The organism is Luteimonas qiangzhengi (assembly GCF_039548515.1).
Classification (GTDB): domain Bacteria; phylum Pseudomonadota; class Gammaproteobacteria; order Xanthomonadales; family Xanthomonadaceae; genus Luteimonas.
Genome location: NZ_JBCLVE010000009.1, coordinates 170130 through 225042, shown reverse-complemented (window position 1 = coordinate 225042; position 54913 = coordinate 170130). Strand labels below are relative to the sequence as shown.

The window sequence follows — 54913 nt, the reverse complement described above, 5'->3', positions numbered from 1 at the left end:
CGTCCCCGTGTACTGCGGCACCGCGTTCAAGAACAAGGGCGTGCAGGCCATGCTTGACGGCGTGGTCCAGCTGCTGCCTTCGCCGGTGGACGTGCCGCCAGTGGTGGGCATCGGCGAGAACGACACCGAAGTCACCCGCAAGGCGGATGACAGCGAGCCGTTCTCCGCGCTGGCATTCAAGGTCATGACCGACCCGTTCGTTGGCTCGCTGACCTTCTTCCGCGTCTATTCGGGCACGCTGAACTCCGGTGATCAGGTGTACAACCCGATCAAGTCGAAGAAAGAGCGCATCGGTCGTCTGCTGCAGATGCATTCCAACGATCGTGCCGAGATCAAGGAAGTGCGCGCTGGTGACATCGCCGCCGGCGTGGGCCTGAAGGACGTCACCACCGGTGACACCCTGTGCGCCCAGAACGCAATCATCACTCTGGAACAGATGATCTTCCCGGAGCCGGTCATCTCGATGGCCGTCGAGCCGAAGACCAAGTCCGACCAGGAAAAGATGGGCGTGGCACTGGGTCGCCTTGCGCAGGAGGATCCGTCCTTCCGCGTGCGCACCGACGAAGAGTCCGGCCAGACCATCATCTCCGGCATGGGCGAGCTGCACCTGGACATCCTGGTGGATCGCATGCGGCGCGAGTTCAACGTGGAAGCCAACGTCGGCAAGCCGCAGGTTGCTTACCGCGAGACCATCCGCAAGACGGTCAAGGCGGAAGGCAAGTTCGTGCGCCAGTCCGGTGGTAAGGGTCAGTTCGGCCACGTGTGGCTGGAAATCTCGCCGCAGGAGCCGGGTGCCGGCTACGAGTTCGACAACTCGATCGTTGGTGGTGTCGTGCCGAAGGAATACATCCCGGCGGTCGACAAGGGCATCCAGGAAGCGATGGTCAGCGGCCTGCTTGCCGGCTACCCGATCGTGGACGTCAAGGTGAAGCTGTACGACGGCTCCTACCACGAAGTCGACTCGTCGGAAATGGCGTTCAAGATCGCCGGCTCCATGGGCTTCAAGGAAGGCTTCCACAAGGCCAGCCCGGTCCTGCTGGAGCCGATCATGAAGGTCGAGATCGTTACCCCGGAGGATTACCTGGGTGACGTGATGGGCGACGTCAGCCGCCGTCGCGGCATCCTGCAGGGTCAGGAAGACAGCCCCTCGGGCAAGATCATCAACGCGATGGTGCCGCTGGGCGAGATGTTCGGCTACGCCACTTCGCTGCGTTCGATGTCGCAGGGTCGCGCCACCTACACGATGGAATTCGACCATTACGCCGAGGCTCCGGCCAACATCGCCGAAACCGTCACCAAGAAATAATCTTCACGAAATCAATCAGGTAGAAAGACATGGCAAAGGACAAGTTCGAGCGCACCAAGCCCCACGTGAACGTGGGCACGATCGGTCACGTTGACCACGGCAAGACGACGCTGACGGCGGCGCTGACCAAGGTGGGTGCGGAACGTTTCGGCGGTGACTTCAGCGCGTACGACGCGATTGACCGCGCGCCGGAAGAAAAGGCCCGTGGCATCACGATCTCGACCTCGCACGTCGAGTACGAGTCGGAAAGCCGCCACTACGCCCACGTGGACTGCCCGGGACACGCGGACTACGTGAAGAACATGATCACCGGTGCCGCGCAGATGGACGGCGCGATCCTGGTGTGCTCGGCCGCTGACGGCCCGATGCCGCAGACCCGCGAGCACATCCTGCTGGCGCGTCAGGTTGGTGTTCCGTACATCGTCGTGTTCCTGAACAAGGCCGACATGGTGGACGACGCCGAGCTGATGGAGCTGGTGGAGATGGAAGTCCGCGAGCTGCTGAGCAAGTACGATTTCCCGGGCGACGACACGCCGGTGATCATGGGTTCGGCGCTGAAGGCGCTGGAAGGCGATCAGTCCGAGATCGGCGTTCCCGCGATCCTGAAGCTGGTGGACGCGCTGGACTCCTGGATTCCGGAGCCGGAGCGTGACATCGACAAGACCTTCCTGATGCCGGTGGAAGACGTGTTCTCGATCTCCGGCCGCGGCACCGTGGTGACCGGTCGTATCGAGCGCGGCATCATCAAGGTGGGCGAGGAAGTCGAAATCGTCGGCATCCGTGCGACCACCAAGACCACCGTGACCGGCGTCGAGATGTTCCGCAAGCTGCTGGACGAGGGTCGTGCCGGTGACAATGCGGGTATCCTGCTGCGCGGCACCAAGCGTGACGACGTCGAGCGTGGCCAGGTGCTGGCCAAGCCGGGTTCGATCCAGCCGCACACCAACTTCGAAGCCGAGGTTTACGTGCTGTCGAAGGACGAAGGTGGTCGTCACACGCCGTTCTTCAAGGGCTACCGCCCGCAGTTCTACTTCCGTACCACCGATATCACCGGTGCCGTGACCCTGCCGGAAGGCGTGGAAATGGTGATGCCGGGCGACAACATCAAGATGGATGTTGAGCTGATCAACCCGGTGGCGATGGACGAAGGCCTGCGCTTTGCAATCCGCGAAGGTGGTCGCACCGTCGGCGCCGGCGTGGTGGCGAAGATCAACAAGTAATGGTCCGGCCCGTGCGCTTTGGCGCACGGGTTTCCGGGTATGGCGGGTAGGTCTTCGGGCCAAACCGCCGACCTGGGGGCAAAAAAGGAAAAGGGGCTTGCGCTCCAATTCCCGTTGCCCCATAATGGTCAGCTTGCTCACGGACTCAGCTTCATCGGGTGCGTGATACAGCGAAAGGAGGGGCAGGAAGCACCTCGTTTTCGCCAGACATGGAAATGTCGCGCGGCAGGGCCCCGGTCGTTCCGAAGGATTTTCGGAACATTACGGCAGGGGCGCGTTGTCACGCTTGTTTTTCCGTGTTGTGGCGGGGCGGGTAACTGGCCCGCATTTGTTTCTCCGAAGTGTGCTTCCGGGCTGGCTGTATCGGCTTGGCAAGTTCTGATTTTAACGGGGCTCTGCGCACCCAGCCGCAGAGCCCGACGCTCTTTCAACCAAGGAATTTCGTCTCATGGCGGACCAAAAGATCCGGATCCGGCTCAAGGCTTTCGATCATCGTCTGATCGATCGCTCGGCCAGCGAGATCGTGGAAACGGCGCGGCGTACCGGCGCCCAGGTGCGCGGGCCCATCCCGCTGCCGACCAGGATCGAGCGCTACACCATTCTGACCTCGCCGCACGTCAACAAGGACGCGCGCGACCAGTATGAAACCCGCACGCACAAGCGCGTGCTCGACATCGTCGACCCCAATGACAAGACCGTGGACGCGCTGATGAAGCTCGAACTCGCGGCTGGCGTCGACGTCCAGATCAAGCTGACCTGAGGCTAACGAAATGACTGCGAAGAAATATTCGCTGGGAATCGTCGGTCGCAAGGCGGGCATGAGCCGGGTGTTCACCGAAGATGGCCAGTCCATCCCGGTCACCCTGATCGAAGCCACCCCGAACCGCATTACCCAGGTCAAGACCGTCGAAGCTGACGGCTACACCGCGGTGCAGGTCACCGCCGGGCACAAGCGTGCTTCCCTGATCAACAAGCCGGAATCCGGCCACCTGGCCAAGGCCAAGGTCGAGGCAGGTCGCGGCCTGTGGGAGCTGCGCGTTGACGACCTGGGCGAACTGTCCGTCGGCGGCGAGATCAAGGCAGACATCTTCGAGGTCGGCCAGAAGGTCGACGTCCAGGGTGTCACCAAGGGCAAGGGCTTCCAGGGCACGATCAAGCGCTGGAACTTCAGCATGGGTGACGCCACCCACGGTAACTCGCTGTCGCACCGGACCCCGGGTTCGCTGGGTCAGCGCCAGTCGCCGGGTCGCGTGTTCCCGGGCAAGAAGATGTCCGGTCACATGGGCGACGTGCGCCAGAGCACGCAGGGCCTGGAAGTGGTCAGGGTCGACGCCGAGCGCGGCCTGATCGCTGTCAAGGGCGCGGTACCAGGTGCGCCGGGCGGTGACGTGGTCGTACGTCCCACCACGAAGGGTCAAGGAGCAGCATGATGGAACTTGCCATCGACAACAGCAGCCAGACGCTGTCGGTCTCCGACGCCGTTTTCGGTCGTGAATTCAGCGAAGACCTGGTTCATCAGGTCGTTGTTGCCTACCGCAACGCCGGTCGTGCCGGCACCAAGGCGCAGAAGACGCGCTCGGAAGTGGCAGGCACCACCAAGAAGTCCAAGAAGCAGAAGGGTGGCGGCGCCCGTCACGGCGCACTGACCGCTCCGATCTTCCGCGGTGGTGGCGCGACGTTTGCAGCCAAGCCGCGCAGCTTCGAGCAGAAGGTCAACCGCAAGATGTACCGCGCGGCCATGGCCGCCATCCTGAGCGAGCTCAACCGCCAGGGTCGTCTGCGGGTGGTCGAGTCGTTCGAGATCGAAGCGCCCAAGAGCAGCGGCCTGGTTGCCAAGCTGAAGGACGCCGAGGTGGGCAAGCGCCCGCTGATCGTGACCGAAGAGGCTTCGGAAAATCTGTACCTGTCGGCCCGCAACCTTCCCTACGTGGAAGTGCGCGACGTGCAGGGCCTGGACCCGGTTGCACTGGTGTCCGCCGATACCGTGCTGATCACCACCGACGCGGTGAAGAAGATCGAGGAGTGGCTGGCATGAACGAAGCGAAACTCTACGAAGTCATCCGCGCGCCGCGCGTGTCTGAAAAGACCGCACGCCTGCAGGAAGTCTCCAACCAGTACGCGTTCGAAGTCGCGAAGGACGCGACCAAGGCCGACATCAAGACCGCCGTCGAGAAGCTTTTCGACGTCAAGGTCGAAGCGGTGAACGTGGTCAACGTGAAGGGCAAGAACAAGTCCTTCCGCTTTCGTACCGGCCGCCGCGGCGACTGGCGCAAAGCGTACGTGAAGCTGGCCGATGGCCAGTCGATCGACGTGATGACGGCCAAGGTCTGACGGAGCCCTGATCCAGTCAGGACTCCATACAAACAGGATTCAGTCCCATGCCATTGATGAAATTCAAGCCCACTTCCCCCGGTCGCCGCTCTGCGGTCCGCGTGGTCTCGCCCGAGCTGCACAAGGGTGACCCCTATGCGCCGCTGGTGGAAAAGCAGAGCCGTACCGGTGGTCGCAACCACCACGGCCGCACCACCACGCGCCACATGGGCGGCGGGCACAAGCAGCACTACCGCATCATCGACTTCAAGCGCAACAAGGAAGGCATTCCGGCACGCGTGGAGCGGATCGAATACGATCCGAACCGCACCGCCCACATTGCCCTGCTGTGCTACGTCGACGGTGAGCGCCGTTACATCATCGCCCCCAAGGGCCTGAAGGCAGGCGACCAGGTCATCGCGGGCTCCGATGCCCCGATCAAGACCGGCAACTGCCTGCCGCTGCGCAACATCCCGGTTGGCTCCACGGTGCATTGCATCGAGATGAAGCCGGGCAAGGGTGCGCAGATGGCCCGCGCCGCTGGTGCCGGGGTCCAGCTGGTTGCCCGCGAAGGCACCTACGCCACCCTGCGCCTGCGTTCGGGTGAGACCCGCCGCGTGCCGTCCGAATGCCGGGCGACCATCGGTGAAGTCGGCAACGTCGAACACAACCTGCAGAAGCTGGGCAAGGCCGGTGCGAAGCGCTGGCTCGGCATCAAGCCGACCGTCCGCGGCGCGGCCATGAACCCGGTCGACCACCCGCACGGTGGTGGTGAGGGCAAGGCCGGGCAGGGTAACCCGCATCCGGTCACGCCATGGGGCGTGCCCACGAAGGGTTACAAGACGCGTCACAACAAGCGCACCCAGAAGTTCATCGTGCGCGACCGCAGGAGCTGATCGATCATGGCACGTTCACTTAAGAAAGGTCCTTTCGTCGACCACCACCTCGTCAAGAAGGTGGAGACCGCAGGTACCACCAAGCGCCCGATCAAGACCTGGTCGCGCCGTTCGATGATCCTTCCGGAAATGGTCGGATACACGATTGCCGTGCACAACGGACGCAATCACATCCCGGTGCTGATCAACGAAAACATGGTTGGCCACAAGCTCGGTGAGTTCGCTTTGACCCGTACGTTCAAGGGTCACGGCGGCGACCGGAAGTCCAGGTAAGGAGATGACGATGGAAGCCAAAGCTGTACTGCGCACCGTGCGCATCTCCGCGCAGAAAGCCCGTCTGGTCGCTGACCAGGTGCGCGGTCTGCCCGCCGAGCGGGCCGTTGGCCTGCTGCGTTTCTCCGACAAGAAGGCCGCCCACCTGATCCGCAAGGTGGTGGAGTCCGCGATCGCCAACGCAGAGAACAACCTGGGTGCAGACGTCGACGAACTCTCGGTCACCTCGATCATGGTGGATGAGGGCCCCACGCTGAAGCGCTTCATGGCGCGCGCCAAGGGCCGCGGCACCCGCATCCTCAAGCGCACCAGCCACATCACCGTGGTGGTGGGCGACGCGAACGGAAAGGGCAAGTAAACATGGGTAATAAGGTACATCCGACCGGCTTTCGCCTCGGGGTTTCCAAGGACTGGAACTCCAAGTGGTACGCCGACAAGAAGGATTTCGCAGGCTATCTGACCGCCGACCTCAAGGTTCGCGAGATGCTGCGCAAGAAACTCTCCCAGGCCGGTATCAGCAAGATCCTGATCGAGCGCCCGGCCAAGACCGCCCGCGTCACCATCCACACCGCCCGTCCGGGCGTGGTGATTGGCAAGCGCGGTGAGGACATCGACCGTCTGCGCAAGGAAGTGAGCGACATGATGGGCGTTCCGGCGCACATCAACGTCACCGAAGTGCGCAAGCCCGAGTTGGACGCACAGCTGGTGGCCGAGTCGATCGCACAGCAGCTCGAGCGTCGCATCATGTTCCGTCGCGCCATGCGCCGGGCCGTGGGCAACGCGATGCGCCTGGGCGCCCTGGGTATCCGGATCAACGTTGCCGGCCGCCTCAACGGCGCCGAAATCGCGCGTTCGGAGTGGTACCGCGAAGGTCGCGTGCCGCTGCACACCCTGCGTGCGGACATCGACTACGGGGTTGCCGAAGCCAGCACCACTTACGGAATCATCGGCATCAAGGTGTGGGTCTACAAGGGCGAGATCTTCGATTTCAGCCAGGTGGGCCAGGAAAAGCAGGACGATTCGCCGCGCAGCGATCGTGGCGATCGCAACGAGCGCCCGCGCGGTCCGCGTCGTGATCGGCAGGCGAGGGACTAATCATGCTGCAACCCAAGCGAACCAAATACCGCAAGATGCACAAGGGCCGCAACGACGGTCTGTCGTGGAACGGCAACCTCGTGAGCTTTGGCGAATTCGGCCTCAAGGCCACCCAGACCGGTCAGATCACCGCGCGCCAGATTGAAGCCGGCCGCCGTTCGATCAGCCGCCATGTGAAGCGCGGCGGAAAGATGTGGATCCGGGTGTTCCCCGACAAGCCGATCACCAAGAAGCCGATCGAAGTGCGCATGGGATCGGGCAAGGGCAACGTGGAGTACTGGGTAGCCCAGATCCAGCCCGGCCGCATGATCTACGAGATCGAAGGCGTTGATGAGGCAACCGCGCGCGAGGCGTTCCGCCTGGCCGCTGCCAAGCTTTCGGTCACCACTCAATTCGTGACCCGGACGGTACGCTGATATGGCAACCATCAACGAACTTCGCGAAAAGTCGGCTGAGGACCTGCAGACCCACCTGGTGGACCTGCACAAGGAACAGTTCTCGCTGCGTATGCAGAAGGCCACCGGCCAGCTCGACAAGACCCACGAGGCCCGCCGGGTGCGCCGCGACATCGCGCGCGTCAACACCCTTCTTGGCCAGATCAAATCTGGCTCACAGAAGTAAGGAAGGCCGACGATGAACGAGAACGTTACCGATATGAAGCAGGCCGAAAAAAAGCTGCGCACGGTTGAAGGCCGGGTGGTCAGCAACAAGATGGACAAGACCGTGACGGTCCTGGTCGAACGCCAGGTCAAGCACGCGCTGTACGGCAAGTACATCCGCCGCTCGACCAAGCTGCACGCCCACGACGCCGAGAACTCCTGCAACGAGGGCGATACCGTCCGCGTGGTGGAGATCGCGCCGATGTCCAAGACCAAGAACTGGCGCGTGGTCGAGATCGTCTCGCGCGCGGCCGAGTAAGGAAGGAGCGCTGACATGATCCAGACAGAAAGCCGCCTCGACGTGGCCGACAACTCCGGCGCCAAGGAAGTGATGTGCATCAAGGTGCTCGGTGGCTCCAAGCGCCGCTACGCCGCGATCGGCGACATCATCAAGGTGTCGATCAAGGACGCCATCCCGCGTGGTCGCGTCAAGAAGGGCGAGGTGTACAACGCCGTCGTGGTGCGGACCCGCAAGGGCGTGCGCCGTGCAGACGGTTCGCTGATCCGCTTCGATGGCAATGCCGCGGTGCTGCTGAACGCCAAGCACGAGCCGATTGGCACCCGCATCTTCGGACCGGTGACGCGCGAGCTGCGCTCCGAGAAGTTCATGAAGATCGTCTCGCTCGCGCCTGAAGTGCTGTGAGCGGAGGACAGGAATAATGGCTATCAACCGTATCAAGAAGGGCGACCACGTCATCGTGACCGCCGGCAAGGACAAGGGTAAGCGCGGCGACGTTGTGCGCGTGGACGGCGATCGGGTAACCGTGTCGAACATCAACATCGTCAAGCGCCACACCAAGCCCAACCCCCAGGCTGGACAGCCCGGCGGAATCATCGAGCGCGAAGCGCCGATCAACGTGTCCAATGTGATGCCGTTCAACCCTGCTACCGGCAAGGGCGAGCGCATTGGTATCAAAGTGCTGGAGGATGGACGCCGGATTCGGGTGTTCCGCTCCAGTGGTGAAGCGCTCGACGCTTGAGGAATGAAGAAATGAGCCGTCTGGAAAAGTTCTACAAGGAAGAGGTGATGCCGAAGCTCATGGAGCAGTTCGGTTACACCAATCCCATGCAGGTGCCGAAGGTATCCAAGATCACGCTGAACATGGGCGTGGGTGAGGCTGCCACCAACAAGAAGGTGCTGGAAAACGCAACCGCCGACATGGCCAAGGTGTCCGGCCAGAAGCCGATCGTGACCAAGTCGCGCGTGTCCGTGGCCTCGTTCAAGATCCGTGATGGCTGGCCGATCGGCTGCAAGGTGACCCTGCGTCGCCAGCGGATGTACGAGTTCCTGGATCGCCTGATCAACGTCTCGCTGCCGCGCGTGCGCGACTTCCGCGGTGTGTCGGCGCGTTCGTTCGACGGACGCGGCAACTTCAACATGGGTGTGAAGGAGCAGATCATCTTCCCGGAGATCGACTTCGACCAGGTTGATGCGGTCCGCGGCATGGATATCGCCATCACCACCACCGCGAAGACCAACGAGGAGGCCAAGGCCCTGCTCGAGGCCTTCCGCTTCCCGTTCCGCTGAGGAAGAGATTCAACTATGGCAAAGAAATCAATGGTCAACCGCGAAGTCAAGCGGGCGAAGCTGGCGGAGAAGTATGCCGCCAAGCGCGAAGAGCTGAAGAAGATCATCTCCAGCCCGACCGCCGACTACGACGAGAAGATGGACGCCGTGGCCAAGCTGCAGAAGCTGCCGCGTGACTCCTCTCCGTCCCGCCAGACCAGCCGCTGCGCCCTGACCGGCCGGCCGCGTTCGGTGTACAGCAAGTTCGGCCTCGGCCGTAACAAGCTGCGCGAGGCCACCATGCGTGGCGACGTACCAGGTCTGCGTAAAGCGTCCTGGTAAACAATCAAAATCCTTACGGATATCGATGCAGGTAAACTGATATGAGCATGACTGATCCCATCGCCGACATGCTGACGCGCATGCGCAATGCGGCAGCGGTTGGCAAGCCGGCGGTGAAGATGCCCTCATCCAAGATGAAGGTTTCGATCGCCAAGGTCCTCAAAGACGAGGGCTACATCACCGATTGGCGCGTGATCGAGAACGGTGCGAAGGCCGACCTCGAAGTCGAACTGAAGTATTACGAAGGCCTCCCGGTCATCGAGAAGATGCAGCGTTTCTCGCGGTCCGGCCTGCGCCAGTACCGCGGCAAGGACGACCTGCCGAAGGTGCTCAACGGGCTGGGTATCGCCATCATTTCAACCTCCAGGGGCATCATGACCGATGCGCAGGCGCGCCAGCAGGGCGTCGGCGGTGAAGTCCTGTGCTTCGTGGCCTGACGGAGAAAAAAGAATGTCCCGTATTGCCAAGAAGCCGATTCCCCTGCCCAAGGGCGTAGACCTGACCATCCAGGACGCGTCGCTGAGCGTGAAGGGCCCGAAGGGCTCGCTGTCCATGGCCCGTCCGGAAGGCATCGATATCAAGGTCGAGGACGGCAACGTCGTACTCGCTCCGGTCGAGCCGCACCATATGGCCATTACCGGCACCGTTCGCTCGATCCTGGGCAACATGGTGCACGGCGTGTCGGAAGGTTTTGAGCGCAAGCTCGAGCTGGTCGGCGTTGGTTACCGTGCCGCTGTGCAGGGCAAGGACCTGAACCTGACCCTGGGCTTTTCCCACCCGGTGCTGTTCCCGATCCCGGAAGGGATCACGATCACCACGCCAACCCAGACCGAGATCCTGGTTGTCGGTGCTGACAAGCAGCAGGTAGGGCAGGTTGCCGCCAAGATCCGTGGATACCGTCCGCCAGAGCCCTACAAGGGCAAGGGCGTGAAGTACGCCGGTGAACAAATCATCCGCAAGGAAGCCAAGAAGGCTTAAGCGGTCACCATCCGCGCCGATCCGCTTCCAACTGAGAAGACACAGCTATGGACAAGAATAAAGCTCGCCTGCGTCGCGCCCGTTCCACGCGCTCGCGCATCCGCGAACGCGAGGTGCCGCGCCTGTCGGTGCTGCGCACCGGCCAGCACCTGTATGCACAGGTGTTCACTTCCGACGGCTCGAAGGTTCTGGCTGCTGCCAGCACCACCCAGGCCGACGTGCGTGAGGGCCTGAAGGGCCTGAACAACATCGAAGCCGCTATCAAAGTGGGCAAGGCCATCGCCGAAAAGGCGAAGGCTGCCGGTATCGAGAAGGTCGCTTTTGACCGCTCTGGCTACCGCTACCACGGCCGCGTCAAGGCCCTGGCAGATGCCGCACGCGAAGGTGGTTTGCAGTTCTGATCCGTGAAGTGCGCGGGCGGAAGTACGCTTCCGCCACTTGAGGGCTGTTACACCGGCTCTCGTTGGCGTAATATTGCGGGTTCGCTATTCCCCGGCCCGGGGCAACCGGGCCGGGTTTTTACCGGAAAAGCGCGGGCTTCCGCGCATCCCGGGCCTTGGTTCATCCGCCGGTGCGGTCAAGCACCGGACGTCCGTCGCCTTCTGTGTGGCGAGGCGGAACACGGCAACAGCACCCAACAACAAGCGGCACAAGCCGTACATTCCCGATACTGACAAAGGCAAACAGAAAGATGGCAGAAGAACGCTCACCGCGCGGCCGCGACCGTAATCGGCGCGATCGCGAGGAAATGGACGACGGGATGATCGAGAAGCTCATCACGGTCAATCGCGTCGCCAAGACCGTCAAGGGCGGTCGCCAGTTCACCTTCACCGCGCTGACGGTTGTCGGCGACGGCGAAGGCCGGATCGGCTTTGGCTACGGCAAGGCCCGTGAAGTCCCGCTCGCAATCCAGAAGTCGATGGAAGCCGCCCGCAAGGGCATGAGCACCATCGAGCTCAATGGCGGCACCTTGTGGCACACGGTCAACGCCAATCACGGCGCGGCCCGCGTGTTCATGAAGCCCGCCTCCGAAGGTACCGGTGTGATCGCCGGTGGTGCCATGCGCGCCGTACTCGAGGCGGTTGGTGTGAAGGACGTGCTGGCCAAGGCCGTCGGCTCGCGTAACCCGATCAACCTGGTGCGCGCCACGATCAAGGGCCTGCAGTCGATGCATTCGCCCACCAAGATCGCGGCCAAGCGCGGCAAGAAGGTGGAGGAACTTCACCATGGCTAAGAACGAAACCGCCGGCGGCACCGTCAAGGTGCGCCTGGTCAAGGGCCTGCAGGGCACCCAGGGACGTCACCGCCTGTCGGTGCGCGCACTGGGCCTGCGGAAGATCAACGACGTCCGCGAACTGAAGGACAGCCCGCAGGTGCGGGGCCTGATCAACAAGGTCCAGTATCTGGTCCGGGTCGAGGAGTAATCGACAATGCGACTTAACACCATGAAGCCCGCAGAGGGCGCCCGTGCCGAGCGCAAGCGCGTCGGTCGCGGTATCGGCTCCGGCCTGGGCAAGACTGCCGGTCGTGGTCACAAGGGCACGTTCGCGCGCTCGGGCAAGGGCAAGATCAAGGCGGGCTTCGAAGGCGGCCAGATGCCGCTGCGCAAGCGTCTGCCGAAGGTCGGCTTCCGCTCGCGTACCGCCGGCGACACCGCCGAGGTCTTCCTGTACCAGCTGGACAAGCTGGAGGGTGACATCGACTTCAAGGCACTGCGTGCTGCGAAGCTGGTGTCGTCGACCGCCAAGCGCGCCAAGATTGTGGCGAAGGGCGAAGTGACGAAGAAGCTCGTGCTCAAGGGCGTGCTGGCCACGGCCGGTGCCCGCGCGGCGATCGAAGCCGCCGGCGGCAGCATTGAGGAAGCCTGATGTCGCGTAGCGCTGGCGCCATGGGTGGCCTGGGTTCAGGCCTGGGCAAGTTCACCGAGCTGCGGCAGCGTTTGCTGTTCGTGGCCGGTGCGCTGCTGGTGTACCGCATCGGGTGCTATATCCCGGTGCCGGGCGTCAACCCGGACGCGATGCTGCGCCTGATGGAGCAGCAGCAGGGCACCATCGTGGACATGTTCAACATGTTCTCCGGTGGTGCGCTGGAGCGCTTCAGCCTGTTCGCGCTGAACGTGATCCCCTACATCTCGGCCTCGATCGTCATGCAGCTGATGGTGCAGATCGTGCCCAGCCTGAAGGCGATCCAGCGTGAGGGCGAGTCCGGCCGTCGCAAGATCACCCAGTGGTCGCGCCTCGGTGCGATTCCGCTGGCGATCTTCCAGTCAGCCGGTATCGCTGTGGCGCTGCAGAGTTCGGGTGCCGGCGCGGGCCTGAACGTGGTCTACGCCCCGGGTATGGGCTTCGTGCTGACCGCCATCGTGGCGCTCACTGCCGGCACCATGTTCCTGGTGTGGCTGGGTGAGCAGGTGACCGAGCGGGGCATCGGCAACGGTGTGTCGCTGATCATCTTCGCCGGTATCGTGGCGGGGCTGCCTGGCGCGATCTTCACTACGCTGGAGCAGGCGCGCAACGGCGACATGAGCCCGATCGCGGTGATCATGATCGCGGTGATCGTGATGGCCTTCACCTTCTTCGTGGTGTTTATCGAGCGTGGCCAGCGCAGGATCACGGTCAACTACGCGCGTCGTCAGGGTGGGCGGAACGCCTACCAGAACCAGACATCGTTCCTTCCGCTGAAGCTCAACATGGCGGGTGTGATCCCGGCGATTTTCGCTTCGTCGATGATCATGTTCCCGGCCACCGTTTCCACCTGGTTCGGCCAGGCGGGTTCGGCACTGTGGCTGCAGCGGGCGGCGCAGGCGCTGTCTCCGGGGCAGCCGCTGTACATCCTGCTTTACGGCGGGCTGATTGCCGGCTTCACCTTCTTCTACACGGCGCTGGTGTTCAACAGCCAGGAAACCGCCGACAACCTGAAGAAGTCCGGTGCCCTGATTCCCGGTATTCGTCCGGGCAAGGCAACGGCGGAGTATGTGGACGGCGTGCTGACGCGGCTGACCGCGGCGGGCGCGACCTATCTGGTCATCGTCTGTCTGCTGCCCGAGTTCATGCGTACCGAACTCAATGCGTCGTTCTACTTCGGCGGCACTTCGCTGCTGATCGTGGTGATCGTGGTGATGGACTTCATTTCCCAGATCCAGGCGCACCTGATGTCGCACCAGTACGAAAGCCTGCTCAAGAAGGCCAACCTCAAGGGCGGCAAGCGCTGAGGCGAAACTGAAACAAAAGCGGCCTCGCAGGGCCGCGTGGATCCCGGGACGTAGCGCCCGGATCCTGATGGGCGACCCGGGCGGCGATCTCGCGCACGGGTGGGCCGGTGCCAGTCCTCACTGGGTGGGTGGGGCGGCCAGGGCGGAATCCGATTCCGTTCCGGCACAGCGCAGGTCCTTCGCCGGAGCATGGGCACACTCCCCATGCCGGAGTCCACGGGATTTTTATCCCGGGGGCTTCCTGAAGAGCCGAGATCCTGATACAATTTCTTGTTCACTCTGCCCGATGCGTGCCGTTTTGGTGTCGTCCCGGTCAGACTAACCAGTTTGGAGACCGCGTAATGGCGCGTATTGCTGGCGTCAACCTGCCCGCCCAGAAGCATGTCTGGGTTGGGCTCCAGAGCATCTACGGCATTGGCCGTACCCGTTCCCGGCAGGTCTGTAATGCGGCTGGCGTCGATGAGACGACCCGCATTGTTGACCTGTCCGAGCCTGAAGTCGAACGTCTGCGCGCCGAAATCGGCAAGTTCGTGGTGGAGGGTGACCTTCGCCGTGAAGTAGGCATGTCAATCAAGCGTCTGATGGACCTGGGCAGCTATCGCGGCCTGCGTCATCGTCGCGGTCTTCCCCTCCGCGGCCAGCGCACCCGCACCAACGCTCGTACCCGCAAGGGCCCGCGCAAGCCGATCAGGAAGTAAGGAATAGCCATGGCAAAGCCGGCAGCCAAGACCCGGAAGAAGATCAAGCGCGTCGTCACCGACGGCGTCGCCCACGTCCACGCATCGTTCAACAACACGATCGTGACCATCACCGACCGCCAGGGCAATGCACTGTCCTGGGCGACTTCGGGAGGCTCGGGTTTCCGTGGCTCGCGCAAGTCGACCCCGTTTGCGGCACAGGTAGCAGCAGAGAGGGCCGGCAAGGCCGCTCTGGACTACGGCCTGAAGTCGCTGGAAGTGCGCATCAAGGGCCCAGGTCCGGGCCGTGAATCCGCCGTGCGTTCGCTGAACAACGTCGGGTACAAGATCACCAACATCATCGACGTGACGCCGATCCCGCACAACGGGTGCCGTCCGCCGAAAAAGCGCCGCGTCTGAGGGAGCGATAAGAAATGGCACGTTACATCGGTCCTACCTGTAAGCTCGCCCGTCGCGAAGGCGTCGATCTGGGCCTGAAGAGCCCCACCCGCGCGCTTGATTCCAAGTGCAAGCTGGATCAGAAGCCTGGCCAGCACGGTGCCGGTACCGGCGCCCGTCGCAGCAAGCTGTCCGACTACGCCAACCAGCTGCGCGAAAAGCAGAAGGTCAAGCGTATCTACGGCCTGCTGGAGCGTCAGTTCCGCAACTACTACAAGAAGGCTTCGACCAAGAAGGGCAACACCGGCGAGAACCTGCTGCAGGCGCTGGAAACCCGTCTGGACAACGTCGTCTACCGCATGGGCTTTGCGGTGACCCGTCCGTCGGCCCGCCAGCTGGTGTCGCACCGCGGCGTGACCGTAAACGGTCAGATCGTCAACCTGCCGTCCTTCCAGGTGAAGGCTGGCGACGCAATTGCCCTGACCGAGAAGGCCCAGAAGCAGATGCGCGTGCAGGAAGCGCTTGACGTTTCCGCGCAGATGGATCTCTCGCCGGGCTGGGTCGAAGTTGACGCCAAGAAGTTCAGCGGTGTGTTCAAGGCGGTGCCGGATCGCGGCGATCTGCCGCCCGACATCAACGAAGCATTGATCGTCGAGCTGTACTCGAAGTAAGGGCCGCCTGATCTGCGGAGCCTTCGCGCTCCGTGGAACATGCAGATGCCCACACCACCAGGCCGGTGCGCTACGCGCATCGGCCGCCCTCTTGAAAAAAGGGGGCCCCAAATGCAAACGCCAAGGCAATCAACTACCGGTTCCCGCCGGTGAGCCATTGCAGGAGAAGCCAATAACATGACGGTTACCGCCAACCAGGTCCTGCGCCCCCGCGCCCCGCAGATCGAGCGCCTGAACGGCAATCGCGCCAAGGTCGTGATCGAGCCGTTGGAGCGTGGATACGGGCATACGCTTGGCAACGCGCTGCGCCGCGTGCTGCTTTCGTCCATCCCCGGCTTTGCGATCACCGAGGTCGAGATCGACGGCGTCCTGCACGAATACAGTGCCATCGAAGGCCTGCAGGAAGACGTGCTTGAAGTCCTGCTGAACCTGAAGGATGTCGCCATCCGGATGGGCACGGGTGAGTCTTCCACGCTGGCCCTCAGCAAGTCTGGTCCGGGCGTTGTGACCGCCGGTGACATCAAGCTCGACCACAACGTCGAGGTGCTCAACCCCGACCACGTGATCTGCAACCTGACCAAGGATGCGTCGATCAACATGCAGCTGAAAGTCGAGCGCGGCTTCGGTTACCAGCCGGCAGCGGCCCGCCGCCACCCGGACGAAGAGACCCGCACGATCGGTCGTCTGATGCTGGATGCGTCGTTCTCCCCGGTGCGCCGCGTGGCGTACGAGGTTGAAGCGGCACGCGTCGAGCAGCGCACCGACCTGGACAAGCTGGTTCTGGATATTGAAACCAACGGCACGATCGATGCCGAGGAAGCCGTGCGCACCGCCGCCGACATCCTCACCGATCAGCTGTCGGTGTTCGGCGACTTCACCAACCGTGACCGCGGCGCAAGCAAGCCGCAGCCGGCCGGTGTGGATCCGCTGCTGCTGCGTCCGATCGATGATCTGGAGCTGACCGTGCGTTCGGCCAACTGCCTGAAGGCGGAGAGCATCTACTACATCGGTGATCTGATCCAGAAGACCGAGGTGGAGCTGCTCAAGACCCCGAACCTGGGCAAGAAGTCGCTCACCGAGATCAAGGAAGTGCTGGCGCAGCGTGGCCTGTCGCTCGGCATGAAGCTTGAGAACTGGCCGCCGCCGGGCCTCAACAGCCACGGCATGCTGGGCTGAGAAAGCGGTTGCGAGCCACGTGGCTCGCGCGCTCGAAACGCCCGGTCAGCATGGCCGGGCGGGGCTCTCCGGAGCCATTCAGTTGCAACAGTACACAGCGTCGACGGCCCAAGGCCGCGACCAACGCCGGCGAAGGACGCCGGTCAGGACCATCCGCAGTCCATGTTCCAACGCCAGGAAGGCGACAGCGAAATCCAGCGTTTCAACACTCACTAAGGAAGCACACACATGCGCCATCAGAAATCCGGCCGCAAGTTCAGCCGCACCAGCGCCCATCGCCAGGCGATGTTCAAGAACATGGCCGCGTCCCTGTTCAAGCACGAACTGATCAAGACCACCCTGCCCAAGGCCAAGGAACTGCGCCGCGTCGCCGAGCCGCTGATCACCCTGGCCAAGGTCGACAGCGTTGCCAACCGTCGTCTGGCGTTTGCGCGTCTGCGCGACAAGGAAGCCGTGGGCAATCTGTTCACCACCCTTGGCCCGCGCTACCAGGCGCGTCCGGGCGGCTACCTGCGCATCCTCAAGTGCGGCTTCCGTGCGGGTGACAATGCGCCGATGGCCTACGTTGAGCTGGTTGACCGTCCGCAGGCTGATGTTGCCGGCGACGACGACTGATCTAGTGCTCGTTACCTGATCGAATCCAGAAACCCCGACCCACGTGTCGGGGTTTTTGCTATCTTGCGCTGCCTCAGCAACGGTCCTGCCAATGAGCAAGAACACACCCCGCTCCCGTTTCCGGATCCAGATGCTGGTCGCCGCCGCGATTTGTTTCGCGCTGGTCGGATTCGCGATCTTTTCGCAGCTGCAGTGGGGGCTGGATCCGTGTCCGCTGTGCATCTTCCAGCGGTTGGCGTTTGTCGGCCTGGGTGTGGTTCTGCTGGCTGCCGGGGTTTTCGCACCACGGGCGCCCTGGGGCCGGCGCGTCTGGTCATTGCTCGCTGCGATCGCGGCGGGTTCAGGCGTTGCGATTTCCGCTCGTCATGTGTGGCTGCAGCTGTTTCCTCCGCCGATTCCCGCCTGTGGTCCGCCACTGGATTTCCTGCGCGACACTCTGTCTACCGGCCACCTGATTCGTCGGGTTCTCACCGGGACTGGTGACTGCGGCACGATGGATTGGAGCTTTCTTGGCCTTTCCATGCCGATGTGGGCGTTGGCCTGGTTTGTGCTGCTCGGAGCATGGGCGTTGTACGCGGGTTTCAGCCGCAGCCGATAGGCGTCGCTGCAAATTGACGCGTTGCAACAATCTGTCATGATGGCGGACCGCTACAGGTAGTTGCCAATGACCCAGCCAGAACGCTCCCTCCGTGCCGTGAACATGCCCGCCGAATGGGGGCCGGACAGCTGGCGCGGTCGACCGGCCCTGCAGCTGCCGACGTATCCTGATGCGGATGAGCTGGCCGACGTGCAGGGGGAGCTGGCCGCGCTGCCGCCGCTGGTGACTTCCTGGGAAATCCTCAGCCTCAAGCAGCAGCTTGCCGAAGCCCAGGAAGGGCGGCGGTTCCTGCTTCAGGGCGGCGATTGTGCCGAGAATTTCAGCGACTGCAGCTCGGAAGTGATTTCAAACCGGCTCAAGGTGCTGCTGCAGATGAGCCTGGTGCTGGTGCACGGCATGCGCATGCCGGTGGTGAGGGTAGGGCGCTTCGCCGGCCAGTACGCCAAGCCGCGCTCCACCGATACCGAGACCCGCGATGGCGTGGTGCTGCCGAGCTACCGCGGCGACATCGTCAACGGGCCGGACTTCACCGCGGCCGCGCGCACGCCGGATCCGCGGCGCATGGTCAAGGCGCATGCACGCTCGGCCATGACCATGAACTTCATCCGCTCGCTGATCGACGGTGGCTTTGCCGATCTGCACCACCCCGAATACTGGGGTCTGGAGTGGGTGGGCGATTCGCCGCTGGCCGAGGAATACCAGCGCATGGTCAATGGCCTGGGCGATTCGGTGCGTTTCATGGAAACGCTGGTGGGAACCCAGGTGCACGAGCTGAAGCGGGTGGATTTCTATACCTCGCACGAGGCTTTGCTGCTGCCCTACGAGGAGGCACAAACCCGTCAGGTGCCGCGCCAATGGGGCTGGTTCAACCTCAGCACCCACTACCCCTGGATCGGCATGCGCACCTGCGCGTTGGAGGGTGCGCATGTCGAGTACTTGCGTGGGATCCGCAATCCGATTGCGGTGAAGGTGGGGCCATCAGTGACCCCCGACCAGCTGCGCAAGCTGATCGACGTGCTCAATCCCGATGACGAGCCCGGGCGCCTGAGCCTGATCCACCGGATGGGCGCCGCGCACATCGGTGAGAAGCTGCCGCCGTTGCTGGACGCGATCCGCCGTGACGGTCGCCGCGTGCTGTGGGTGTGTGACCCCATGCACGGCAATACCGAAGCCAGCAGCAACGGCTACAAGACCCGGCGTTTCCATAACATCCGCAGCGAGATCGAGCAGTCGTTCGACATCCACGCGGCTGCAGGTACGCGCCTGGGCGGCGTGCATCTGGAACTGACCGGCGAAGACGTTACCGAATGCACGGGCGGTGCCCGCGAGCTGACCGATATGGATCTCAGCCGGGCTTATCGCTCATCGGTCGATCCGCGGCTGAACTACGAGCAGGCGCTGGAAACAGCGATGCTGATCGGTCGCAAGCAGGCCTCGCTGGGAGCGCCGGCAACGGCGTGACTCCCAGCCGGCAGAAGCCGGCTGGGTCACAAGTCAGGTCAGGTCAGTTCAGGACGAGCGGCTGGCGCGCTTGCGGTCCACTTCGGTGCGGTGCTTCTTGCGCAGCCGGATCTGGTTCGGGGTGACTTCGACCAGTTCATCGTCATCGATGAACTCCAGCGCCTGCTCCAGCGAGAACTTGACCGGCGGCACCAGGCCTTCGTCATCATCCTTGCCGGTGGCGCGGAAGTTGGTCAGCTGCTTGCCGCGCAGCGCGTTGACGGTCAGATCGTTGTCCTTGGAGTGGATGCCGATCACCTGACCCTCGTAGATCTCTTCGCCGGGCTCGATGAACAGCCGTCCGCGCTCCTGCATCGCCATCTGTGCGTAGGCCGGAGACGGGCCGGTGCCATTGGAGATCAGCACGCCGTTGCTACGCTGGCCGATATCCGCATCGGACCTCGGTCCGTAGTGATCGAACACGTGGAACAGCATGCCGGTGCCCGAGGTGATGGTCTTGAACTCGGTCTGGAAGCCGATGAGCCCACGTGCGGGAATGATGAACTCAAGCCGCACGCGGCCCTTACCGTCGGGTTCCAGGTTCTGCAGCACGGCCTTGCGCTCGCCCAGACGACCCATCACGTTGCCCTGGTGCTCCTCGTCCACGTCGGCGACCAGCGCCTCGTAAGGCTCTTCGGTCACGCCATCGACTTCGCGCAGGATCACTTCCGGACGCGACACCGCCAGCTCGTATCCTTCGCGGCGCATGGTTTCGATCAGGATGGACAGGTGCAGCTCGCCGCGGCCGGAGACCGTGAACCGGTCGGCGTCGGCGGTATCTTCAACCCGCAGCGCCACGTTGTGGCGGGTTTCGCGGATCAGGCGGTCGCGCAGCTGGCGCGAAGTCAGGAACTTTCCGCCGGAACGGTCCTTGACCCCCGCGAACGGCGAATCGTTGACCTGGAAGGTCATGGAGATGGTGGGCTCATCCACCGCCAGTACCGGCAGCTGCTCCACTGCCGACGGATCGCACAGCGTGTCGGAGATGCCGAGGTTGTCGATGCCGGAGAAGGCGATGATGTCGCCGGCGCTGGCTTCCTGCACCTCGACCCGCTCCAGTCCCATGAAGCCCAGCACCTGCATCACCTTGGCGTTGCGGGTGATGCCATCGGCGGCGATCACGGTCACCTGCTGGTTGGTCTTGACCTTGCCGCGCTGGATCCGGCCCACGCCGATCACGCCCACGTAGCTGTTGTAGTCCAGCGTGGTCACGCGCATCTGGAACGGGCCTTCCGGATCCACCGGCGGCGGCGGAACATGGCGGGTGATCGCCTCGAACAGCGGGGTCATGTCGCCGCTGCGTACGGTGTCTTCCAGGCCCGCATAGCCCTGCAGGCCGGAGGCGTAGATCACCGGAAAGTCCAGCTGCTCATCGGTGGCGCCCAGGCGATCGAACAGGTCGAAGGTCTGGTCGAGCACCCAGCTCGGACGCGCGCCCGGCCGATCCACCTTGTTGACCACCACGATCGGCTTGAAGCCCATCGCGAAGGCCTTCTGGGTGACGAAGCGGGTCTGCGGCATCGGCCCGTCCATCGCGTCCACCAGCACCAGCACCGAGTCGACCATTGACAGCACGCGCTCGACTTCGCCGCCGAAGTCGGCGTGTCCGGGGGTGTCGACGATGTTGATGCGCCAGACTTCACCGGTTTCCGGATGGGTCCAGCGGATCGCGGTGTTTTTGGCGAGGATGGTGATCCCGCGCTCTTTTTCGATATCGCCGCTGTCCATCACCCGGTCGGGGACGATGGTGCGTTCGTCGAACGTGCCCGACTTGCGCAGAAGCTGGTCGACAAGGGTGGTTTTTCCATGGTCGACGTGGGCGACGATGGCAATATTGCGGAGGCGTTCGACTGACATGGATTTGGGCATCGGGCAGGCCGCACCCTGGTGCCATGGCAGGCAGGCGCGGGAAAGGACAGGGGTTAGCCGGGTATTATAGCGCGCTTGACCCCTCCTCACCTGTCCAGAAGGAAAATCCACATGTCCCTGCACGCCCTGTTCGATACCGACCGCGGCCAGATCAAGATCGAGCTGCTGGCCGACAAGGCCCCGCTGACCGTCGCCAACTTCGTCAACCTGGCGAAGAAAGGCTTCTACGACGGCCTGAACTTCCATCGCGTGATTGCCGATTTCATGGTCCAGGGCGGTTGCCCCCAGGGCACCGGTACCGGTGGCCCGGGCTACCGGTTCGAGGATGAAACCGATAACGGCGTGCCGCACGAGCGCGGCGTGCTGTCGATGGCCAACGCCGGGCCGAGCACCAACGGCAGCCAGTTCTTCATCACCCATATCAAGACCGACTGGCTGGATGGCAAGCACACCGTATTCGGCAAGGTCGTTGAAGGCCTGGATGTGGTGGATGCGATCAAGCAGGGCGACGCCATCACCTCGGTCAAGATCGAAGGCGATGCGGATGCCGTGCTGGCCGCCAAGGCCGACCGTGTCGCTGAGTGGAACAAGGTCCTGGCAGCCTGAGCCAGGTTCGACAGCGCCGGCCTGTTCGGGCCGGCGCGCTCCTGCGGCCTGGGGGCTCCTGCGGGTTGGACGCTCCTACGGCCTCGGTCCTGCGGTGATAAAATCGGCGGTTTCCACCAGGTCAGGAGCGCTTACAAAGTGTCAGCAATGCCCACGCTTGCCAGGCGCATCAGTCGCGCCCGCCCCAGCGCCATCATGCAGGTGGCCCAGAAGGCCAACCGGCTGAAGGCGGAAGGCCGCGATGTCATCAATTTCTCCATCGGTGTTCCCAACTTCCTGCCCGGCGAACATGTGTACGCCGCCGCCCACGCCGCGATCGACAACGACTCCGGCCAGTACGGCAGCAACCGCGGCTCCGATGCGCTGCTCGATGCGTTCCTCGGTCATATCGAAGCGCTGGGCCTGACCGGCTACACCCGCGCCAACTGCGCGACCGGCATCGGCGCCAAGCACCTCATCCACAACCTGGCCGAGGCACTGCTGGATGAAGGCGACGGCATTGCCTTCCCGACCCCGTACTGGACCAGCTACCTGGACATTGCCGAGATCGTCAATGCGAAGGTGCAGCTGCTGCCGTGCCCGCCCGAACAGGATTACAAGCTCACGCCGGCCCAGCTGGATGAGGCGCTGGCGCAGAAGCCGAAGGTGTTCCTGTTCAACAACCCTTCCAACCCGACCGGCATGGTCTATACCCGGGAGGAGATCTCGGCGCTTGCCGACGTGCTCGTCAAGCACCCGGAAACCTGGATCATCACCGACGACATCTACAATCGGATGGTGTTTGACGGCGTCGGCTACCACAACTTCGTCCAGGCACGACCGGAGCTGCGCGACCGGGTGATTTTCCTCGATTCGCTGTCCAAGACCTGGGGCATGCCCGGCTGGCGCGTGGGCCTGATGGCCGGTCCGGAAGTGGTGGCCCAGGCCGTGGCCACGCTCAACTCCAACCACATCACCGGCCTGCCCGAGGTGGCCGCCGCCGCCGCGATCGCGGCGCTGTCCGGCCCGCAGGACGTGCCGGACGCCAAGCGCGAGGAGTTCCAGGCCAAGCGCGACCAGGTGTTGGACGCGCTGGCCGCGATCCCCGGCGTGGTCTGCCCGCGGCCGCAGGGCGCGTTCTACGTGTTCCCTGATATCAGCGTGGCGTTCGGCAAATCGCACAACGGCACGCGGATCGAAAACGACGTTGATTTCTGCACCGCGCTGCTCGAGTCCAAGGCCGTCGCCTGCGTGCCGGGCTCGGCGTTTGGCGAGCCGCGCAGCATGCGGATCAGCTATACCTGCCCGACGCCTCAGCTGGCATCGGGACTGGAACGGATCGGCGAATTTTTCGCCGAGCTGGCTTGAGGCAGGCAGGTTGATGCGCGCGCTGTGGATCCTGGCCGTGGTCGCGCTCATCGGCGGCATCCTGCACTTTCGCAATGGGTCCGGAGCGGCGGAGCTGCATCCGGACGATCCGCGCCACGGTACCGGCAATGACCGGATCGTGATGCTGGCGGCCGACTGGTGCGGCTACTGCCGCAAACAGCAGGCCGAGTTTTCCAGCGCCAACGTGCGCTACCGCATCCTGGATGTGGATACCGAAGAGGGCGGCCGGGCCATGCGCGCGGTCGGCGCCCGGACCGTGCCAGTGACGATCATCGGCCAGGACCTGGTGCGCGGCTACAACGTGGCTGCCCTGGATGAAAAGCTGTCCCCGTTGGGTTACCGCGTTTACTGAGCGATGCCCGCAACCCCACGCACGAACATGCATGAAGAGGAACTACCCATGAAAACGCCCGTCCGAGTTGCCGTTACCGGCGCCGCTGGCCAGATCGGCTACGCCCTGCTGTTCCGCATCGCTTCCGGCGAAATGCTGGGCAAGGACCAGCCGGTGATCCTGCAGATGCTGGAGCTGCCGATCGACAAGGCCCAGGCCGCGCTGAAGGGCGTGATGATGGAACTGGAAGACTGCGCCTTCCCGCTGCTGGCCGGCATGGTTGGCACCGATGATCCGGAAGTCGCGTTCAAGGACGCCGACATCGCCCTGCTGGTCGGCGCGCGTCCGCGCGGCCCGGGCATGGAGCGCAAGGACCTGCTGCTGGAGAACGCGAAGATCTTCACCGCCCAGGGCGCGGCGCTGAACAAGGTCGCCAGCCGCGACGTCAAGGTGCTGGTGGTCGGCAACCCGGCCAACACCAACGCCTACATCGCGATGAAGTCGGCGCCGGACCTGAAGGCGAAGAACTTCACCGCCATGCTGCGCCTGGATCATAACCGCGCGCTGAGCCAGCTGGCCACCAAGCTGGACAGGCCGGTGGGCGGCATCGAAAAGCTGATCGTGTGGGGCAACCACAGCCCGACCATGTACCCGGACTACCGCTTCGCCACCGCTGAGGGTGCTTCGATTGCCGACGCCATCAACGACCAGCAGTGGAACGCCGATACCTTCATCCCTACCGTGGGCAAGCGCGGCGCAGCGATCATCGAGGCGCGCGGCCTGTCTTCTGCCGCTTCGGCCGCCAACGCCGCCATCGACCACGTGCGCGACTGGGTGCTGGGTTCGAACGGCAAGTGGGTGACCATGGGCGTGCCGTCCGACGGCAGCTACGGCATCCCCGAGGGTGTGATCTTCGGTTTCCCGGTGACCACTGAAAACGGCGAGTACACGATGGTGAAGGACCTGCCGATCGACGACTTCAGCCAGAAGTACATCGACAAGACCCTGGCCGAGCTGGAGGAAGAGCGCGCCGGCGTGGAGCACCTGCTGGGCTGATCCGTCCTGACCCGGTGCCGCGCCCGGCTGGCGCGGCACCGCGGTAAGACCAATGTCTTAGCGCCCTCGCGCGTCCGCGGCCCTAGCCTTGGGGGAAACCGCTCGGGAGGGCAGGCTGGCATGCGCTACGAAGACGTTTACCGGCGTTCGGTAGAGGAGCCGGAGGCATTCTGGGCCGAGCAGGCCAAGGCCATCCACTGGCACAAGGCGCCGGAGAAGATCCTCGATTACTCCAATCCGCCGTTCCGCAAATGGTTCGTCGGCGGCGAGACCAACCTCTGTTACAACGCGGTCGACCGGCATCTCGACGAGCGCGGCGACCAGCTGGCGCTGGTGGGCTACTCGACGGAGATCGACAGCATCCGCGAGCTGAGCTACCGCGAGCTGCATCGCGAGGTGAACGTGTTCGCCGCGGTGCTGGGCTCGCTGGGCGTGGGCAACGGCGACCGGGTGGTGATCTACATGCCACATACAGTTGACGCAATCGTCGCGATGCTGGCCTGCGCGCGCATCGGCGCGATCCACTCGGTGGTGTTCGGCGGCTTCGCCTCGAAGAACCTGGCGCTGCGGATCGACGACGCCGAGCCGAAGGTGCTGGTCTGCGCCGATGCCGGCAGCCGCGGCGGCAAGGTCATCCCCTTCAAGCCGCTGGTGGACGAAGCGCTGGCCCGCTCGAAGCACCCGCCAGCGCACGTGCTGGTGTTCAGTCGCGGGCTGGCCGGCGAGGTGCCGATGCAGGAGGGCCGCGACCTCGACTACGCGGCGCTGCGACGCGATCACGAGGACGCGCAGGTGCCGGTGCAGTGGCTGGAGTCCAACGAGCCCAGTTACATCCTCTATACCTCCGGGACCACCGGCACGCCCAAGGGCGTGCAGCGCGACGTCGGGGGATACGCGGTGGCCCTGGCGCTGTCGATGTGGGCGGTCTACGACATCCGGCCCGGCCAGGTGATGTTCTCCACCTCCGACATCGGCTGGGTGGTGGGGCACTCCTACAACGTCTACGGGCCGCTGATCGCTGGCGCCACCTCGATCATCTACGAAGGGCTGCCGATCCGGCCGGACCCCGGGATCTGGTGGAAGCTGTGCGAACAGTACGGCGTGCGCACGATGTTCTCCGCGCCCACCGCGCTGCGGGTGCTGAAGAAGTTCGACACGTCGTACATCACCGATCGCGACCTGTCGAAGCTGGAGCACCTGTTCCTGGCTGGCGAGCCGCTGGACGAGCCGACCGCGCGCTGGATCTCCGATGTGCTCGGCAAGCCGGTGATCGACAACTACTGGCAGACGGAGACCGGCTGGCCGGTGCTCACCTTGATGCCTGGGCTGGACATGAAGCCGGTCAAGCTCGGCTCGCCAGGCCTGCCGAACCTTGGCTACAGACTGCGGGTGATCAACGAGGCCACCGGCGAAGATGCGCCGGCCGGCGAGAAGGGCGTGCTGGTGATCCAGCCGCCCCTGCCACCGGGCTGCATGAGCACGGTGTGGCGCAACGACGAGCGCTTCATCGCCAGCTATTTCAGCCATTTCAACGAGCTGCTCTACAGCTCGCTGGACTGGGCGATCCGCGACGAGGACGGCTACGCTTTCATCCTCGGCCGCACCGACGATGTGATCAACGTGGCCGGGCACCGGCTGGGCACGCGCGAGATCGAGGAGGCGGTGTCGAGCCATCCGGCGGTGGCCGAGGCGGCGGTAATCGGCGTGCATGACGAGCTCAAGGGGCAGGTGCCGGTGGTGTTTACCACGTTCAAGCAGCAGGGCGACGGTCACTCCAACGCAGAGATCGCCGAACAGATGCTGCAGGCGGTGACCAGGCAGCTGGGCGCGGTGGCGCGGCCGGCCAAGGTGTACGTGGTCAACGCGCTGCCCAAGACCCGCTCGGGCAAGCTGCTGCGCCGCTCGCTGCAGGCGCTGGCGGAGAACCGCGATCCGGGCGACCTGTCGACGCTGGATGATCCGGGCGCGCTGGAGGATGCGCGCCGGGCGATTGCCGAGGGACGCGAGCCCGAAGGCTGAGCCTTGGGCCAGTCTTTCTGTAGGAGCGCGCCATGCGCGCGAAGCCGCGTGACATCGATTCACGCTCCGTGGTTCCGGCCGCGACACCGCATCCGACGCTTCGCCACAAACCAGAATTCACGCGGCTTCGCGCGCATGGCGCGCTCCTACTGCTTCCGGTCAGGGGTGGGGATGGGCGGGGTCGATGTCCTCGTCCAGGGTCCAGACCACGTCGCTGCCTTCGGGGTCACGGCTGAGTACGAAGCGCGCCGGGGAGCGGGCGCTCATCGCGGCTGGCTTTCCCTTGGCGGAGTCGGTTAGCGGGATGATGTACAGCCCGCTGGCGTCGATCAGGCTGCGCGCGCTGACGTCGGCCAGGTCGCCCACATCGTTGATGGTGCCACCACGTCCGGCCAGCGAGTGCTCGAAGTTGACCAGCACGTCCGCACGCGCCGGTTCCGTGCCGGGAAGAACGAGCGTGGCGCCGGAGACCAGCATGTCCGGCCACACGCGGCCGTTTTCCGGCAGATCGCTGTAGAACTCTGTCGGTGTGCCGGCGTATTCGCCGCTGGCAATGGAATCCAGCGCCGCGGCCAGGCCCAGGAAGTTCAGCCGCCGCACCGCCTGCTTCTCCGGGTCGCCTTCGATTCCGCCAGATTCGACCAGCACCGTGCTGGTGCCCCAGGCAGTCATCATGTCGCCGAAGGCGCGTGGGTTGAAGGTGTCGTCCCATCGGCCCATGTGGCCGGCGATCCGCGGCTCCAGCGCCACCCGCATCACCGCCGCGACTTCCATCGCGCGCTGGCGCACCGGGTTGATGCCGCGTGCATGGTCGAAAGGCGGGGCCAGCAGGGCGATCGCCACGCCGCGGTCGCTGTCGCCAGCGCGGTAGCCGGGGCGCTGGTCGTGCAGGTTGAAGCCGAACTTCGGCTCGATCCGATCGCGCAGCGCCTTCAAAGCCCGACCCTCCGGCGTCGCCAGGGCGCGTGCGTCGCGATTGATATCGATGCCATGCGCGTTGCGTCGCTGGAAGCGCGCCGCGCCGTCTGGATTGACCAGCGGAAAGAAGTGCAGGGTGGTGCCTTCGCGCAGCCTTTCGACCAGCGGATGCTCCGGGTGTGCGCCAAGGAACTGGAACAGGTCCGCCAACGCCATGGTGGCGGTGCTTTCGTCGCCGTGCATCTGCGACCACAGCAGCACCCGGGTATCGCCTTCGCCCCACTGCACGTGGCGCAGCGGACGGCCTTCGGCGCTTGTGCCGATCCGCTCGACCTGGAAGCCGGCTTCCGCCGACAGCAGCGGGTCCGCCACCTGCCACCAGTGCTCCGGCGCGAAGGTCCGCTGTTCAAGGCCGGCAACGCGGATCGCATCCGGATACGTGCGCTCCAGCGCGTCCAGCCACGTGGGAGGCGAGGGCATCGGGGACGGCGCAGTCGTGGACTGTGTAGCGGTGCCGGGCACGTGCGCAGGCGTCGTGGCACAAGCGGCAAGGGCCGGCACGCACAGTGCAAACAGGCCGACAATCAGGAAACGGGAAAGGCGCATGCTGCAGTCCGGTCGGGCGGGGATGACCGAGCCTCGCGGTCGACTGGCGGCATGTCAATCGATCGCGGCGCCGCCCTGCTCCGTGGAAGTGCCGTCGCCTGCCGCAGGCTGCTCGCCGACATAGCGGGCGCGCGGGCGGATCAGCATGTCCGACGCCTGCTGCTCCAGCGCGTGGGCAAGCCATCCGGCCAGGCGCCCGGCGGCAAACATCACCAGCGCCGGCGCGGCCGGCAATCCGTGCGCATGGCACAGCGCTGCCAGCAGCAGGTCGATGTTCGGACGCTGGCCGCTGGCGTCTTCGGCAGCGCTGATGACCTGTTCCAGCCCCCGCATCGCCGGACTCCGCCCGCGTGCGTCGCGCAGCATTTCCAGCAGCGCCGCCGCGCGCGGGTCCCCGTCCGGGTACAGCGCATGGCCGAAGCCGGGCAGATCGTCGCCGCGCCCCCAGCGCGCCGCGACGTGGGCGCCGGGGGAGGGCGCGGCAAGCGCCTCGCCGATCAGCGCGTGGGCGCGCGCGGTGGCGCCGCCGTGGCGCGGTCCGGACAGGGCCGACAGCCCGGTGCACACGGTGGCGTGCAGGTGGGCACCGGTGGAGGCCACCACCCGAGCGGCGAACGCTGACACGTTGAGTTCGTGGTCGGCGCACAGCACCAGCGCCGCGCGCACCATTTCAGCGAAGCGCGGATCACGTGGCTTCCAGTGGCGGGCCAGCAGCAGGTGTACCGGCGCGTTGGCCGGGGCCACGCCGGCCACCAGCGCCGCGTTCTGACGCAGCAGGGTGGCGGCGATTTCGCGCCGCACCGTGCCCGATGAGCTGAACGAGTGACGGACTTCGAGCGCCAGCAGCGGGATCGCCGCCATCGCCCGCTCCAGCGGTGGCAGGCGGGCATCGCCGGCCACGGCGCGCACGGTGCCCGGCCACTCGGGTTCCAGTCGGCGTGCGAAGGGATCCTCGTTGCCGCACTCCCACAGCAGCCGCGCCGTGTCCTCGAGCGTGGCCCCTCCGCCGGCCAGCGCCACCGCCGAACGCCCGCGGTAGTAGGGGCCGTCCGCGCGGATCAGCGAAATGCGCGTTTCCATCACCGGCAGGCCTCGATCCAGGCTTTGCGCGGCCCCTCGCGCCGCGCCGCGGCCTGCGCGCTTGCGCTGCAGCAGCTTGTCCACGTCGCTGCGGCGATATGCCCGACTGCGGTGATCGGCGCCGGGCCGCGACTGCACCAGTCCGCGGCTGACGTAGGCGTACAGCGTGGCGGGGGTGATGCCCAGCAGTTCGCAGGCCTGGGCGGCAGGAATGAATTCGTCGTCCATGGCGACATATTGATTCAAGTGGTCAAGATTGATCAACAGGTTGATTGGTGAGAGCCTGTTCCCCGTCGCGCAAGGCCCTGCCCGGGTGCCTCCCGCGATCCGCATCCGCTGGAGTATCCGAGATGAGCAAAGTTTCCCCCGGCGCACGCTTCCGCGCCGCCCTTGCCGAAGAATCCCCGCTGCAGGTCATCGGCGCGATCAACGCCAACCACGCCCTGCTGGCCGAGCGCGCCGGCTTCCGCGCGATCTACCTGTCCGGCGGCGGCGTCGCCGCGGGTTCGCTGGGCATGCCGGATCTGGGCATCAACACGCTGGAAGACGTGCTGATCGACACCCGCCGCATCACCGACGTGTGTGATCTGCCGCTGATGGTGGATATCGACACCGGATTTGGTCCCAGCGCCTTCAACATCGAGCGCACCGTGCGCTCGCTGATCAAGGCCGGCGCCGCCGCCTGCCATATCGAGGACCAGGTGGGCGCCAAGCGCTGCGGTCACCGGCCGGGCAAGGAGATCGTGTCGCAGGGCGAGATGGTGGACCGGATCAAGGCCGCCGCGGATGCGAAGACGGATCCGGATTTCTTCCTGATCGCGCGCACCGATGCGATCCAGGTGGAAGGTGTGGACGCGGCGATCGAGCGCGCGCTGGCCTGCGTTGAGGCCGGCGCTGACGGCATCTTCGCCGAGGCCGCGCATGACCTGGACACCTACCGCAAATTCGTTGATGCGGTGAAGGTGCCGGTACTGGCCAACATCACCGAGTTCGGCGCTACCCCGCTGTTTTCGCGCGACGAGCTGGCTTCGGCCGGCGTGGCGATCCAGCTGTTCCCGCTGTCCGCGTTCCGCGCCGCCAACAAGGCCGCCGAATCCGTGTACACCGCCGTGCGCCGCGACGGCCACCAGAAGGCCGTGGTGGACGACATGCAGACCCGCGAAGAGCTGTACGACCGCATCGGTTACCACGCCTTCGAACAGCGCCTCGACGCTCTCTACAAGTAGGTCGGGGCTACGCCCCCGACACATTCGATTCCGGAGACCCGAAATGACCGAAACCACCCAAGCCCCCGCCTTCAAGCCGAAGAAGTCCGTCGCCCTGTCCGGTACCGCCGCCGGCAACACCGCGCTGTGCACGGTCGGCCGTACCGGCAACGATCTGCACTATCGCGGCTACGACATCCTGGACCTGGCCCGGACCAGCGAGTTCGAGGAAATCGCCCACCTGCTGGTACACGGCAAGCTGCCCAACGCCGCCGAACTGCGTGCCTACAAGGCCAAGCTGAAGTCGCTGCGCGGCATCCCCGCCGCAGTGAAGGCCGTGCTGGAGGAAATGCCGCCTTCCGCCCATCCGATGGATGTGATGCGCACCGCCGTGTCGGCTCTGGGCTGCGTGCAGCCGGAAAAGGACGACCACAACCACCCGGGCGCGCGCGACATTGCCGACAAGCTGATGGCAAGCCTGGGCTCGATGCTGCTGTACTGGTACCACTACAGCCACAACGGCAAGGTCATTGATGTCGAGACCGACGACGACTCGATCGGTGGCCACTTCCTGCAGCTGCTGCACGGTGAGCCGGCGCCGGAGTCCTGGGTCAAGGCGATGCACACCTCGCTGATCCTCTACGCCGAGCACGAGTTCAACGCCAGCACCTTCACCTGCCGGGTCATTGCCGGCACCGGTAGCGACATGCACTCGTGCATTGCCGGCGGCATCGGCGCGCTGCGCGGGCCCAAGCACGGCGGCGCCAATGAGGTCGCGTTCGAGGTGCAGAAGCGCTACGAAACTCCGGACGAGGCCGAGGCCGACATCCGCGAGCGGGTGGGGCGCAAGGAAGTGGTCATCGGCTTTGGCCACCCGGTCTATACGGTGAGCGATCCGCGCAATGAGGTGATCAAGACTGTTGCGCGCGAGCTGTCGGAAGAGCAGGGCAGCATGAAGATGTACGACATCGCCGAGCGTCTGGAATCGACCATGCTGGACGCCAAGAAGATGTTCCCGAACCTGGATTGGTTCAGTGCGGTGAGCTACCACATGATGGGCGTGCCCACGGCCATGTTCACCCCGCTGTTCGTGATTGCCCGCACCGCCGGCTGGAGCGCGCACGTGATCGAGCAGCGCATCGACGGCAAGATCATCCGCCCCAGCGCCAACTACACCGGGCCGGAAGATCTGGATTTCGTGCCGATCGACCAGCGTTCGTAACGCGCGCCACGCCCCACAGCAACAGCCAGCGAGCAACGATGAACACCCAATACCGCAAGCCCCTCCCCGGAACCGATCTGCAGTGGTACGACGCCCGCGAGGCGGTGGAAGCCGTCCGTGCCGGTGCGTGGGCCACGCTGCCGTACACCGCCCGCGTGCACGCCGAGAACATCGTGCGCCGCGCTGACCCGGAGATGCGGGATGCGTTCCTGGAGCAGCTGATCGAACGCCGCCGCGACCTGGATTTCCCCTGGTTTCCGGCACGCGTGGTCTGCCACGACATCCTTGGCCAGACCGCGCTGGTGGACCTGGCCGGCCTGCGCGATGCGATCGCCGATGCCGGTGGCGACCCGGCCAAGGTCAATCCGGTGGTGCCGGTGCAGCTGATCGTTGACCACTCGCTGGCGGTTGAATGCGGCGGCTTCGATCCGAATGCGTTCACCACCAATCGCGAGATCGAAGACCGGCGCAACGCCGATCGTTTCCACTTCATCGACTGGACCAAGCTGGCGTTCAAGAACGTGGATGTGATCCCGCCGGGCAACGGGATCATGCACCAGATCAATCTGGAGAAGATGTCGCCGGTGATCTACGTGGACGACGGGGTCGCGTTCCCCGATACCTGCGTGGGCACCGACAGCCACACCCCGCACGTGGATGCGCTGGGCGTGGTGGCGATCGGCGTGGGTGGGCTGGAGGCCGAGAGCGTGATGCTTGGGCGTGCCTCGTGGATGCGCACGCCGGAGATGGTTGCCGTGGAGCTGAGCGGCAAGCCGCAGCCGGGCATCACCGCGACCGATATCGTGCTGGCCCTGACTGAATTCCTGCGCCAGCAGAAGGTGGTCGGTGCGTACCTTGAGTTCCGTGGCGAGGGTGCAGCGGCGCTGACCATTGGTGACCGCGCCACCATTTCCAACATGGCGCCCGAGTACGGCGCCACCGCGGCGATGTTCTTCATCGACGACAACACCCTCGACTACCTGCGCCTGACCGGGCGTACCGAGGAACAGATTTCACTGGTGGAGAACTACGCGAAGACCGCCGGCCTGTGGGTTTCGGACCTGGCTGATGCCGAGTACGCGCGCACGCTGCACTTTGACCTGTCCAGCGTGGTGCGCAACATGGCGGGGCCGTCCAACCCGCACCGCCGCCTGCCGGTCAGTGACCTGGCCGAGCGCGGCATCGCCACCGACCTCACCACCGTTCGCGAGCAGGAAGCACAGGGCCTGCTACCCGATGGCGCGGTGATCATCGCCGCCATCACCAGCTGCACCAATACCTCCAACCCGCGCAACGTGATTGCCGCTGCGCTGCTGGCGCGCAACGCCAACGCCCGCGGCCTGACCCGCAAGCCGTGGGTGAAGACCTCGCTGGCGCCGGGTTCGCGCGCTGTGCAGCTGTACCTGGAAGAAGCAGGGCTGCTGCCCGAACTGGAGCAGCTGGGCTTTGGCATCGTTGGTTTCGCCTGCACCACCTGCAACGGCATGTCCGGCGCCCTGGATCCCGCGATCCAGCAGGAAGTGATCGACCGCGACCTGTACGCAGTCGCAGTGCTGTCGGGCAACCGCAATTTCGACGGGCGCATCCATCCTTACGCCAAGCAGGCCTTCCTGGCCTCGCCGCCGCTGGTGATCGCCTACGCCATCGCCGGCACGGTGCGTTTTGACATCGAGAAGGACGTGCTGGGCGTGGATGCCGATGGCAACGAGGTGCGACTGAAGGACCTCTGGCCGAGCGACGAGGAGATCGACGCGGTGGTCAAGGCCAGCGTCAAGCCCGAGCAGTTCCGCCGCGTCTACGAGCCCATGTTCCGCCTGGCCGTGGATGATGGCACCCGCGTGGAGCCGCTGTACGACTGGCGCCCGATGAGCACCTACATCCGCCGCCCGCCTTACTGGGAAGGCGCGCTGGCCGGCGATCGCACGATGACCGGCATGCGCGCGCTTGCGGTGCTGGGCGACAACATCACCACCGACCACCTCTCGCCATCCAACGCGATCATGGCCAGCAGCGCCGCCGGCGAATACCTGGCCAAGATGGGCGTGCCCGAGGAGGACTTCAATTCCTACGCCACTCATCGCGGCGATCACCTGACCGCGCAGCGCGCCACCTTCGCCAATCCGAAACTGCTCAACGAGATGGTGCGCGATGAGAGTGGCGAAGTCCGCCAGGGTTCGCTGGCCCGGATCGAGCCGGAAGGCGAGGTCACGCGCATGTGGGAGGCGATCGAAACCTACATGGAGCGCAAGCAGCCGCTGGTCATCATTGCCGGCGCCGACTACGGTCAGGGTTCCAGCCGCGACTGGGCCGCCAAGGGCGTGCGCCTGGCCGGGGTGGAAGTAATCGTGGCCGAGGGCTTCGAACGCATCCACCGCACCAACCTGGTGGGCATGGGTGTGCTGCCGCTGGAGTTCCAGCCGGGCACCACGCGCCTGACCCTTGGCATTGCTGGCACGGAAACCTTCGACGTGCTCGGCGAACCTGCTCCCGGCGCCACCCTGACCCTGGTGATCAACCGCCGCGACGGCGAGCGGGTGGAAGTGCCGGTCACCTGCCGCCTGGATTCCGACGAGGACGCGCAGGTGTACAGCGCCGGTGGCGTGCTGCAGCGGTTTGCGCAGGATTTCCTGGCGGGCAACGCCTGATGTTTGAACGGCTGCCAGGCGGATCGGAGGCCCAGACGGCCTCGGACGAAGCCTGGTGGCCCGGCCGTGGCCCGCGGCTGCTTTTTCTTGTGCGGCTGGCGCGCGGCGTGGCCTCCACGCTGGACGGAATCATTGAGGAAGCCGGGCTCAAAGCCAAGCTGGGCGGAACCCTGTTCCCCCAAGAGCTGTGGCACCAGTCGGTGTCGGATCGCTATGCCGATCTGCCGTGGGTGCGGGAACGGCTGATGGCCGCCGGCGGGCAGGTGCAAGTCCCCGGCTTCACCCTGACGCTTGACCAGATCAGGACTGCGCGCAACCAGCGCGGAAGCTTCAATGCCGAAGTGCGCCAGCGGGGCCGGTGTTCCGAGTTCGCCCAACTGGTAGAGGCAATCAACGCCGCCGTCGCCGCTGAGGGTCTGCCGCAGGGCGGGGGACATTCACCGCACGCCACGTTGAGCTACGGCTTTGACGGCACCATGCCGTCAACCCAGTCCATCCCGCCATTGGACTGGCGGGTGGACGCCTTTGAACTGGTTTGGGGAGGCGGCCACCCGTATCGCTATGACACGCTGGGGCGCTGGCAGCTCGGCCCGCCGGTGATGACTGCCAGCCAGCCCAGCCTGTTCTGAGGGTCGCGCCACCGCTGGTGGTGGGTGCTAGGCTATGCGCTGCATATGCAATGCACTGGAGAGCCCCATGAAAACCGCCAGCCTGCCGTCTCTTCGGGTTACCCCCGAGCTGCGCCAAGCCGCCGAGTCCGTGCTCCACGAGGACGAGAGCCTGTCGAGCTTCATGGAGAAGACGCTGCGTGAGGAAGTGAACCGACGCCGCATGCAGGCCGAATTCATCGCCCGCGGTCTGGCCGCGCGTGAAGAGGGCAAGCGCACTGGGGTCTACTTCACCGCGCAGGAGTCGCTGGCGGCGCTGGATGACATCCTGGCCAAGCACAAGCCCGGCAGCCAGTGAGTTTCCACGTCCGGATCAGTGAAGGCGCGCAGCAGGACCTCGAGCACCTGCTGGATCATCTCGCACCCGTGGACTACGCCTCGGCCTTGCGCGCACAGGCGGCGATCGAGCGCGGCTACGCGTTCCTGACCGAGATGCCGTTTGCCTGCCGCAAGCTGGACGACGCCAACCCGTTTCTGCGCGAAATGCTCATCCCGTTTGGGGACTCCGGCTATATCGCCCTGTTCGAAATCGAAGACAGCACCACCGTTACCATCCTTGCCGTGCGCCACCAGCGCGAAGACGATTACCACTGAGTCCATGAAGCCATGAGCCACTTTCCCCAGCTCCGCATCCCCGCCACCTACCTGCGTGGCGGCACCTCCAAGGGCGTGTTCTTCCGCCTTGAAGACCTGCCCGAAGCCGCACGCCTGCCGGGCCCGGCGCGCGACGCGCTGCTGATGCGGGTGATCGGCTCGCCCGATCCCTACGGCAAGCACACCGACGGCATGGGCGGGGCGACCTCGTCGACCAGCAAGTGCGTGATCATTTCGAAGTCCACCCGTCCGGATCACGACGTGGACTATCTATATGGTCAGGTATCGATCGATACCGCCTTCGTCGACTGGTCGGGCAATTGCGGCAACCTCAGCACCGCGGTGGGACCGTTCGCGATTGCCAACGGCTTCATCGACCCGGCGCGCCTGCCGGAGAACGGCAGTTTCGCGGTGCGGGTATGGCAGGCCAATATCGGCAAGACCATCGTCTGCCACGTGCCAATTGTGCGCGGGCAGGTACAGGAAACCGGCGATTTCGACCTGGACGGGGTGACCTTCCCGGCCGCCGAGATCGTGCTGGAGTTCATGGATCCGTCCGACGATGACGGTGACGGCGGGTCGATGTTCCCGACCGGAAACCTGGTGGACACGCTGGAAGTGCCGGGCGTGGGCCCCTTGCAGGTCACCATGATCAGCGCGGGCATCCCGACGGTGTTCGTCAACGCCGCCGACATCGGCTACACGGGCACCGAGCTGCAGCCGGCCATCAATGAACATCCGGCGGCGCTGACCAAGCTGGAGGCGATCCGCGTGGCCGGTGCGCTGCGCATGGGACTGATCAGCCGGCCTGAAGAAGCCGCTACCCGCCAGCACACGCCAAAGGTGGCCTTTGTGGCTCCGCCGGCCGATTACCTGGCCAGCAGCGGCAAGGCCATCGCCGGCACCGATATCGACCTCAACGTGCGGGCGATGTCGATGGGCAAGCTGCACCACGCCATGATGGGTACCTGCGCGGTGGCCATTGCTACTGCCGCCGCAGTGCCCGGAACGCTGGTGAACCTGGCCGCCGGCGGCGGGGAGCGCACTGCGGTCCGGTTCGGGCATCCCTCGGGCGCGCTGGGGGTCGGTGCTGAAGTGTGCCAGCAGGACGGCCAGTGGGGCGTCACCAAGGCGGTGATGAGCCGCAGCGCACGGGTGCTGATGGAAGGCATGGTGCGGGTGCCGGCGGACACGCTGGAAGCTTGATTCGTGGCGTCGGGGGCGTAGCCCCGACCTACGGGTAAGCCTGTCGGTTCGGCTTATGTCCGCGGTGCGAGGTTCTGCACCTTGAGGAAGGTGTGATCGTCGATCACCGCCACCTGCGGCGCATTGCGCCAGTTGGGCGATGCGATGTTGTGGGCGAGGAAGTGGCTGGCGCCGGGCACCAGTTCTTCGCGCCGACCCGGGGGCAGGGCCCAGTTGCGTTCGGATTCGATGGCCAGGTTCAGCGAATGTGCCCACGCCTGCGGATTGGTCAGGCGCATGCCCGGGGAAACAATGCCCGGGGCGAACTGCTTGCGTGCGGTGACCACTTCACACATCGAATCACCCCACAGACCGCTGTCCTGGCGGCGCAGGGCCACCTCGGCGACGGCCTGCTGGCCGAGCACGGACTGATTGCGGGCTTCCAGGTACACGGTGGTGCCAAGACAGAGCGAGTCGGCCGCAGGCTGCGGGAGCAGCGTGGCGAACCAGAGGATCCAGCCCAGTGTCATTCGTTGTATCTCCTTGCTTCGTTGCGCTGGCGATCGCGGCTGCTGCCCTGATGGGCGGTGGCAACCGATGACCGGATCCGGCATGGCGAATGGGCGCACCCGGATCTGACCGGACGCTCGCGAACGATTCGCGACAAGGGCAGCGGCTCTATGGCGCTTTTGTTGCCCCGATCCGGCGCATCCCGTATTCAGGATCGCGGCGGATCGACCGTGGAGGCAGGGGCCCCCTCCGGACTGCGCGAACCTTAATGGGCGTTTCCCGAACTCAACCTGAACGCGAAAACTTGACTTACAGCCTTGCAGCGAGCCGACAGCCCTGGTCGATTGCCCGCTTGGCATCCAGTTCGGCGGCCACATCGGCGCCACCGATCAGGTGCGGTTGGATGTCGGCGGAGCGCAGCGCACCCACCAGATCGCGGCGAGGTTCCTGGCCGGCGCAGATCACCACGTGGTCCACCTCCAACACCTGGGTCGTGCCGTCCACGCGGATGTGCAGGCCTTTATTGTCCACGTGCAGATATTCCACCCCGCCCAGCATTTCGACCTGCTTGTTGCGCAATGTGGCGCGGTGGATCCAGCCGGTGGTCTTGCCCAGCCGGGTGCCGAGGCGGCCGGGACTGCGCTGCAGCAGCCACACCTGCCGTGCCGGCGGCACGGGCTGCGGTTCAACCAGCGCACCGGTACTGGCGAAATCCGGATCCACACCCCATTCGCGCATCCACAGGGTGGGGTCCAGGGTGGGCGAGGGGCCTGCGTGGACAAGATACTCAGCCACGTCGAATCCGATCCCCCCGGCGCCAATGATCGCCACCCTCGGCCCGGGAACGACCCGCTGCTCCAATACATCGAGGTAGCTGAGAACTTTGTCGTGCCCGCTGCCCGGCAACTCCACCTGCCGCGGCTCCACGCCGGTGGCCAGTACCACCTCGTCGAAGTGGGCGAGGGCATCGGCATCCGCGCGGGTGGACAGTCGCACCTGTACGCCGGTCTCTTCCAGTCGATGACGGAACCAGCGCAGCGTTTCGGTGAACTCTTCCTTGCCGGGGATCCGCATGGCCAGCTTGAACTGTCCGCCGATGTCGGCCGCCGCTTCAAACAGCGTGACCTGGTGACCGCGCTCCGCCGCCACCGTGGCGCAGGCCAGGCCGGCCGGTCCGGCGCCGACCACCGCAATCCGGCGCGGCGCAGCGGTGGGTGCGTACACCAGCTCCGTCTCGGCGCAGGCGCGCGGATTGACCAGGCAACTGGCGGTGCGGTTCTGGAAAATATGGTCCAGGCAGGCCTGGTTGCAGGCAATGCAGGTGTTGATGGCCTGGGGCTTTCCTGCGCGCGCCTTGTTGACCCATTCCGGATCGGCCAGCAGCGGGCGGGCCATGGACACCAGGTCGGCGCTACCGGAAGAGAGCACGGTTTCGGCCACGTCGGGCATGTTGATGCGGTTGCTGGCCACCAGCGGTAGGCGCACGTAGGCGCGCATCTTTGCCGTGACTCCGGCGAAGACGGCGCGCGGTACCGAGGTGGCAATAGTGGGCACGCGCGATTCGTGCCAGCCGATGCCGGTATTGAGGATGGTCGCCCCGGCGGCTTCAACCGCCTGGGCCTGGGTCACGATCTCCTCCCAGTGCGAGCCATCCGGCACCAGCTCGGCCATCGACTGGCGGTAGATGAGGATGAAATCGTCCGCGCAGGCTTCACGCACCCTGGCCACGATCTCGGTGGCGAACCGCATGCGGTGTTCCAGCGGGCCGCCCCAGCGGTCGTCGCGCCGGTTGGTGCGCGCGCTGGCGAATTCGTTGATCAGATAGCCTTCCGAGCCCATGATTTCCACGCCGTCATAGCCGGCCTCGCGGGCCAGCTTTGCGGCGGTAACGTAGGCGCTGATGGTGCGCTCCACGCCGCGACCGGAGAGGGCGCGCGGTGTAAAGGGCGTGATCGGTGATTTGAACCGCGAAGGCGCGACCGACAGCGGGTGATAGGCGTAGCGGCCGGCGTGCAGCAGCTGCAGGCAGATCTTTGCACCATTGTCATGGACCGCCCGGGTCACCTCACGGTGCTTGCCGGCGTGCCAGGGGCGGGACAGACGGCTGGCAAACGGCTTCAACCACCCTGACACGTTGGGCGAAAACCCACCGGTGACGATCAGTCCCACCCCGCCCGCGGCGCGCTCGGCGAAATACGCGGCCAGCTTGGGGAAATCTCCGCGCCGGTCTTCCAGCCCGGTGTGCATGGAGCCCATCAGCACCCGGTTGCGCAGGGTGGTGAACCCCAGGTCCAGCGGTTCGAACAGATGCGGGTAGCTTGGGGAGGTAGCAGCGGGCAGGGCAGCAGCAGGCGACATGGCGGATACGCAGGCGTATGGAGCCAGCAGGGTGCCGGGGAAGCGGCGGGCAGGCAAGCCGCCGGGAAGCTAGTCGGCGGGGGGAGCGCCTTCACCGGGGCAGGCGGCGCGGACCGGCAGCGTCATCGCAAACATCGGCAGGAACATGCCGCACAGCGGGCCCACCAGACAAGCGAACGCCAGGGTTCCCCAGCCTACCGTGCCGCCCAGCCACCAGCCTGTCACCAGTACAGTGGCTTCGATCAGGGTGCGCACCATCCAGATGGGCCGGCCGGTGCGGCGGTGCAGGCCGGTCATCAGGCCATCGCGGGGACCAGAGCCGAAGCCGGCGCCGATATACAGTCCGGTTGCGGCGGCCAGCAGTACCAGGCCCGCGGCAAACAGTGCGATCTGTGCCACCAGCCCCTGCGCATTGGGAATCGCCCACAGGCCCAGCTGGGCGCTGGGACCGATCAGCAGCGCATTGAGCACCGTGCCGATCCCGAACCTTTCCCGCAGTGGCAGCCACAGGGCCAGCACCCCGACCCCGATCAGCACCGTGGCCAGCCCGAACGGAATATCCGCACGGATCGAAATGCCCTGGCTCAATACGTCCCACGGAGCCAGGCCAATGCCGGCGCGCACCATCATGCTGATGCCGATGCCATACAGAAACAGGCCCAGCAACAGACGGGTCGCGCGTTCGGGGAGCAGGGGAGACATGGCGGCGATTTTAGCCTGTGAGCATGGCGGTGACGCCGCGTATGGGAGCATCGGACCGAATCCGTATTGGAGTCGGCCATGGCCCTGCCAGATGCCCGTTCCGCAGCGCGACCCGCGCCCGACCGTCCGCTGGTCGAGGTGGCGGACTATGTGATCGATACCCGCATCGATTCCGAACTGGCCTATGACACCGCCCGCTGGATGCTGCTTGATTCGCTGGCCTGCGCAATGCTTGCGCTTGAGTTCGATCAGTGCAGGCGACACCTGGGTCCGCTGGTGCCGGGAGGTGAAATCCTTGGCGGTGCACGCGTGCCCGGGACCGGGTTCGAGCTGGATCCGGCCCAGGCCGCGTTCAATATCGGCACCCTGGTGCGCTGGCTGGATTTCAACGACACCTGGCTGGCAGCAGAGTGGGGACATCCGTCCGACAATCTCGGCACCATCCTGGCCGTGGCCGATTGGCAGGCGCGCAAGGAAGGCAAGCACATCACGGTGCGCGATGTGCTGGGCTGGGCGATCAAGGCGCATGAGATCCAGGGCGTGCATGCGCTGCGCAACGCCTTCAATCGGGTGGGCCTGGACCATGTGATCCTGGTGCGGGTGGCGTCGACGGCAGTCGCCACTGCAATGCTGGGCGGGGGCAGGCAGGAGGTGATCAACGCGTTGTCGCACGCCTGGATCGATGGGGGAGCGCTGCGGACCTATCGCCACGCGCCCAACACCGGTCCACGCAAGAGCTGGGCGGCCGGCGATGCCTGTCGTCGCGCCGTGGTGCATGCCCTCAATGCGGTGCGTAAAGGGACTGATGGCTACCCTTCAGCGCTGTCGGCACCGACCTGGGGCTTCTATGACGTGCTGTTCAAGGGGCGGGAATTCGAGTTTGAACGACCGTTTGGCAGCTATGTGATGGAAAACGTGCTGTTCAAGATCAGCTGGCCGGCGGAATTCCACGCTCAGACCGCGGTCGGGTGCGCGATGCAGCTGCACGACCAGGTGCGCGAGCGCCTGGATGAGATCGAGCGGGTGGAGATCCACACCCAGGAAGCAGCGGTGCGAATCATCGACAAGACCGGACCGCTGGACAACTACGCCGACCGTGACCACTGCCTGCAATACATGGTGGCGGTGCCGTTGGTTTTCGGGCGGCTGGAGGCGCAGGACTATGCCGATGACGTGGCGGCCGATCCGCGGATTGACGCCCTTCGCGCCCGCATGCTGGTGAAGGAAGAACCGCGCTTTACCCGCGAGTATTTCGACGCTGACAAGCGTGCCATCGGCAACTCGGTCCAGGTGTTTTTCACCGACGGGTCGTCCACCGAGAAGGTGGTCATCGATTATCCTGTGGGCCATCGCAGGCGGCGGGAGGAGGGGATTCCATTGCTGGTGGCGAAGTGCGACCACGCATTCCGCACCCGTTTGCCGGCTGACCGGGTGGATGCGCTCATGGCGCTGGCGAAGGATCCAAAGCGCATGGACGACATGCCGCTGTCCGACCTGTTGGACCTCTACGCAAGCTGAACGGCAGGGGGGTGAAGCAGGTGTGATGGGGTTAACTGTTATGTTACTGTTAACGTCGTCTTCACGCGGCTGACCCTAGGCTGTGTCGCGAAGGTTTTGGGCCTGCGCGGCCTGAAAGCTGGACCAAGTTACAAAACATTTTAAAAAGAGCTTTATCCCCCTTGATCAAGGAGCATTACGGATGAAAATGAAACTCCTCTGCGCCGCGCTCGCCGGCGGCCTGGGCCTGGCCTCAGTTGCCAATGCCCAAGAGTTCGATGATCGCTGGTACCTGACCGCAGGCGCCGGCTACAACTTCCAGGATGGTGACCGTCGCACTGACGAGACCCCCGCCGTGTCGTTGGGCATTGGCAAGTTTGTCAGCCCGGTTTGGTCTATTGACGCCGAGTTGAACTACCAGAACCCGCAGTTTGATGGCAGCGTGCAGGGCGCCAACCCGGACCTGAACTGGTCGCAGTACGGCGTTTCGTTCGACTTCCGCCGCCACTTCATTGTCGACGGCCGCAGCTGGAATCCTTACGTGCTGTTCGGCGTTGGTTACCAGCGTGCGGAAGAGGAGTTTGACAACTTCCCGAGCCCGGATTCGCCGGGCAAGCGGAAGGACGGCAACCTCTCTGCCAAGGTCGGCGGCGGTGTGCAGAGTACGTTCAGCAGCCGCGTTGCGGTCCGTGCTGAAATCTTCATGCGCGGTGATTTTGACGACAACAGCTACGCTGCCAACGGTGGTCAGGATTGGGGCGGCTACCCGCACAATCAGGAAGACAGCCAGTTCACCGACATCGTGGCCCAGGTTGGCCTGGTGATTCCGCTGGGTCCGGAACCGACCGCTCCGGTTGCTCCGCCGCCGCCGCCGCCGCCGGCTCCGGCACCTGCACCTGCTGCACCGCCGCCGCCCGCGCCGATCACCATCGACCTGACTGGCGTGAACTTCGACTTTGACCGTTCGACCCTGCGTCCGGATGCTGTGCAGATCCTGAACGAAGCCGTCGAAATCCTGCGTCGTTACCCCGACCTGGGTGTTGAAGTGGCCGGTCACACCGACTCCGTTGGTGCCGAGCAGTACAACCAGGGCCTGTCCGAGCGTCGCGCCCAGGCTGTGTACGACTACCTGACCAGCAACGGCATTGCTGCAAGCCGCCTGCAGGGTCCGATCGGTTACGGCGAGAGCCGCCCGATTGCGCCGAACACCAACCCGGATGGTTCCGACAATCCGGAAGGTCGCGCACGCAACCGTCGTACCGAGCTGAACGTCCAGAACTGATCGGACGCAAGCTCCAGTAACACCAGAAAGCCCGGCCCAGTGCCGGGCTTTCTGTTTTTCGGTCGGTGATGCAAGATGGGATGCTCTGGTCGCGACGGGAAGCAGTTGAGCGACCTCGGGTTTGGGTCGGCGCGGCCCTTGTGGAACAATGGTTTGCGGCACCTTCTTCAAGGGATTACACTCTCCTTCGCCTCTATCGGGATCAATGCCATGTTCAAGCCTGTTGTTGCCCTCGCGCTGCTAGCCGCGGCCCCCTTCCTGGCCAATGCGTCGGAGTGTTCGCGCGCTGCGCCGCAGGTTGCCGCAGCGGTCGCTGTGCCGGCCATGCTGGCGCCGGTGGCACCGGAGCTGGCTGCCCCTGATTTCCGCCTTGGCGGACACGGTGGTGTGCTGGCACGGCCCTATGGTGAAGAGCAGTCGCTCGACCAGGTGCTCCAGCGGCTGCGCGTGGAAGCTTGCAGCGGCGCGGCGCTGGGCGCGCAGCAGGCGGGCGCGATGGCGGCGGCGGATCCGGCTGCGTACGTGAAGCAGACCGAGTTCGACAATACGCCGTACCGGTTCAACATGACCCAGAGCGGCAAGCGGATGACCGCCGATGACTTCGATGCGTGGTTGCAGGCCAATGGCTACAGCGCCGGTCGTCGCGTGGATCCCAATGCGCCCGCGACCCCGGCACTGACCGATGTGCTGCCGGTGACCGAGGTCACCAGCGAGCAATGATCCCGTCGACGCCGCTCAGGCGCCGATGACGCCCAGTTCGCGACCGACGCGGGTGAATGCGTCGATAGCCTGGTCCAGCTGTTCCCGGGTATGCGACGCACTGATCTGGGTGCGGATGCGGGCTTGGCCCTGGGGCACAACCGGGAAGAAGAAGCCGATCACGTAGATCCCTTCCTCCAGCAGGCGCTCTGCGAAACGCTGGGCCAGCGGGGCGTCATACAGCATCACCGGCACGATGGGATGGTCGCCGGCCTTGAGGTCGAAACCAGCCGCCGTCATGCGTTCGCGGAACCAGGCGGTGTTGGCGGCCAACTGTTCGCGCAGTTCGCCAGCGGCATCCAGCATCTGGAAGGCCTTGGTGCCTGCTGCCACCACGTGCGGAGGCAGCGAGTTGGAGAACAGGTAAGGGCGCGAGCGCTGACGCAGCATTTCGATCACCGCGGCGCTGGCGGTGGTGAAACCGCCGATCGCACCGCCCATGGCCTTGCCGAGTGTGCCGGTGATGATGTCGATTTTCTCCAGCACACCCTTGACCTCGGCCGAGCCGCGGCCGGTGGCGCCGATGAAGCCGGTGGCGTGACACTCGTCGATATGGACCAGCGCGTCGTACTTCTCGGCCAGTGCAGTGATGTCATCGAGCGGGGCGACGAAGCCGTCCATCGAGAACACGCCGTCGGTGGTGATCATGATGGTGCGCGCGCCGTCGGCACGGGCCTGCTTGAGCTGGGCTTCCAGGTCGGCCATATCGCAGTTGGCGTAGCGGTAGCGCTTGGCCTTGCACAGGCGCACGCCGTCGATGATCGAAGCGTGGTTGAGCGAATCGGACACAATCGCGTCCTCCGGCCCCAGCAGCGGTTCGAACAACCCGCCGTTGGCGTCGAAGCAGGCGGCATAGAGGATGGTGTCGTCCTTGCCGAAGAAGTCGGAGATGGTCTTCTCCAGCTCCTTGTGCAGGTCCTGGGTGCCGCAGATGAAGCGCACCGATGCCAGCCCGAAGCCGTGGGTATCCAGCGCATCCTTGGCCGCCTGGATCAGGTCGGGATGATCGGCCAGGCCGAGGTAGTTGTTGGCGCAGAAGTTCAGCACCTTGCACCCGTCTTCGAGCTCGATCTCGGCCGACTGCGGCCCGGTGATGATGCGCTCGGCCTTGAACAGGCCGGCCTCGCGGATCTCTTCCAGGGTTTCGTTGTAGCGGGAGGTCAGGGACATGATGCGGTTCCTGTGAAATGAAGGGGCGGCCGGGTTACCAGCCCAGTACGACCTTGCCGCACTTGCCTGATTCCATCAGGTCGAAGCCCTGCTGGAATTCGGAGGCGGGGAGTTCGTGGCTCAGGATCTTGTCCAGCGGGAAACCGCCCAGCACCAGCTGGGTCATCTTGTACCAGGTCTCGTACATGCGCCGGCCGTAGATGCCCTGTACGGTCAGGCCCTTGAAGATGATGCGGTCCCAGTCGATGCCGGCGCCCTTGGGCAGGATGCCGAGCAGGGCCACCTTGCCGCCGTGGTACATGCCGTCGAGCATGTCGTTGAAGGCGTGCGGGTTGCCGCTCATTTCCAGGCCCACGTCGAAGCCTTCCAGGCCCAGCTCGGCCATCACGTCGCGCAGCGATTCGTTGGCCACGTTGACCACGCGGGTGGCACCCATTTCGGTGGCCAGCTGCAGGCGGTAGTCGTTGACGTCGGTCACCACCACGTTGCGCGCACCGATGTGTTTGCAGATCCCGGCGGCCATGACCCCGATCGGGCCCGCGCCGGTGATCAGCACGTCTTCACCGACCACGTCGAATTCCAGCGCGCAGTGCGCGGCGTTACCGTAGGGATCGAAGAAGGCGGCCAGGGCGCTGGGGATTTCATCGGGGATCGGCCACAGGTTGCTGGCCGGCATCACGATGTACTCGGCGAAGGCGCCGTCGCGGTTCACGCCGATACCCACCGTGTTGGGGCACAGGTGCTGCTGGCCGGCGCGGCAGTTGCGGCAGTTGCCGCACACCAGGTGGCCCTCGGCGGAAACCCGCTGGCCGATCTCGTAGCCGCTCACCCCCGGGCCGATCTGCGCGATGTGGCCGACGAATTCATGGCCCACCACCAGGCCGGGCTTGATCGTGCGCTGGCTCCATTCGTCCCACAGGTAGATGTGCAGGTCCGTGCCGCAGATCGCGGTTTTCTCGACCCGGATCAGCACCTCGTTCGGACCCGGGGTGGGCACGGGAACCTGTTCCATCCACATGCCCTTGGCAGCTTCGCGCTTGACCAGCGCGCGCATGGTGGTCGGGATCTGGGCGGGTTGGGACATCGGGTGGCATTCCATCTGTGATCGGGCCGCTGATTATACGCCGCGGACCCGGACGGCCCCGGCATGGGGCGATCCTGTAGCGCCTTCGCGGCGGTAGACTTGAGGGCTGTGCCCATCAGAGACCGCCGCATGCGCCTTGCACCGATCACTCTCCTTGCCGCCCTGTCGCTGGCCTCCGTTTCCATCTCAGCTCCCGCCTCCGCGGGCGAAGGCATGTGGGTTCCGCAACAGCTTCCTGAAATCGCCGGGCCGCTGCAGCAGGCCGGGTTGCGCCTGGCGCCGGAGCAGCTGGCCGACCTGACCGCCGACCCGATGGGCGCGGTGGTGTCGCTGGGCGGTTGCACGGCGAGCTTTGTTTCCCCGGGCGGTTTGGTCGCCACCAACCATCACTGTGCCTACGGCGCGATCCAGCTCAATTCCACGCCCGAGAACAACCTGATGGATGCCGGCTTCTATGCGCCGGCAGCGGATGCGGAGCTCAGCGCCGGGCCCAACGCGCGGATCTTCGTGCTCGACTCGATCCGCGACGTGACCGCCCAGGTGCATGGCGCCATCAACGCCGCGCCTGATGACATCGGCCGCGCGCGCGCGCTGGAATTCATTGAAAAGCGCCTGATCGCCGACTGCGAGCACGAAGGCGGGTATCGCTGCCGCCTGTACGCCTTCCACGGCGGCAACGAGTACCGGCTGTTCCGCAACGTGGAAATCCGCGACGTGCGCCTGGTGTATGCGCCGCCGGGCGGGATCGGCAACTTCGGTGGTGAGGTCGACAACTGGATGTGGCCGCGCCACACGGGTGACTTCGCCTTCTACCGCGCCTACGTGGGGCCGGATGGCAAGCCGGCCGATCATGCCGAAGACAACGTTCCCTATGAGCCGCAGCACTGGCTGCGCTTCTCCGACAAGCCGCTGCGTGATGGCGACTTCGTGATGGCTGCCGGCTATCCGGGCAGCACCAACCGCTATGCGCTGGTGGCCGAGTTCGAGCAGACCGAACAGTGGACCTATCCGATCATCAGCCGCCACTACAAGGCGCTGATTGACCTGGTGGAAGCCGAGGGGCGCGACAACCCGGAAATCGCGGTCCGCTATGCGGCCACCATGGGTGGCTGGCGCAACACTTCCAAGAACTACGACGGCCAGCTCGAAGGCTTTGCCCGCGTGGATGCGGCGGCGCGCAAGCGCGGCGAGGAAACCGCGGTGCTGGAGTGGTTGCGCGAGCAGGGCGAAACGGGTGAGCCGGCGCTTGCCGCTTATTCCGAACTGGTGGAACTGGCCGGGGAGGCCGGCAATACCCGCGAGCGCGACCTGATCCTGGGCCAGCTGCACCGCCAGGGCACGGTGGGACTGGCGATGCGCCTGTACCGCAATTCCATTGAGCGCACCCGTCCGGACGGTGACCGCGAGCCGGGCTATCAGCAGCGCGACCAGCCGCAGATCGAAGGTGCGGTGGCGCAGATGGACCGGCGTTACCACCCCGATATGGACCGGATTCTGCAGCGCTACTGGCTGGAGCAATACGTGGCCCTGCCGGAGGACCAGCGCGTCGCAGTGGTGGATGAATGGCTCGGGGGCAGCGACGAAGCAGCGATTGAAGCGGCGCTGGATCGTCTGGCCACCACCGGCCTCAACGATCCGGACCAGCGCATGACCTGGCTGCATTCCGATCGCAGCGCATTTGAGCGCAGCGATGATCCGGTGATCAGCTACGCGGTGGCAGTAACCGCGGTCACGATGGAGCAGGAGATGGAGCGCAAGGCGCGCGCGGGGCGGATCCTGCAGGCGCGGCCGGTGTACATGCAGGCGGTGGTGGATTACCGCCGCAGCCAGGGTGAGCACGTGTACCCGGATGCCAACTCTTCGCTGCGTATCACCTTTGGCAACGTGATGGGCTACCGCAAGCTGGATGGCAGCCGCCAGCGTCCGTTTACCCGGCTGCAGGAAGTGGCGGAAAAGGCGACCGGCGAGGAGCCGTTCAACGCGCCCCAGCCGCTGCTGGACGCGATTGCCGAAAAGCGCGATGGCGGCCTGGCCGACCGGCGCCTGCGTTCGGTGCCGGTGAACTTCCTGTCCAACCTGGATGTGACCGGCGGCAACTCCGGTTCGCCGGTGCTGGACGCCGACGGCCGGCTGGTGGGGCTGCTGTTCGACATGAACTGGGAGTCGGTCAGTTCCAACTGGGTGTTTGACGCGGATATGACCCGCACCATTTCCGTTGACCAGCGCTACATGCGCTGGGTGATGCAGGAGGCGTTCCCGGCACCTGAGCTGCTTGAGGAACTGGACCTGCCGCAGATGCGGCGCTGAGTGACAAGGACAACAAACCGATGAGGATCCTGCTTGCCCGTCACGGCGAAACTCCGTGGAACGCCGAAGGCCGCTATCAGGGCCAGGAAGACATCGCGCTGTCGCCGGTGGGCGAAGCCCAGGCTGTTTCGCTGGGCCGGCGCCTGGAAAGCCTGGTGATCGACCGCGCGGTTGCTTCGCCGCTGCAACGCGCCCGGCGCACCGCGGAGCTGACCCTGGGTGCTGACCGGGCTTCACTGCTGCAGTTTGACGAGGGGCTGCAGGAGATCGCCCACGGCAGCTGGGAAGGCCTGCTGGCCAGTGAGATCCACGCCCGGGATCCGGAGCGTCTGCAGGCCTGGCGCGAGGCCCCGGATACGGTGCTGATGCCGGGCGGCGGTGAGTCGCTGCAGCAGGTGTTTGATCGCGCCTGGCCTGCATTCGTGCGTGCCGCGGAGAACATGGGCCGCGGCGACACCCTGCTGGTGGTAGCCCATGACGCGGTCAACCGGGTGATCCTGTGCCACGTCCTGGGCATCCCGTTCTCGCGCCTGTGGACCTTCCGCCAGGCGCCCACCACCCTCAACCTGCTGGAAGGCGACAGCGTGGATGCACTGGAAGTGGTTCGCCTGAACGACTGCGCTCACCACACCCCCCTGTTTGGCGAGGCGGTCCACCGCGCGCTGTGAAACCGACTGCCGTGAAGCGGGATCTTGACCAGTGGCTGGCCTGGATTGAAGGCCAGCATCCCCGGGCCATCGACATGGGCCTGGAGCGGGTGCGCGAAGTCGCTGCGCGCATGGGCCTGCAGCACCCGGCCCGGCACGTGATCACGGTGGCCGGAACCAACGGGAAGGGCTCCACGGTGGCCTTTCTGGAAGCGATTGGCCGCGAGCAGGGCTGGCGGGTCGGCGCCTATACCTCGCCGCACCTGTTCGCCTACAACGAGCGCGTGCGCATCGACGGGCGCGTCGCCGATGACGTGGCGCTGGTCGAGGCGTTCGAAGCGGTGGAGGCGGCGAGGACAGTCGGCACGCCGGTGTCGCTGACCTATTTCGAATTCGGCACCCTGGCGGCGCTGTGGCTTTTCGCGCGCGAACGTCTGGATCTCGTGGTCCTTGAAGTGGGCCTGGGTGGACGCCTGGATGCCACCAACATCGTTGACCCGGACGTGGCGGTGATCACCGCGGTGGATCTGGATCACGCCGATTGGCTGGGCGATGACCGCGAAACCATCGGGCTGGAGAAGGCCGGTATCGCGCGTGGCTGGAAGCCGCTGGTGCTGGGCGAGGATGATCCGCCTGCAAGCGTGCTTCGTCACGCTTACCGGATAGGTGCCGCTGCGCTGCGTGCCAACTGCGACTTCCTGTTTGCACCGGTCGATGGCACCCACTGGCGCTGGCGCGAAGTGGGCTACCGGATTGATCTGCCCTATCCCGCGCTGCGCGCTCCGGTGCAGATGCGCAACGCCGCCAGCGCCATCGCCGCGCTGCGGGCGCTGGACGCAGGGATATCAGACGAGGCAATCGTGCGCGGCGTGGCGGCCGCACGGGTGCCGGGGCGGCTGCAGTCGTTCGATGTCGATGGTGTTGAGATCGTTGTCGACGTGGCCCATAACCCGCACGCAGCCGCGGGCCTGGCGGACTGGCTGCGCGCGGAGCCGGCTGCCGGCCGGGTGCACGCTGTCTACGCGGCGCTGGAAGACAAGGATGTGGCCGGCGTGGTCGCGGCCCTGGCGACGGAAGTGTCCAGCTGGCAGCTGGCCGGTCTGGCGGGCGTACCGCGAGGGCTGGAGGCACAGGCGCTTTCAGCGCGCCTGGCTGGCACTGCGGCGGCTGCGGCTCCGATGCATGCCAGCGTGGCAGGGGCTGTCGCTGCGGCCAGGGCAACGGCGGTGCCGGGCGATCGCATCCTCGTGCTGGGCTCGTTCCACACCGCTGCCGCAGCGCTGCAGCTGCTCCAGGGCGGACATTAAGAATGTCATGCGGGTACGGTGCGTATAATCATCACGCCCCCGCCGCTAGACAACGCCGATGGATTCCGGATTGAAACAACGCCTGATCGGCGCGGCCGTGCTGGTCGCGCTGGCGGTGATTTTCCTGCCCATGCTGGTCAAAGGCCCCGCGCCGGACAGCGGCGTGTCGGACCTGTCGCTGGACATGCCCGATCGCCCGCAGTCGGACATGGTGACCCGCGAACTGCCGCTGGTTGCTCCCCGCCCGCAGCCGGATGATGGCGCACTGGGCCTGGGCGCTCGCGAGCGCGAGGGCATGAGTCCTGATGGCACGCTGCCGACCGTGGATACTGCGCGCGAACCGCATCCTGATGCCGCGCTGCCGGCGGATGGACCGGCCGTGCCGGAGCCGGATGCCGTTGCCGGATCGGGCGAGCCTGCCGAGGCCCCGGCCAGCGAGCCGGCACCCGCGGCTGAGCCGGCGGAAACCGCACTGCCGGCCGCGGTTGCAGGTGGCGATTATGCGGTGCGGTTTGGCAGCTATGGCAACAGCGTCAACGCCGATACCGTGGTCAACCGTCTCAAGCAGGCCAACCTGCCGGCCAGCAGCGTCCGGGTGGAAGTGGCCGGCCAGACCGTGTGGCGGGTCCACATCGGTCCCTATGCGAGTCGTGCCCAGGCCGAAGCGGTGCGCGTGCGTGCCGCGACCATCGGCACCAATGACGCGCGCGTGGTCAGCCTTGATGCTGCGCCGGCCCAGCCGCGGCAGCAGCAAGCCGCGGCCGCAACCCCGCCGGCGACGCCAACGCCAACACCCGCGCCGGCAACGCCTGCAGCAGCCCCGGACGTCGGCTTCGTGGTGCAGCTGGGCGCATTTTCCAGCGCTGGCGATGCCAACGCACTGCGCGACCGGGTGCGTGCGCAGGGCTTCAATGCCTTCACCCAGACCGTGCAGACCGCCGATCGTGGCGTGCTGACCCGGGTCAACGCCGGCCCGGTGGTCAGTCGCGCCGAAGCCGAGCGGCTCAAGGCGCAGGTCCAGGACAAGGTGCAGGTGGAAGGCATGGTGCGTTCGCACCCCTGAGCCGCCACCGCACCGCAGGGATGCGGAACACCCCTTTTTTCTTCCAAGTCATCTGGATACACGCGCATGTGCGGCATTATCGGCATTGTTGGAACCTCTGAAGTTGCGCCCGCCCTCTACGACGGCCTCACCGTGCTCCAGCACCGGGGCCAGGATGCAGCGGGCATCGCCACGGCAGCGGGGACCGGCCTGCGGGTGCACAAGGGCAGCGGCCTGGTCAGCGACGTGTTCGACGAGCGCAGCATGCAGCTGCTGCAGGGGCAGGTGGGCATCGGCCATTGCCGCTACCCCACCGCGGGCAGCGAAGGCAGCGACGAGGCCCAGCCGTTCTACGTCAATTCTCCGTTCGGGATCGCCCTGGCCCACAACGGCAACCTGATCAATACCGAGGCGCTGCGGCGCGAGGTGTTTGAACAGGACAGGCGAAACATCAACACCCAGTCCGATTCGGAAGTGCTGCTGAACGTATTTGCGCACGAGCTGGACCGGGAGCGCGCGCTGGAGCCGGAATCAGCCTTCCGGGCCATTGAGAGCGTGCACCGTCGGGCCAAAGGTGGTTACGCCTCCGTGGCGGTGGTGCTGGGTCTGGGGCTGGTGGCCTTCCGCGATCCCAACGGCATCCGACCGCTGGTACTGGGCCGCAAGGTGACCGAGGCCGGTACCGAATACGCGATTGCCTCCGAGTCCGTCGCCCTGGATATCCTCGGCTTCGAGCGGCTGCGCGATGTCGCCCCGGGCGAGGGCATCGTGGTTACCGCCGACGGCACACTGCATCATCGCCAGTGCGTGGAGCCGGGCACGCTGGCACCGTGCATCTTCGAGTTCGTCTACTTCGCCCGCCCGGATTCGATGATCGACAACATCTCGGTGCACAAGGCGCGCATGCGGATGGGCGTGGCGCTGGGCGAGAAGATCCTGCGCGAGCGGCCCGATCACGATATCGACGTGGTGATCCCGATCCCCGATACCTCGCGCGATTCGGCGCTGGAACTGGCCCACGTGCTGGACGTGAAGTACCGCGAGGGCTTCATCAAGAACCGCTACATCGGCCGCACTTTCATCATGCCCGGCCAGAGCCAGCGCGCGAAGTCGGTCAAGCGCAAGCTCAACGCGATGCCGCTGGAATTCCGTAACCGGGTGGTGCTGCTGGTGGACGATTCGATCGTGCGCGGCACCACCTCGCAGCAGATCGTGCAGATGGCCCGTGATGCGGGCGCGCGCAAGGTATACCTGGCCTCGGCCGCGCCGCCGGTGCGCTATCCCAACATCTATGGCATCGACATGCCGACGCCGGAAGAGTTGATTGCGCACGAGCGGACCGAGGCCGAAATCGAGCGCATGATCGGCTGTGACTGGCTGGTGTATCAGGACCTGACCGATCTGGAAGCCGCGGTAGCCAGCCCCAAGTCGCCGGAGATGCGGTTTGATTCTTCGTGCTTCAGCGGTGAGTACATCACCGGGGTGGAGCCGGGCTATTTCGATGAGATCAAGCGGCTGCGATCGGACGAGGCCAAGCGCCAGCGCCGCCTCGCGCTGTGAGCGGCACGGCTGTGACCCTGTTCGACGCCGCGCGCGCTTGCCTGGACGCCGCCGATCTTGATGAAAAGATTCGCCTGACCCGGCACTACGCTGCCGAGTTCGCTGCCGGTCGGCTGCCGGTTCCGGACGAGGCGCCGCCGCCCGAGCCGATCCGCATGCCGGGCCGCCCGCCGCGGCCGAAGCTGGTGCACCCGCGCGACCTTCCGCGGCGCGGCTTTGGCAGCGACGAGGGCAGGGCGGCTTTCATCCACGCCATTGCCCATATCGAGCTCAACGCCGTGGACCTGGCCTGGGATGCCGCCTACCGCTACCGCGGCATGCCGGCCGATTTCTACGCTGACTGGGTGCGGATTGCCGACGACGAGGCCCGCCACTTCCTGATGCTGCGCGAGCGGCTGCAGGCGCTGGGCCACGACTACGGTGATTTCGATGCCCACAACGGTCTGTGGGAGATGTGCGAGAAGACCGCGCACGATGGCATGGCGCGGATGGCACTGGTGCCGCGGGTGCTGGAGGCGCGCGGCCTGGACGTGACGCCGGGCATGATCGTGAAGCTGCGGGCGGTGGGCGATGAGGACACGGTGGCGGTGCTGGAAGTGATCCTGTCCGAGGAGGTCAGCCATGTGGCTGCCGGTAGCCGCTGGTTCCGCTGGTACTGCGAGCGCGCCGGGATTGTCCCGGAGCCGAAGTTCCGCGAGCTGCTGGCCGAATATGCGCGCGCCGTGCTGCACGGGCCGTTCAACGTCGATGCGCGCGCCGCGGCCGGTTTCAGCGAAGAAGAACTCGCCGCCCTGCAGGAACTCTCCGCCAGCTAAGGCCTCGCGTGTGATCTCCATCTGTGGGAGCGCGCCATGCGCGCGAAGCCGCGTGACCTCTGTTGTGGTCCCGCTGGATCGTCCGGGAATCCGTTCCGGAGCTCGCGCGCGGGCCGACGGGGCGCACCCAAACGGGACACGCCGTGAATACGTCCATGTAGGCTTGGCCGCGCCATCCATGGCGCGGACAGTCCCGCTTGGGTGCGCCCCGTCGGCCTTTCAGGCGGCGCAGCAGCAGAAAGCGGGTGGGAGTGCGGGCGTCACGCGGCTTCGCGCGCATGGCGCGCTCCTACAGAAGCGGGCGGCGGGCCGGGGGGCGGAAGGTGGCGGGCAGCGGGCGGTGCGCGGCGGCGTACTGCGCGTCAGCGCGGGAGGGTGGCCAGGTCGTATTGGCCGTCGGTGTGGACGCGCAGGACGGAGCCCTGTTCGTACCAGTCGCCGAGCACGATGCGCCGACACTGGCGGTCACCAACGGTGAGCTCATGGATCGCCGGGCGGTGGGTGTGGCCGTGGATCAGGGTGTCGATGCCGAAGCGGCGCAGGGTGTCTTCGACGGTGACCGGCGAAGCGTCGGTGATCGATTCCATGGTGCCGGCGTGCTTCATTTCCCCCTGGCGGGCAAGGCTGGCGACACGCGCCTGCTGGGCGAAGGCCAGCCGGGCCTGCAGCGGCTGCGACAGCATGTGGGCCCGCCAGTCCGGATTGCGGATCTGGGCGCGGACTTTCTGGTATTCCACGTCGTCGGTGCACAGCAGGTCGCCGTGCATCAGCAGCACGGGCTTGCCATACAGTTCGATCACCGTGGGGTCCGGCAGCAGGCGCATGCCAGCGCGGGCGGCGTAGTCCCGGCCGAGCATGAAGTCGCGATTGCCGTGCATGAAGAAGACCGGCACGCCATTGTCCGCAAGCGTCTTGAGCTTCGCGGCCACGAACGCGCCGGCCTCGGACGGGTCGTCATCGCCCACCCAGGATTCGAACAGGTCGCCCAGGATGTACAGGGCGTCGGCCTGGCGGGCCTCGGCGTCGAGGAAGTCGCCAAACAGGCGGGTGATGTCCGGGCGTTCCGGA

At 65.4% G+C, this 54913-nt stretch carries 61 protein-coding genes (2 of these 61 only partly in view); 52 read left to right on the top strand and 9 right to left on the bottom strand.

What is annotated here, in order from left to right; genetic code table 11:
* The 31 genes from fusA to WCE59_RS08420 all read left to right on the top strand — a co-directional run.
* Positions 1-1306 carry the 3' portion of an elongation factor G gene (gene fusA / locus WCE59_RS08570; protein ID WP_343258329.1) on the top strand. Its footprint begins 782 nt before the window's first position, so the window shows 1306 of its 2088 coding nt (coding positions 783-2088); its start codon lies beyond the left edge, outside the window; the stop codon is at positions 1304-1306.
* Positions 1307-1335: 29 nt separating this feature from the next.
* On the top strand, positions 1336-2526 hold the full coding sequence (gene tuf, locus WCE59_RS08565; RefSeq protein ID WP_343258328.1) for an elongation factor Tu: 1191 nt from the start codon (positions 1336-1338) through the stop codon (positions 2524-2526).
* A gap of 448 nt (positions 2527-2974) precedes the next feature.
* Entirely contained in the window at positions 2975-3286 is a 312-nt protein-coding gene (gene rpsJ / locus WCE59_RS08560; protein WP_343258327.1) for a 30S ribosomal protein S10, read from the top strand.
* Between the two features lie 10 nt (positions 3287-3296).
* On the top strand, positions 3297-3956 hold the full coding sequence (gene rplC, locus WCE59_RS08555) for a 50S ribosomal protein L3 (RefSeq protein ID WP_343258326.1): 660 nt from the start codon (positions 3297-3299) through the stop codon (positions 3954-3956).
* The gene (rplD, locus tag WCE59_RS08550; RefSeq protein WP_343258349.1) at positions 3956-4561 is read left to right on the top strand and encodes a 50S ribosomal protein L4; all 606 of its coding nucleotides are present in this window, start codon (positions 3956-3958) and stop codon (positions 4559-4561) included. Before rplC ends, rplD begins: the two co-directional genes overlap by 1 nt.
* Positions 4558-4857, top strand: a complete 300-nt coding sequence (gene rplW, locus WCE59_RS08545; protein ID WP_343258325.1) for a 50S ribosomal protein L23 — start codon at positions 4558-4560, stop codon at positions 4855-4857. The genes rplD and rplW overlap by 4 nt, the downstream gene beginning before the upstream one ends.
* Before the next feature lie 47 nt (positions 4858-4904).
* Positions 4905-5732 (top strand): 50S ribosomal protein L2, encoded by an 828-nt coding sequence (gene rplB, locus WCE59_RS08540; protein ID WP_343258324.1) that lies wholly within the window; start codon positions 4905-4907, stop codon positions 5730-5732.
* A gap of 6 nt (positions 5733-5738) precedes the next feature.
* Positions 5739-6005, top strand: a complete 267-nt coding sequence (gene rpsS / locus WCE59_RS08535; RefSeq protein WP_343258323.1) for a 30S ribosomal protein S19 — start codon at positions 5739-5741, stop codon at positions 6003-6005.
* A gap of 10 nt (positions 6006-6015) precedes the next feature.
* Positions 6016-6363: a 50S ribosomal protein L22 gene (gene rplV, locus WCE59_RS08530; RefSeq protein WP_343258322.1), complete on the top strand. Its 348-nt coding sequence runs from the start codon at positions 6016-6018 to the stop codon at positions 6361-6363.
* Between the two features lie 2 nt (positions 6364-6365).
* A complete protein-coding gene (rpsC, locus tag WCE59_RS08525; protein ID WP_343258321.1) occupies positions 6366-7100 on the top strand; it encodes a 30S ribosomal protein S3 in 735 nt (244 codons plus the stop codon).
* Between the two features lie 2 nt (positions 7101-7102).
* Entirely contained in the window at positions 7103-7516 is a 414-nt protein-coding gene (gene rplP / locus WCE59_RS08520) for a 50S ribosomal protein L16 (RefSeq protein WP_343258320.1), read from the top strand.
* Position 7517: 1 nt separating this feature from the next.
* Positions 7518-7721: a 50S ribosomal protein L29 gene (rpmC, locus tag WCE59_RS08515; RefSeq protein ID WP_343258319.1), complete on the top strand. Its 204-nt coding sequence runs from the start codon at positions 7518-7520 to the stop codon at positions 7719-7721.
* 33 nt (positions 7722-7754) lie between these two features.
* The gene (gene rpsQ / locus WCE59_RS08510) at positions 7755-8018 is read left to right on the top strand and encodes a 30S ribosomal protein S17 (RefSeq protein ID WP_343258348.1); all 264 of its coding nucleotides are present in this window, start codon (positions 7755-7757) and stop codon (positions 8016-8018) included.
* Between the two features lie 15 nt (positions 8019-8033).
* Complete coding sequence (gene rplN, locus WCE59_RS08505; protein ID WP_343258318.1) at positions 8034-8402, top strand: 50S ribosomal protein L14; 369 nt, start codon at positions 8034-8036, stop codon at positions 8400-8402.
* A gap of 16 nt (positions 8403-8418) precedes the next feature.
* On the top strand, positions 8419-8739 hold the full coding sequence (rplX, locus tag WCE59_RS08500; RefSeq protein ID WP_343258317.1) for a 50S ribosomal protein L24: 321 nt from the start codon (positions 8419-8421) through the stop codon (positions 8737-8739).
* 11 nt (positions 8740-8750) lie between these two features.
* Positions 8751-9287, top strand: a complete 537-nt coding sequence (rplE, locus tag WCE59_RS08495) for a 50S ribosomal protein L5 (protein WP_343258316.1) — start codon at positions 8751-8753, stop codon at positions 9285-9287.
* A 15-nt stretch (positions 9288-9302) separates the two neighbouring features.
* On the top strand, positions 9303-9608 hold the full coding sequence (rpsN, locus tag WCE59_RS08490) for a 30S ribosomal protein S14 (protein WP_343258315.1): 306 nt from the start codon (positions 9303-9305) through the stop codon (positions 9606-9608).
* A gap of 41 nt (positions 9609-9649) precedes the next feature.
* On the top strand, positions 9650-10045 hold the full coding sequence (gene rpsH / locus WCE59_RS08485) for a 30S ribosomal protein S8 (RefSeq protein ID WP_343258314.1): 396 nt from the start codon (positions 9650-9652) through the stop codon (positions 10043-10045).
* Positions 10046-10058: 13 nt separating this feature from the next.
* Complete coding sequence (rplF, locus tag WCE59_RS08480; RefSeq protein ID WP_343258313.1) at positions 10059-10586, top strand: 50S ribosomal protein L6; 528 nt, start codon at positions 10059-10061, stop codon at positions 10584-10586.
* A 47-nt stretch (positions 10587-10633) separates the two neighbouring features.
* Positions 10634-10987 (top strand): 50S ribosomal protein L18, encoded by a 354-nt coding sequence (gene rplR, locus WCE59_RS08475; protein WP_343258312.1) that lies wholly within the window; start codon positions 10634-10636, stop codon positions 10985-10987.
* 290 nt (positions 10988-11277) lie between these two features.
* Positions 11278-11820: a 30S ribosomal protein S5 gene (gene rpsE, locus WCE59_RS08470; protein ID WP_343258311.1), complete on the top strand. Its 543-nt coding sequence runs from the start codon at positions 11278-11280 to the stop codon at positions 11818-11820.
* Positions 11813-12010, top strand: coding sequence for a 50S ribosomal protein L30 (gene rpmD / locus WCE59_RS08465; protein ID WP_343258310.1), 198 nt, complete (start codon positions 11813-11815; stop codon positions 12008-12010). Before rpsE ends, rpmD begins: the two co-directional genes overlap by 8 nt.
* A gap of 6 nt (positions 12011-12016) precedes the next feature.
* Entirely contained in the window at positions 12017-12454 is a 438-nt protein-coding gene (gene rplO, locus WCE59_RS08460; RefSeq protein ID WP_343258309.1) for a 50S ribosomal protein L15, read from the top strand.
* Positions 12455-12474: 20 nt separating this feature from the next.
* Entirely contained in the window at positions 12475-13797 is a 1323-nt protein-coding gene (gene secY / locus WCE59_RS08455) for a preprotein translocase subunit SecY (protein WP_343258347.1), read from the top strand.
* A 341-nt stretch (positions 13798-14138) separates the two neighbouring features.
* Positions 14139-14495: a 30S ribosomal protein S13 gene (rpsM, locus tag WCE59_RS08450; protein ID WP_343258308.1), complete on the top strand. Its 357-nt coding sequence runs from the start codon at positions 14139-14141 to the stop codon at positions 14493-14495.
* A gap of 9 nt (positions 14496-14504) precedes the next feature.
* Positions 14505-14894 (top strand): 30S ribosomal protein S11, encoded by a 390-nt coding sequence (rpsK, locus tag WCE59_RS08445; protein ID WP_343258307.1) that lies wholly within the window; start codon positions 14505-14507, stop codon positions 14892-14894.
* Between the two features lie 14 nt (positions 14895-14908).
* Entirely contained in the window at positions 14909-15544 is a 636-nt protein-coding gene (rpsD, locus tag WCE59_RS08440) for a 30S ribosomal protein S4 (protein ID WP_343258306.1), read from the top strand.
* Between the two features lie 177 nt (positions 15545-15721).
* Positions 15722-16720, top strand: a complete 999-nt coding sequence (locus WCE59_RS08435) for a DNA-directed RNA polymerase subunit alpha (protein ID WP_343258305.1) — start codon at positions 15722-15724, stop codon at positions 16718-16720.
* Between the two features lie 228 nt (positions 16721-16948).
* Entirely contained in the window at positions 16949-17335 is a 387-nt protein-coding gene (rplQ, locus tag WCE59_RS08430; RefSeq protein ID WP_343258304.1) for a 50S ribosomal protein L17, read from the top strand.
* A gap of 91 nt (positions 17336-17426) precedes the next feature.
* On the top strand, positions 17427-17933 hold the full coding sequence (locus WCE59_RS08425; protein WP_343258346.1) for a disulfide bond formation protein B: 507 nt from the start codon (positions 17427-17429) through the stop codon (positions 17931-17933).
* Between the two features lie 66 nt (positions 17934-17999).
* Positions 18000-19394, top strand: a complete 1395-nt coding sequence (locus tag WCE59_RS08420; protein WP_343258303.1) for a class II 3-deoxy-7-phosphoheptulonate synthase — start codon at positions 18000-18002, stop codon at positions 19392-19394.
* Positions 19395-19442: 48 nt separating this feature from the next.
* Here WCE59_RS08420 and typA read toward each other — a convergent pair whose 3' ends face one another.
* Complete coding sequence (gene typA / locus WCE59_RS08415) at positions 19443-21290, bottom strand: translational GTPase TypA (protein ID WP_343258302.1); 1848 nt, start codon at positions 21288-21290, stop codon at positions 19443-19445.
* A gap of 123 nt (positions 21291-21413) precedes the next feature.
* On the opposite strand from typA, the gene WCE59_RS08410 reads away from it, so the two are divergent.
* The 5 genes from WCE59_RS08410 to prpE all read left to right on the top strand — a co-directional run bounded on the left by WCE59_RS08410 (position 21414) and on the right by prpE (position 26682).
* Positions 21414-21908, top strand: a complete 495-nt coding sequence (locus tag WCE59_RS08410; RefSeq protein ID WP_343258301.1) for a peptidylprolyl isomerase — start codon at positions 21414-21416, stop codon at positions 21906-21908.
* A 147-nt stretch (positions 21909-22055) separates the two neighbouring features.
* Positions 22056-23255 carry a pyridoxal phosphate-dependent aminotransferase gene (locus WCE59_RS08405; protein ID WP_343258344.1) on the top strand — a complete coding sequence of 400 codons (1200 nt, stop codon included), beginning with the start codon at positions 22056-22058 and terminating at the stop codon, positions 23253-23255.
* 13 nt (positions 23256-23268) lie between these two features.
* Positions 23269-23628, top strand: coding sequence for a glutaredoxin family protein (locus tag WCE59_RS08400; RefSeq protein ID WP_343258300.1), 360 nt, complete (start codon positions 23269-23271; stop codon positions 23626-23628).
* A 48-nt stretch (positions 23629-23676) separates the two neighbouring features.
* Entirely contained in the window at positions 23677-24663 is a 987-nt protein-coding gene (locus WCE59_RS08395; RefSeq protein ID WP_343258299.1) for a malate dehydrogenase, read from the top strand.
* 120 nt (positions 24664-24783) lie between these two features.
* A complete protein-coding gene (prpE, locus tag WCE59_RS08390) occupies positions 24784-26682 on the top strand; it encodes a propionate--CoA ligase (protein WP_343258297.1) in 1899 nt (632 codons plus the stop codon).
* Between the two features lie 159 nt (positions 26683-26841).
* Here prpE and WCE59_RS08385 read toward each other — a convergent pair whose 3' ends face one another.
* Together WCE59_RS08385 and WCE59_RS08380 are read right to left on the bottom strand one after the other, a co-directional pair.
* Positions 26842-28206, bottom strand: coding sequence for a M14 family zinc carboxypeptidase (locus tag WCE59_RS08385; RefSeq protein WP_343258295.1), 1365 nt, complete (start codon positions 28204-28206; stop codon positions 26842-26844).
* 54 nt (positions 28207-28260) lie between these two features.
* Positions 28261-29514 carry a citrate synthase family protein gene (locus WCE59_RS08380; protein WP_343258294.1) on the bottom strand — a complete coding sequence of 418 codons (1254 nt, stop codon included), beginning with the start codon at positions 29512-29514 and terminating at the stop codon, positions 28261-28263.
* A 122-nt stretch (positions 29515-29636) separates the two neighbouring features.
* Here WCE59_RS08380 and prpB point away from each other — a divergent pair, with 122 nt between their 5' ends.
* The 7 genes from prpB (at position 29637) to prpF (ending at position 36826) form a co-directional block, all read left to right on the top strand.
* The gene (prpB, locus tag WCE59_RS08375) at positions 29637-30512 is read left to right on the top strand and encodes a methylisocitrate lyase (RefSeq protein ID WP_343258293.1); all 876 of its coding nucleotides are present in this window, start codon (positions 29637-29639) and stop codon (positions 30510-30512) included.
* Between the two features lie 43 nt (positions 30513-30555).
* A complete protein-coding gene (prpC, locus tag WCE59_RS08370; protein WP_343258292.1) occupies positions 30556-31713 on the top strand; it encodes a bifunctional 2-methylcitrate synthase/citrate synthase in 1158 nt (385 codons plus the stop codon).
* Positions 31714-31751: 38 nt separating this feature from the next.
* The gene (acnD, locus tag WCE59_RS08365; RefSeq protein ID WP_343258291.1) at positions 31752-34358 is read left to right on the top strand and encodes a Fe/S-dependent 2-methylisocitrate dehydratase AcnD; all 2607 of its coding nucleotides are present in this window, start codon (positions 31752-31754) and stop codon (positions 34356-34358) included.
* Positions 34358-34987 carry a 2'-5' RNA ligase family protein gene (locus WCE59_RS08360; protein WP_343258290.1) on the top strand — a complete coding sequence of 210 codons (630 nt, stop codon included), beginning with the start codon at positions 34358-34360 and terminating at the stop codon, positions 34985-34987. Before acnD ends, WCE59_RS08360 begins: the two co-directional genes overlap by 1 nt.
* 67 nt (positions 34988-35054) lie before the next feature.
* Positions 35055-35324, top strand: a complete 270-nt coding sequence (locus WCE59_RS08355) for a YlcI/YnfO family protein (RefSeq protein WP_343258289.1) — start codon at positions 35055-35057, stop codon at positions 35322-35324.
* The gene (locus WCE59_RS08350; RefSeq protein WP_343258288.1) at positions 35321-35620 is read left to right on the top strand and encodes a type II toxin-antitoxin system RelE/ParE family toxin; all 300 of its coding nucleotides are present in this window, start codon (positions 35321-35323) and stop codon (positions 35618-35620) included. The genes WCE59_RS08355 and WCE59_RS08350 overlap by 4 nt, the downstream gene beginning before the upstream one ends.
* A gap of 12 nt (positions 35621-35632) precedes the next feature.
* Entirely contained in the window at positions 35633-36826 is a 1194-nt protein-coding gene (gene prpF / locus WCE59_RS08345) for a 2-methylaconitate cis-trans isomerase PrpF (protein WP_343258287.1), read from the top strand.
* A 53-nt stretch (positions 36827-36879) separates the two neighbouring features.
* Here prpF and WCE59_RS08340 read toward each other — a convergent pair whose 3' ends face one another.
* From WCE59_RS08340 to yczE, 3 genes are all read right to left on the bottom strand, one after another.
* The gene (locus tag WCE59_RS08340; RefSeq protein ID WP_343258286.1) at positions 36880-37335 is read right to left on the bottom strand and encodes a cell wall hydrolase; all 456 of its coding nucleotides are present in this window, start codon (positions 37333-37335) and stop codon (positions 36880-36882) included.
* Positions 37336-37624: 289 nt separating this feature from the next.
* Complete coding sequence (locus WCE59_RS08335; RefSeq protein ID WP_343258285.1) at positions 37625-39673, bottom strand: NADPH-dependent 2,4-dienoyl-CoA reductase; 2049 nt, start codon at positions 39671-39673, stop codon at positions 37625-37627.
* A 69-nt stretch (positions 39674-39742) separates the two neighbouring features.
* Positions 39743-40375: a membrane protein YczE gene (gene yczE, locus WCE59_RS08330; protein ID WP_343258284.1), complete on the bottom strand. Its 633-nt coding sequence runs from the start codon at positions 40373-40375 to the stop codon at positions 39743-39745.
* Positions 40376-40453: 78 nt separating this feature from the next.
* Between yczE and WCE59_RS08325 the strand changes: the two genes are divergently transcribed.
* The 3 genes from WCE59_RS08325 to WCE59_RS08315 all read left to right on the top strand — a co-directional run bounded on the left by WCE59_RS08325 (position 40454) and on the right by WCE59_RS08315 (position 43874).
* A complete protein-coding gene (locus tag WCE59_RS08325) occupies positions 40454-41893 on the top strand; it encodes a bifunctional 2-methylcitrate dehydratase/aconitate hydratase (RefSeq protein ID WP_343258283.1) in 1440 nt (479 codons plus the stop codon).
* Positions 41894-42074: 181 nt separating this feature from the next.
* Positions 42075-43154, top strand: a complete 1080-nt coding sequence (locus WCE59_RS08320; protein ID WP_343258282.1) for an OmpA family protein — start codon at positions 42075-42077, stop codon at positions 43152-43154.
* Between the two features lie 210 nt (positions 43155-43364).
* Positions 43365-43874: a hypothetical protein gene (locus tag WCE59_RS08315; protein WP_343258281.1), complete on the top strand. Its 510-nt coding sequence runs from the start codon at positions 43365-43367 to the stop codon at positions 43872-43874.
* Between the two features lie 15 nt (positions 43875-43889).
* Here WCE59_RS08315 and kbl read toward each other — a convergent pair whose 3' ends face one another.
* Both kbl and tdh read right to left on the bottom strand, forming a co-directional pair.
* Complete coding sequence (kbl, locus tag WCE59_RS08310; RefSeq protein ID WP_343258280.1) at positions 43890-45083, bottom strand: glycine C-acetyltransferase; 1194 nt, start codon at positions 45081-45083, stop codon at positions 43890-43892.
* 34 nt (positions 45084-45117) lie between these two features.
* Positions 45118-46149 carry an L-threonine 3-dehydrogenase gene (gene tdh / locus WCE59_RS08305; protein WP_343258343.1) on the bottom strand — a complete coding sequence of 344 codons (1032 nt, stop codon included), beginning with the start codon at positions 46147-46149 and terminating at the stop codon, positions 45118-45120.
* Between the two features lie 147 nt (positions 46150-46296).
* On the opposite strand from tdh, the gene WCE59_RS08300 reads away from it, so the two are divergent.
* The 6 genes from WCE59_RS08300 (at position 46297) to WCE59_RS08275 (ending at position 53845) form a co-directional block, all read left to right on the top strand.
* Positions 46297-48474 (top strand): S46 family peptidase, encoded by a 2178-nt coding sequence (locus tag WCE59_RS08300; RefSeq protein ID WP_343258279.1) that lies wholly within the window; start codon positions 46297-46299, stop codon positions 48472-48474.
* Between the two features lie 20 nt (positions 48475-48494).
* Positions 48495-49142, top strand: coding sequence for a histidine phosphatase family protein (locus WCE59_RS08295; RefSeq protein WP_343258278.1), 648 nt, complete (start codon positions 48495-48497; stop codon positions 49140-49142).
* 11 nt (positions 49143-49153) lie between these two features.
* Entirely contained in the window at positions 49154-50428 is a 1275-nt protein-coding gene (gene folC / locus WCE59_RS08290; protein ID WP_343258277.1) for a bifunctional tetrahydrofolate synthase/dihydrofolate synthase, read from the top strand.
* Positions 50429-50486: 58 nt separating this feature from the next.
* Positions 50487-51491 carry an SPOR domain-containing protein gene (locus WCE59_RS08285; RefSeq protein ID WP_343258276.1) on the top strand — a complete coding sequence of 335 codons (1005 nt, stop codon included), beginning with the start codon at positions 50487-50489 and terminating at the stop codon, positions 51489-51491.
* A gap of 66 nt (positions 51492-51557) precedes the next feature.
* Entirely contained in the window at positions 51558-53030 is a 1473-nt protein-coding gene (gene purF, locus WCE59_RS08280) for an amidophosphoribosyltransferase (RefSeq protein ID WP_343258275.1), read from the top strand.
* Complete coding sequence (locus WCE59_RS08275) at positions 53027-53845, top strand: ferritin-like domain-containing protein (RefSeq protein WP_343258274.1); 819 nt, start codon at positions 53027-53029, stop codon at positions 53843-53845. Before purF ends, WCE59_RS08275 begins: the two co-directional genes overlap by 4 nt.
* 362 nt (positions 53846-54207) lie before the next feature.
* On the opposite strand, the gene lpxH is transcribed toward WCE59_RS08275, so the two are convergent.
* Positions 54208-54913: the 3' portion of a UDP-2,3-diacylglucosamine diphosphatase gene (lpxH, locus tag WCE59_RS08270; protein ID WP_343258273.1), read on the bottom strand. The gene runs 35 nt beyond the window's last position; the window shows 706 of its 741 coding nt (coding positions 36-741); its start codon lies beyond the right edge, outside the window; it ends in the stop codon at positions 54208-54210.

What these genes read in the sequence shown, in the direction of transcription:
- WCE59_RS08380 (WP_343258294.1), bottom strand. Translation starts at nt 29,514, where the DNA reads ATGGACGACGAATTCATTCCTGCCGCCCAGGCCTGCGAACTGCTGGGC.
- rpsC (WP_343258321.1), top strand. Translation starts at nt 6,366, where the DNA reads ATGGGTAATAAGGTACATCCGACCGGCTTTCGCCTCGGGGTTTCCAAG.
- secY (WP_343258347.1), top strand. Translation starts at nt 12,475, where the DNA reads ATGGGTGGCCTGGGTTCAGGCCTGGGCAAGTTCACCGAGCTGCGGCAG.
- WCE59_RS08385 (WP_343258295.1), bottom strand. Translation starts at nt 28,206, where the DNA reads ATGCGCCTTTCCCGTTTCCTGATTGTCGGCCTGTTTGCACTGTGCGTG.
- acnD (WP_343258291.1), top strand. Translation starts at nt 31,752, where the DNA reads ATGAACACCCAATACCGCAAGCCCCTCCCCGGAACCGATCTGCAGTGG.
- rpsH (WP_343258314.1), top strand. Translation starts at nt 9,650, where the DNA reads ATGAGCATGACTGATCCCATCGCCGACATGCTGACGCGCATGCGCAAT.
- rplC (WP_343258326.1), top strand. Translation starts at nt 3,297, where the DNA reads ATGACTGCGAAGAAATATTCGCTGGGAATCGTCGGTCGCAAGGCGGGC.
- yczE (WP_343258284.1), bottom strand. Translation starts at nt 40,375, where the DNA reads ATGTCTCCCCTGCTCCCCGAACGCGCGACCCGTCTGTTGCTGGGCCTG.
- WCE59_RS08320 (WP_343258282.1), top strand. Translation starts at nt 42,075, where the DNA reads ATGAAAATGAAACTCCTCTGCGCCGCGCTCGCCGGCGGCCTGGGCCTG.
- rpmC (WP_343258319.1), top strand. Translation starts at nt 7,518, where the DNA reads ATGGCAACCATCAACGAACTTCGCGAAAAGTCGGCTGAGGACCTGCAG.
- rpmD (WP_343258310.1), top strand. Translation starts at nt 11,813, where the DNA reads ATGGCTAAGAACGAAACCGCCGGCGGCACCGTCAAGGTGCGCCTGGTC.
- WCE59_RS08285 (WP_343258276.1), top strand. Translation starts at nt 50,487, where the DNA reads ATGGATTCCGGATTGAAACAACGCCTGATCGGCGCGGCCGTGCTGGTC.
- rplR (WP_343258312.1), top strand. Translation starts at nt 10,634, where the DNA reads ATGGACAAGAATAAAGCTCGCCTGCGTCGCGCCCGTTCCACGCGCTCG.
- rpsS (WP_343258323.1), top strand. Translation starts at nt 5,739, where the DNA reads ATGGCACGTTCACTTAAGAAAGGTCCTTTCGTCGACCACCACCTCGTC.
- WCE59_RS08355 (WP_343258289.1), top strand. Translation starts at nt 35,055, where the DNA reads ATGAAAACCGCCAGCCTGCCGTCTCTTCGGGTTACCCCCGAGCTGCGC.
- rplX (WP_343258317.1), top strand. Translation starts at nt 8,419, where the DNA reads ATGGCTATCAACCGTATCAAGAAGGGCGACCACGTCATCGTGACCGCC.
- WCE59_RS08300 (WP_343258279.1), top strand. Translation starts at nt 46,297, where the DNA reads ATGCGCCTTGCACCGATCACTCTCCTTGCCGCCCTGTCGCTGGCCTCC.
- typA (WP_343258302.1), bottom strand. Translation starts at nt 21,290, where the DNA reads ATGTCAGTCGAACGCCTCCGCAATATTGCCATCGTCGCCCACGTCGAC.
- WCE59_RS08405 (WP_343258344.1), top strand. Translation starts at nt 22,056, where the DNA reads ATGCCCACGCTTGCCAGGCGCATCAGTCGCGCCCGCCCCAGCGCCATC.
- rpsJ (WP_343258327.1), top strand. Translation starts at nt 2,975, where the DNA reads ATGGCGGACCAAAAGATCCGGATCCGGCTCAAGGCTTTCGATCATCGT.
- rpsE (WP_343258311.1), top strand. Translation starts at nt 11,278, where the DNA reads ATGGCAGAAGAACGCTCACCGCGCGGCCGCGACCGTAATCGGCGCGAT.
- purF (WP_343258275.1), top strand. Translation starts at nt 51,558, where the DNA reads ATGTGCGGCATTATCGGCATTGTTGGAACCTCTGAAGTTGCGCCCGCC.
- WCE59_RS08315 (WP_343258281.1), top strand. Translation starts at nt 43,365, where the DNA reads ATGTTCAAGCCTGTTGTTGCCCTCGCGCTGCTAGCCGCGGCCCCCTTC.
- rpsQ (WP_343258348.1), top strand. Translation starts at nt 7,755, where the DNA reads ATGAAGCAGGCCGAAAAAAAGCTGCGCACGGTTGAAGGCCGGGTGGTC.
- rplW (WP_343258325.1), top strand. Translation starts at nt 4,558, where the DNA reads ATGAACGAAGCGAAACTCTACGAAGTCATCCGCGCGCCGCGCGTGTCT.
- WCE59_RS08395 (WP_343258299.1), top strand. Translation starts at nt 23,677, where the DNA reads ATGAAAACGCCCGTCCGAGTTGCCGTTACCGGCGCCGCTGGCCAGATC.
- WCE59_RS08325 (WP_343258283.1), top strand. Translation starts at nt 40,454, where the DNA reads ATGGCCCTGCCAGATGCCCGTTCCGCAGCGCGACCCGCGCCCGACCGT.
- rplP (WP_343258320.1), top strand. Translation starts at nt 7,103, where the DNA reads ATGCTGCAACCCAAGCGAACCAAATACCGCAAGATGCACAAGGGCCGC.
- WCE59_RS08435 (WP_343258305.1), top strand. Translation starts at nt 15,722, where the DNA reads ATGACGGTTACCGCCAACCAGGTCCTGCGCCCCCGCGCCCCGCAGATC.
- kbl (WP_343258280.1), bottom strand. Translation starts at nt 45,083, where the DNA reads ATGTCCCTGACCTCCCGCTACAACGAAACCCTGGAAGAGATCCGCGAG.
- rpsN (WP_343258315.1), top strand. Translation starts at nt 9,303, where the DNA reads ATGGCAAAGAAATCAATGGTCAACCGCGAAGTCAAGCGGGCGAAGCTG.
- rplV (WP_343258322.1), top strand. Translation starts at nt 6,016, where the DNA reads ATGGAAGCCAAAGCTGTACTGCGCACCGTGCGCATCTCCGCGCAGAAA.
- rplE (WP_343258316.1), top strand. Translation starts at nt 8,751, where the DNA reads ATGAGCCGTCTGGAAAAGTTCTACAAGGAAGAGGTGATGCCGAAGCTC.
- WCE59_RS08410 (WP_343258301.1), top strand. Translation starts at nt 21,414, where the DNA reads ATGTCCCTGCACGCCCTGTTCGATACCGACCGCGGCCAGATCAAGATC.
- WCE59_RS08425 (WP_343258346.1), top strand. Translation starts at nt 17,427, where the DNA reads ATGAGCAAGAACACACCCCGCTCCCGTTTCCGGATCCAGATGCTGGTC.
- WCE59_RS08340 (WP_343258286.1), bottom strand. Translation starts at nt 37,335, where the DNA reads ATGACACTGGGCTGGATCCTCTGGTTCGCCACGCTGCTCCCGCAGCCT.
- rplB (WP_343258324.1), top strand. Translation starts at nt 4,905, where the DNA reads ATGCCATTGATGAAATTCAAGCCCACTTCCCCCGGTCGCCGCTCTGCG.
- rplQ (WP_343258304.1), top strand. Translation starts at nt 16,949, where the DNA reads ATGCGCCATCAGAAATCCGGCCGCAAGTTCAGCCGCACCAGCGCCCAT.
- rpsK (WP_343258307.1), top strand. Translation starts at nt 14,505, where the DNA reads ATGGCAAAGCCGGCAGCCAAGACCCGGAAGAAGATCAAGCGCGTCGTC.
- WCE59_RS08360 (WP_343258290.1), top strand. Translation starts at nt 34,358, where the DNA reads ATGTTTGAACGGCTGCCAGGCGGATCGGAGGCCCAGACGGCCTCGGAC.
- rplF (WP_343258313.1), top strand. Translation starts at nt 10,059, where the DNA reads ATGTCCCGTATTGCCAAGAAGCCGATTCCCCTGCCCAAGGGCGTAGAC.
- rpsM (WP_343258308.1), top strand. Translation starts at nt 14,139, where the DNA reads ATGGCGCGTATTGCTGGCGTCAACCTGCCCGCCCAGAAGCATGTCTGG.
- rplO (WP_343258309.1), top strand. Translation starts at nt 12,017, where the DNA reads ATGCGACTTAACACCATGAAGCCCGCAGAGGGCGCCCGTGCCGAGCGC.
- prpE (WP_343258297.1), top strand. Translation starts at nt 24,784, where the DNA reads ATGCGCTACGAAGACGTTTACCGGCGTTCGGTAGAGGAGCCGGAGGCA.
- tuf (WP_343258328.1), top strand. Translation starts at nt 1,336, where the DNA reads ATGGCAAAGGACAAGTTCGAGCGCACCAAGCCCCACGTGAACGTGGGC.
- WCE59_RS08420 (WP_343258303.1), top strand. Translation starts at nt 18,000, where the DNA reads ATGACCCAGCCAGAACGCTCCCTCCGTGCCGTGAACATGCCCGCCGAA.
- WCE59_RS08400 (WP_343258300.1), top strand. Translation starts at nt 23,269, where the DNA reads ATGCGCGCGCTGTGGATCCTGGCCGTGGTCGCGCTCATCGGCGGCATC.
- WCE59_RS08295 (WP_343258278.1), top strand. Translation starts at nt 48,495, where the DNA reads ATGAGGATCCTGCTTGCCCGTCACGGCGAAACTCCGTGGAACGCCGAA.
- prpB (WP_343258293.1), top strand. Translation starts at nt 29,637, where the DNA reads ATGAGCAAAGTTTCCCCCGGCGCACGCTTCCGCGCCGCCCTTGCCGAA.
- WCE59_RS08335 (WP_343258285.1), bottom strand. Translation starts at nt 39,673, where the DNA reads ATGTCGCCTGCTGCTGCCCTGCCCGCTGCTACCTCCCCAAGCTACCCG.
- rplD (WP_343258349.1), top strand. Translation starts at nt 3,956, where the DNA reads ATGGAACTTGCCATCGACAACAGCAGCCAGACGCTGTCGGTCTCCGAC.
- prpC (WP_343258292.1), top strand. Translation starts at nt 30,556, where the DNA reads ATGACCGAAACCACCCAAGCCCCCGCCTTCAAGCCGAAGAAGTCCGTC.
- rpsD (WP_343258306.1), top strand. Translation starts at nt 14,909, where the DNA reads ATGGCACGTTACATCGGTCCTACCTGTAAGCTCGCCCGTCGCGAAGGC.
- prpF (WP_343258287.1), top strand. Translation starts at nt 35,633, where the DNA reads ATGAGCCACTTTCCCCAGCTCCGCATCCCCGCCACCTACCTGCGTGGC.
- rplN (WP_343258318.1), top strand. Translation starts at nt 8,034, where the DNA reads ATGATCCAGACAGAAAGCCGCCTCGACGTGGCCGACAACTCCGGCGCC.